Below are 57,671 nucleotides of genomic sequence, written 5' to 3'. Positions count from 1 at the left end.
CGCGCAGGTTCCAGCGGTCGCGGCGAATGTCGCCCGGATCGACGCGCTGCGCCGCGCTGACCCTCAGGCCCCGGCATCGGCAAACTCACCGGTGCTGCATGGTGATGTCGACGCAAGTGATTATGATCTCGTTGAAAATCCAGCGCTGGAGGACTGGATGGCCCTCTCCCGAGCAGCCAGGTGACAGGGGTGGTGTACGCGATGCCTGTGCCCTCAGAACAGCGCACACTGCGGCGTGAGGACGCGCCGATTGCGATTGGCGACCTTGCCGGATCGCCCTATAGATAGGCTATGATTACAGAACTCGGTCACTTCGCCCTCATCCTTGCCTTTGTGATTGCCACCGTGCAGATGGTGGTGCCCTTGGTTGGCGCCCATTTCCGCTGGCCCGGCTGGATGTCGGTGGCCGAGCCTGCGGCGCAGGCGCAGTTCTTCTTTACCGCCTTTTCCTTTGGGGCGTTGATGTGGGCCTTTATCACGTCGGATTTCTCGCTGCGGCTGGTGGCGCTGAACAGCCATTCCGCCAAGCCGATGCTTTACAAAATCTCCGGCACCTGGGGCAATCACGAAGGGTCGATGCTGCTCTGGGTGCTGATTGTCAGCCTGTTTGGCGCCGTGGCCTCGGTCTTTGGCAATGGCCTGCCGCCAACGCTGAAGGCCCGGGTGCTGTCAGTACAGGCGGCGATTGGCGTGGCGTTCTTTGCCTTCATCCTGTTTACCTCAAACCCGTTCCTGCGCCTTGCGGTGCCGCCGTTTGACGGGCAGGGGCTGAACCCCTTGTTGCAGGACCCTGGTCTCGCCTTTCATCCGCCGTTCCTCTACCTCGGCTATGTCGGCCTGAGCATGGCGTTTTCCTTTGCCGTGGCGGCGCTGATCGAGGGGCGGATTGACGCCGCGTGGGGGCGCTGGGTCAGGCCCTGGACCTTGGCGGCCTGGATCTTTCTCACCATCGGTATCGCGCTGGGGTCCTGGTGGGCCTATTACGAGCTGGGCTGGGGCGGCTTCTGGTTCTGGGATCCGGTGGAAAATGCCTCCTTCATGCCCTGGCTGCTGGCGGCAGCGCTGCTGCATTCCGCCATCGTGGTGGAAAAGCGCGAAGCCCTGAAAAGCTGGACCATCCTGCTGGCGATTCTTGCCTTTGGCTTTTCGCTGATTGGCACGTTTATCGTGCGATCCGGCCTGCTGACCTCGGTCCATGCCTTTGCCAGCGACCCGGAGCGCGGGGTGTTCATCCTCTATATTCTGGCGATTTTCACCGGTGGCGCGCTGCTGCTGTTTGCGCTGCGTGCGCAGGCGATGCAGGCCAAGGGGGTCTTTGGCCTCGTCAGCCGCGAGACCGCGCTGGTGGCCAATAACATCCTGCTGGCGGTGAGCTGTTTTGTCGTCTTCTTCGGCACGCTCTGGCCGGTGGTGGCGGAGATGGCCTTTGATCGCAAGCTGAGTGTGGGTCCGCCGTTCTTCAACGCAGCCTTCACCCCCTTCATGGTGGTGCTCGGCGCGATCCTGCCGGTGGGTGCGATGCTGCCGTGGAAACGCGGCCTTCTGGCGCGCACGGCCTGGCGGCTGCGTTTTGTCTTTGCGCTGGCGCTGGCGTTTGGCGTGCTGGCCTGGGCGATGCAGACCGGCCGGTCCGGCCTGGGGCCAATCGGGCTGTTCCTCGGGGTGTGGATCGTGGTTGGCGCCTTTGCTGACCTCTGGCTGCGGGGCAGCGCGACCGGGCGCTGGCAGCGTCTGTTGCGCCTGCCGCGTGCGGATTGGGGCAAGGCGCTGGCCCATGCCGGTCTGGGGGTCACGATCTTTGCCATCGCCGGGCTGACCGCCTGGCAGGACGAAGACATTCGCGTGGCCGAGGTGAACCGGCCCTTCGACGTCGGCGCCTATACGCTGGAGCTGCAGGCCGTCCGCCGGGTGCAGGGGCCGAATTATTTCAGCACCATGGCGGATATCGAAGTGACCCGGGCAGGGCGGTTCGTGGCGCTGCTGAACCCGGAGAAGCGTGAGTATCCGGTGTCGCGGATGCCGACCACCGAGGCGGCGATAGACTACCGGTTCCTGCGCGATCTCTATGTGGTGATCGGCGACCAGCAGGCCAATGGTGGCTGGACGGTACGGACCTATATCAAACCGCTGGCGAACTGGATCTGGGGTGGCTGCCTGTTGATGGCCTTGGGTGGTCTGCTGAGCCTGAGTGACCGTCGTTTCCGCGTTGCGGCAGGGGCGCGCCGCGCCCCGCGTGAAGGAGTGCCCGCCGAATGACACGACTGTTTCTTGCCCGGCTGTTGCTGGCGTTGACGCTGCTGGCTCCGATGGTTGCCACCGGCACCCCGGCGCTGGCGGTTGAACCTGACGAAATTCTTGATGATCCGGTTCTGGAAAGTCGCGCGCGTGAGCTGTCCAAGGATCTGCGCTGTCTGGTCTGCCGCAACGAGAATATCGACGAAAGCAATGCCGATCTGGCCCGTGATCTGCGCCTGCTGGTGCGCGAGCGGCTGGTGGCCGGTGACAGCGACGCCGAGGCGATGGCCTTCATCGTGGAGCGCTACGGCGAATATGTGTTGCTCAGCCCGCGTGCAAATGGTGCCAACTGGCTGCTTTATGCCGCCGGTCCGCTGATGCTGGTGATGGCGCTGCTGCTGGCCGGGGGCTATATCCGCGCCCGCAGCCGCACTCCGGAGGCGGAGGACCCCGGCGCCGACAGCCTTAGCGCGCAGGAACGTGCGCAGCTCGATCGCATCCTGAAAGACTGAGCCACCAAGACGCGCCGCGCGGATGGGGGCGACTGGACCGCCCATACAACCGCAGCGGCACAGCGCCGGCCAGCGCCCCCCCGCGGGTGGTTTTGCAGTAAGAGGTTACGCGGCGTTTGCCTTTTCCTGCGGGCTTGCATAGGCAAGTCTGCGAAAAACCTTTAACCACGAGGCCCTTTGATGGATTACAAGGAAATTCTGTTCTCGCTGGAAGACGGCTTGGCCGTTGTGACGCTGAACCGACCCGCAAAGATGAACGCGCTGACCGGTCTGACGCGGGCGGAGATCACCCATGCGATGCAGCGCGCGGGCAAAGAGGCCCGTGCGGTGGTCCTGACCGGTTCCGGCGTGTCATTCTGTTCGGGGCAGGATCTGTCCGACGCCGCAAGCCAGGGCAAGCTGGATCTGGAACGGACGCTGCGGGATGAATACACCCCGATGCTGGAGGCGATCTATAACTGCCCGGTGCCCACCATTGCCGCTGTAAACGGCCCGGCTGCGGGTGCGGGTGCCAATCTGGCGCTGGCCGCCGATGTGGTGATCGCCACCGAGAGCGCTTATTTCATGCAGGCCTTTGCCCGTATTGGCCTCATGCCGGATGCCGGCGGCACCTGGTTCATGCCGCGCCAGATGGGCATGGCCAAGGCAATGGGGGCCGCGCTGTTTGCTGATAAGATCTCCGCCAAACAGGCGAGCGACTGGGGCATGATCTGGGAAGCCATTCCCGACGCCGAATTTGACGCCCATTGGCGCGCCCGTGCGGCCTATCTGGCGAATGGCCCGACCCGTGCGTTCGGCGCGATCAAGAGCGCGATCCGCGATGGCTATGGCAACAGCCTGCCGGAGCAGCTGTCCGAGGAGGCCCATCTGCAAGGCCAATGCGGCAAGACCCGGGACTTCATGGAAGGGGTCACCGCTTTTATGGAAAAACGCCCCGCGAAGTTCGAAGGCCGCTAAGACGGTGCAATCCGTGATCGGCTGATGCCGTTCCTGAAATGCAAAACCCGCCCCTGATGCGCATCGACTGCGCGGGGGCGGGTTTCTTTTTGCGCCAAGGGTCCTGCCGGACCGGGCCGGATCAATTGACCCGGCCCGGCAGATCACCTGGTCAGCTGCTGCGGGCCACCAGGGCGACATGTTCGGCCAGGTTGAAGCTGGCACCGGCATTGATCAGGCGCACGACCTCCTCGCCGTCTGCAACGAGATAGGCATCGGTGCCGCCGTCCTCATTTGCGCGGGTGATCACCTCCAGCTCCGGCTCGTCTTCGGTTTCGTCGTAGTAATAGACCACCCGGTCATCATCCGCCGTGAAATCGGTAATGGTCGCCTGTTCATCCTCGGTCAGCCAGGCTCCGGTTTCGAAGCTGTCGTTGCCGCTGCCACCGGTCACCGTATCGTTGAGACCAAAGAGCACGGAGTCGTCACCGGCACCGGCATTGATGGTATCGCCAGCAGCGTCCTGATCGGCCGTGTAGTCAAAGTTCAGCAGGGCGTTGACCTCGGCTGCGGAGGTCGGCGTCTCGCGGCCCTGAACGATGTCTTCATAGGCGCCTTCGTCCAGAATGCCTGCGGCGATGATCAGGTCATTGCCCTGACCGCCGACCAGATGATCCGCGCCGCGGGTATCAATCAGCGTGTCGTCACCGGCATTGCCGCGCATGAAATCATCGCCATTGCCACCGATGAGAGTGTCATCACCATCGCCACCAAAGACGTTGTCATTTGCCGAGCCACCGTCCAGCCGGTCGTCGCCTGCGCCGCCTTCGATCGTATCGGGACCGCCGCGTGCGTCGATATTGTCGTCACCCTCACCGCCAAGCAGGTTTTCGCTGCCGGTGATGCCGAACAGCAGGTCGGCACCTTCGCTGCCCTCGATCACGGTCGCGTTTTCCTCGTTACCGCTTTCATCTGCGTTGGAGTCATTGCTGTCTGAATCGTCGGAATCGTTGATGATCACACCCGCCAGCAGGCCGACCCCCAACATTGTCATAAGCATTAGCACGGTGCGTCTCCCGTTAAGGTTTAATTAGCAATTGCGATTATGCCTATTGCCGAGGTCAAAATTGGTCAATCGAAACCCTTCGTAGTTGAGTAAAATGCGATGAAAAGGGTTAACCAGGTTTCTGCATTGGAAACATCCCGGGCCTAACCTTTTGATTGTTGACCTATCCGAAAGGCGCGGACCTGCAATCAAAAGATGTGTCGCGCTGCGGTGCGGGCGCGCGCCTTGGGGGTTGCAAGGTCGGGGCCATGAAAAAGCCCTGCCTCCTGGGAGGCAGGGCTCATATCTGTGATGGTCAGCGAGGTCTGGGCAGACCGGCTGCCGGTCAGCGCTTTTCGATGTCGACGTAATCGCGGGCGGTTTCGCCGAGGTAGAGCTGGCGCGGGCGACCGATCTTGTTCTGCGGATCCGCGATCATTTCTTTCCACTGCGAAATCCAGCCGACGGTGCGCGACAGCGCAAAGATCGGGGTGAACATCGAGGTCGGGAAGCCCATCGCCTCAAGGATGATGCCGGAGTAGAAATCGACGTTCGGGAACAGTTTCTTCTCGATGAAATACTCATCGTTGAGCGCAGTGCGCTCCAGTTCCTTGGCGACCTGCAGCAGCGGGTTGTTTTCAACGCCCAGCAGCTCCAGAACCTCATCAGCGGACTGTTTCAGCACCTTGGCGCGCGGATCGGTGTTCTTGTAGACCCGATGGCCAAAGCCCATCAGACGGAACGGATCGTTCTTGTCCTTGGCGCGTTCGATGAATTCGGGGATCCGGTCAACGGAGCCGATTTCCTTCAGCATTTCCAGGCAGGCCTGGTTGGCGCCGCCGTGGGCCGGACCCCAGAGGCAGGCGATGCCCGCAGCGATACAGGCAAAGGGGTTCGCGCCGGACGAGGATGCCAGACGCACGGTCGAGGTCGACGCGTTCTGCTCGTGATCGGCGTGCAGAATGAAGATCCGGTCCATCGCGCGGGCGAGGATCGGGTCGACGTGATATTCTTCTGCCGGAACCGAGAAACACATATGCAGGAAGTTGGCCGCGTAATCCAGATCGTTGCGCGGATACACAAACGGCTGGCCGATGGAATATTTATAGGCCATCGCAGCAATGGTGGGCAGTTTGGCGATCAGGCGGATCGCGGCCACTTCACGCTGCCAGGGGTCATTGATGTCGGTGGAGTCGTGATAGAAAGCCGACATTGCACCCACAACACCCACCAGGGTTGCCATCGGATGCGCGTCGCGGCGGAAACCGCGGAAGAAGTTGTGCATCTGTTCATGCACCATGGTGTGACGGGTCACGCGGGTCTCGAAATCTTCCAGCTGGGCTGCGGTCGGCAGTTCACCATAAAGCAGCAGGTAGCAGACTTCGAGGTGGTGCGACTTGGATGCCAGCTGGTCAATCGGATAGCCGCGGTGCAGCAGCTCACCCTTGCCGCCGTCGATATAGGTGATCGTGCTGTCGCAGCTTGCGGTCGAGGTGAAACCGGGATCATAGGTGAACACACCGGCCTGGCTGTAGAGCTTGCGGATATCAAGAACATCGGGCCCGGTCGTCGGCGAAAAAATGGGAAGCTCGTAAGTTTCGCCATTCAGGCTGAGCTGGGCGGTTTTCTTTGTATCGGTCATAGATGTCCCTTCCTGATACAGGCGCGAAAGCGGGGGAGGCCCCCGCCTTGTGCAGGCAGCACCTGCACGGCAACCGCGCAGGTGAGGTCATAGCGGTACCGGCTTACCCAGCGGTTAACGATGGGGTCAGTCGGCAACGTCGGCGAGTCGGGCCAGTGTTTCGTCCCGGCCCAGAATCAGCATCATATCGAAAACTGAAGGTGTTACCGCACGGCCTGCCAGCGCTGCCCGCAACGGGCCTGCCAGTTTGCCGAACTTGGTATCCCGTGCTTCTGCAAATGTATTCAGAAGCGCCTCCAGATCGTCTCGGGACCAGCTAGCATTTTGCAGCTGCGGCGTCAATTGACTCAGTATACCGTCGGATACAGATGCCAGGGCCTTTGCCGCCTTCTCGTCGAGATCGAGCGGGCGTGAAGCCAGAATAAAATGAGCCTTTTCAAGCAGCTCCGGAAAAGTCTTGGCTCGGTCCTTGAGGCAATACATCGCACGTTCAAGATCGTTTGACTGAACGTCATTTAACTGTGGCTTGCCAGCAGCGGCAAGATAGGCCTGCAGCTCATTCCGCAGCGCAGCATCATCGCTGATCGCAATGTGCTGACCACAGAGGTTTTCGAGCTTCTTGGTGTCAAATCGTGCCGGGCTTTTGCCGATACCGTCAAGGTCGAACCAGTCACGGGCCTGCTCATCCGTAAAAAATTCGTCATCGCCATGGCTCCAGCCGAGACGCGCCAGATAGTTGCGCATGCCCGCAGCCGGATAGCCCATCGCCTGGTATTCCTGCGCGCCGAGGGCGCCGTGGCGTTTGGACAGTTTCTTGCCATCAGGGCCATGGATCAGCGGGATATGGGCCCAGACCGGAACATCCCAGCCCATGGCTTCGTAGATCATCATCTGGCGCGCGGCATTGTTGAGGTGGTCATCGCCCCGGATGACATGGGTGACGCCCATATCGTGATCATCCACCACCACGGCCAGCATGTAGACGGGCGTCCCATCCGAGCGCAGCAGGATCATATCGTCAAGCTGCTCGTTCTTGATGGTGACATCGCCCTGAACCTCGTCTCGGATGACGGTGCTGCCCTGCTGCGGCGCCTTGATGCGGATCACATAGGGCGCATCGGGATGGCTGCTGGCATCGGCGTCTCGCCAGGGCGAGCGATAGAGCGTCGATTTGCCCTCGGCCTTGGCCTGGTCGCGGAAGGCGGCAATTTCGTCCTGCGTTGCAAAGCACTTATAGGCCTTGCCCGCCTCAAGCAGTTCACGCGCGACGGCGGCATGACGTTCGGCGCCTTCGAACTGGCTGACCACCTCGCCATCGTGATCCAGACCCAGCCAGGCCATGCCCTGCAGAATGGCGGCGGTCGCCTCGGGGTTGGAGCGCTCGCGGTCGGTGTCCTCGATACGCAGCAGGAATTTGCCGCCGCGCCCACGGGCATAAAGCCAGTTGAACAGCGCGGTGCGCGCACCACCGATATGCAGATAGCCGGTGGGAGAGGGGGCGAAACGGGTGACGACCGGTTTGGACATGGGGGTGATTTACCTTTTGGAAACCATGGAAAGGGTAGTTTTGTCGCCTGTCTACCGAGCCAGAAGGCAAGGAGCAAGCATGCGCGCCCTGGGCATTCTTGACAGTCTGCTGCAATCCCAGCGCGGGGAGCTGTTTCCCTGGGTGCCGGTCCTGTTCGGCACCGGGATCGGTTTTTTCTTTTCTCTGCGGTTTGAACCTGTGGCAGTTCACTATTTCGGCCTGGGCGGCGTTGCGCTGGGTGGGGCGCTGCTGTTGCGGCGTGGTGACCGGCAGGACGGGCTGGTGTTTCTAGGCTGGGCGATTGTGACGATCGCGCTCGGCTTTGCGGCCGCCGGGATGCGCGCCCATTCGGTTGCTGCCCCGGTGCTGAGCTTTCGCTATTACGGCCCGGTCGAAGGGCGGGTAATCGCGATAGATCGCTCCGCCCGGGACCGGCTGCGCATCACCCTCGATCAGCCTGTGCTGGACCGTCTGGCGGCTGGGGCCACTCCGGCACGGGTGCGGCTGTCACTGCCGGTCGGGGCCGCGCTGCCGGGTATCGGCGACCGGGTCATGACCACCGCACATCTGATGCCGCCGCAGGGACCGGTGGAGCCCCATGGCTTTGATTTTCGCAGGCACGCCTGGTTTCAGCGCCTGGGGGCTGTTGGCTATACTCGGGTCCCGGTTCTGCGCGTTCAGCCGAGCCGGTCTGATCTGCCCGTACAGCAGCTGAGACAGCGGATTTCCGACCGTATCCGTGACCAGATGCCGAAAGCCACAGGTGGCTTTGCCGCGGCCATCACCACCGGGGATCGCTCTGCCATCCCGCAGGTGGAACTGGAGGCGCTTAGAGCCAGCAACCTTGCACATTTGCTGGCAATTTCAGGGCTGCACATGGGGCTTCTGGCGGGCGTCGTCTTTGGCGGCCTGCGGCTGCTGATGGCGCTGGTTCCGGCCTATGCGCAGCGGGTAAACGCCAAGAAATTGGCCGCGGTTGGTGCGCTCCTTGCGGCGAGCGCCTACCTGCTGCTGTCAGGCATGCAGGTCGCCAGTACCCGTGCCTATGTCATGGTTGCGATGATGCTGGGCGCGGTGCTGCTGGATCGGCGCGCCCTGTCGCTGCGGGCGGTGGCGCTTGCGGCACTGGTGATCCTGGCGATCCGCCCGGAAAGCCTGCTTGGCCCCGGATTTCAGATGAGTTTTGCGGCGACAACGGCGCTGGTGGTCGTCTTCGGCGCGCTGCGGGATCACGTTGCGCCGGGTTGCGCGCGCTGGCTGCGGATGGTGGGTGGGGTGGTGCTGTCGTCCCTGGTTGCGGGCGTTGCCACGGCCCCCTTTGGGGCGGCGCATTTCAATATGCTGTCTCACTACGGGTTGCTGGCCAATGTTCTGGCGGTGCCGGTTATGGGGCTGTTGGTGGTTCCTGCGGCGGTGCTGGCGCTCTGCCTCGCACCGGTCGGGGCATCCGGTGTCGGGTTGGCGCTGATGGACCTCGGCATCCGCTGGATCCTGTCGGTTGCCAATTGGGTGGCCGGACTGGAGGGCGCGCAGGGGGCGGTCCAGATGCCGCCCGCCGTGGTGTTGCCGCTGGTTGCCCTCGGCGCGCTGCTGCTTGCCCTCTGGCGAGGGCGGCTGCGCTGGGTTGGTCTGCCGGTTCTGCTGACGGCAGCGGGGCTCTGGTACGGACATCCCCGACCCGTGGTCCTGATCGCGCCGAATGGTGGGCTGGTTGGCGTGATGACAGCGCAGGGCCGCGCCTTGTCCCGCGCAAAAGGGCATGGCTATGCGGCCGAGCGATGGGCCGAGAACGACGGCAGCCTGCTAACCCAGGCCGAGCGTGCGCAGCTGTGGCAGCGGATCGCGGTGGCGGCGCCCAGCGTTGCGGGCAAATCGGTGTCGGCGTATCTCGCGCTCTCTGATCAGCCGCTGATCCATGTGATTGGCAAGGCGGCCGCAGAAGCGCTGAGCGATTGTTCGGCGGACGCGGTGCTGGTCAGCGCGATCCCACTGTCACCGGTGGGGGGCTGCAGGGTGTTTGATGCTGATAGCCTGCGCACCCTTGGCAGTGTGCAACTGCAACCGGACGGGCGCTGGATCTCGGCGAGCGACGTGGTTGGTGACCGACTGTGGAGGCACACTCCGCAGCGCGACAGGTGATAATCCTCGACAGCCTCTTTCAAAGGCGTGTTTCTTGGGGCGGGTAACCTTCGGGGGCGACCCTCTGGTCAATAGGTGCGGATAAGTCCGACAAGGCGGCCCTGCACCTTTACCTGATCCTGCGGATACTGGCGGGTCTCATAGGCCGGGTTTGCCGCCTCCAGGGCAATGGTGCTGCCTTTGCGGTAGATGCGTTTCAGCGTCGCTTCCTGTCCATCGACCAGCGCAACCACCACATCGCCATTGTCAGCCACGGAGGTTTCGCGGATGACAACGATATCGCCATCATTGATGCCGGCTTCGATCATTGAATCACCACGGACCTCCAGCGCGAAATGCTGCCCCTGGGCTGACAGCATGGAGGCCGGGACCGCGACCTGATGGGAGACCTGGTTAATCGCCTCAATCGGGACACCGGCGGCGATGCGACCCATCACGGGCAGCTCCATCGCGGCGATCATTGCCGGGGCGGAGACCTGATTGGCCGGTTCGGATGGCGCTGCCTCTGTCATCTGCTGGGCGCTGCCGAGGCTGTCCGGCAGGCGGATGATCTCGATCGCGCGGGCACGATGTGCGAGGCGGCGGATAAATCCGCGTTCTTCCAAAGCGGTGATCAGCCGGTGGATGCCCGATTTCGAGCGCAGGTCAAGCGCCACCTTCATCTCGTCAAAACTTGGGGGGACGCCATCCTTTTGCAGACGTGTGTTGATGAAATCCAGCAAGTCCAGTTGCTTCTTCGTCAGCATGACATCCCTCTCAGCCGCTCGATGTTTCGCTTTGTTCTACGCATGTTCCCGTTTTGTGTCAACGGCATGTCGCATGAAACCTGTCAAACGCAGCCGAATTGATGCTGAATTGTTGGCAAAGTGAAATCCGCCGACGTGCATCGCCGTATCCGATCAGATCGGAAGGTAGGCAAGCATCGTGCCCTTGGCGCGGGGCGGATCATTGGCGGGACGGATGGCAAGCGCGTTGGCCTCGGCAAGCAATGTCAGCCGGGCGCTGTCCTGATCGTCAAACACATGCAGCTCGGCCGCGCTGAGCTGCGCCCGCATGTAGTGGGTACGCGGGCCGTTGGCCGGCAGGTCCTGCGCTAGGGGGGCCTCGGCCGGTTGCGGACCATGGGGCGGGAGCCCCTGCATGGCGCGCAGCATCGGTAACAGGAAGACATGGCCGCAAACCATTGCAGATACGGGATTTCCCGGCAGGCCGACCATGGCGGACCGGCCCAGTTTCCCGGCCATCAGCGGCTTTCCCGGGCGCATCGCAACCTTGTAGAAGGCGCGCGCCATACCCAGGCTTTCGGTCACCCCGGCAACCAGATCATGATCGCCCACCGAGGCCCCGCCAATGGTCACGATCAGATCCGCCTCGTGGGCCAGATCCAGGGCCATGCGCAGGCTGCCTTCGGTATCGCGGGCGATTGGCAGAATGCGGACGCGGGCGCCAGCCGCCGTGAGCAGCGCATCGAGGCCAAAGGTGTTGGACGCGATGATCTGGTCGGGGCCGGGCGTATCGCCGGGGAGCACCAGTTCATCGCCGGTCGAGATCAGGGCAACGGTCGGACGTACATGCACCGGCACCTCGGCGATGTTCATCGCGGCCAGCAGCGCGATATCGGCAGACGACAGCAGACGCGGCGCCGCGATCGTGCTGCCGAGCTGAAAATCGCCACCCTTGGGACGGATATTGTTGCCGGGCCCCGGATGATCCGAGATCGTGATCAGGGATCCGGTGCGGCTTGTATCCTCTTGGATAACCACAAAATCAGCGCCTTCGGGCACTGGCGCTCCGGTAAAGATACGGACCGCCTGACCGGGGCCGACGCGGCCCTTGAAGCCATGACCGGCGGCGCTTTCTCCGATCACCTTGAACATGGCGTCACGCTCAACCTCGGCGGCCTTTACCGCGTAGCCGTCCATCGCGGAGGCAGCGAAGGGTGGCTGGTCGCGATTGGCCGAGACCGGCGCCGCAAGAACGCGACCGGCTGCGGCGCGCAGCGGCACCGTTTCGACCCGCATCGGGGACACCAGTTTCAGAACTGTGTCGAGGGCCTCGGATACTGAGATCATCTACGCCTCGTAACGGCCTGATTTTCCGCCGTCTTTCAATGTTACGCGAATGCCGCCGATCTGCATCGCCTTATCCACCGCCTTGGCCATGTCATAGACGGTGAGCGCGGCGGTGGAGACAGCCGTAAGCGCCTCCATCTCGACGCCGGTCTGGCCCGTGGTTTTTACGGTGGCTTCCACGCGCACCCCCGGCAGGTCCGGATCGAGCGACAGTTCGACGGCAACTTTGGTCACCGGAAGCGGGTGGCAGAGCGGGATCAGATCTGGCGTTTTCTTGGCGCCCATGATGCCTGCCAGCCGGGCAACACTCAGAACGTCGCCTTTCTTTGCCCGACCTTCCGAAATGATATCAAAGGTTTCACGCGCCATGCTTATGTGGCCTTCGGCGGTGGCGATCCGCGCCGTCACCGCCTTGTCGGAGACGTCGACCATATGGGCATCGCCCTTGCCGTCGAAATGTGTGAGCGCCATCACATGGCCCCCGGCATCAGCGGGTTTGCGAGGATATCACGGGTTGCGGCGGTCACATCCGCCTGGCGCATCAGGCTTTCGCCAATCAGGAAACTGCGGGCGCCGTACCGCGCCATGTCGGAGAGATCCTGGGGCGTCGCAAGACCGCTTTCACAGACGATGGTGCGATCCGCAGGCACCAGCCGCGACAGGGTGCGCGTGGTGTCGAGCGTGGTGTCGAAGGTCTTGAGATTCCGGTTGTTGATGCCGAGGAGGGGCGATTTCAGTTTGCAGGCGCGGTCCAGCTCTTCCTCGTCATGAACCTCAAGCAGCACATCCATATCCCATTCAAAGGCAGCGGCCTCCAGTTCGGCGGCCTGCATGTCGGAAACGGAGGCGAGGATGATCAGGATGCAATCGGCGCCAAGGGCACGGGCCTCGGCCACCTGATAGGTATCATACATGAAGTCCTTGCGCAGCACCGGCAGGGCGCAGGCATTGCGGGCCGCTGGCAAAAACGGCTTTGCCCCCTGAAAACTGGGTGTGTCAGTCAGCACGGACAGGCAAGTTGCGCCGCCGTCCTCATAGGCTTTGGCGAGGGTTGCTGGATCGAAGTCCTCGCGGATCAAGCCTTTGGAGGGGCTGGCTTTTTTGATCTCGGCGATCAGCCCGTAACCCTGACGGCCGGCCGCCATCAACGCCTTGGCAAAGCCGCGCACCGGATCGGCTTCACGGGCCTCGGCCTCGACCGTCTCAAGCGGTTTGGCGGCCTTGTCGGCGGCGACCTCTTCCAGCTTGTAGGCCTTGATCTTTTCCAGCACAGTTTCAGTCATCTTGACGCCTCCGGTCACGCGTTCCAATCAATCTGCGGCTGCCCGCGTTGGGCCAGCCAGCTGTTCACCGCCGAAAACGGGCGCGATCCGAAAAAGCCGCGGCGCGCCGAGAGGGGTGAAGGATGGGCCGTCCTCAGAATAAGGTGATCGCCCGGTTGAATATGTTTTTCAAGCCCTTGGGCCTGTTTACCCCATAATATGTAGGCCGTCGGGCGCTGACTGCTCCGGGCCAGCACCTGATCGGCCAGCGCCTGCCAGCCCAGATGCTTGTGGCCGTTGGCCTCACCTGCGGGCACGCTGAGCACGGTATTGAGCAGCAAGACACCCTGACGGGCCCATCCGCGCAGGTTGCCATTGGGTTTCTCGACACCAAGGTCAGCACTTAACTCCTTGAAAATATTGTTCAAGGAGCGCGGTAAGGGGCGGACATCCGGTTCCACCGAGAAGGCCAGACCATGAGCATGACCCGGCGTCGGATAGGGATCCTGACCGAGGATGACAACGCGGGTGCGGTCGGGCGGTGTCAGTTCCAGCGCCGCCAGCCGCTGCGCCACGGGCGGCAGGATCTGACGTGGATCATCCGCCACCGCCTTGGCGATGCTTGCATAATCATTGGCAAAAAACGGCAGGTCACCCCAGCCACCCGGAACGGGGAGGTCTGGGGTCATTTGCTGTCAGCAGCTGCTGTGGTGATCCGCGCGACGGCTTCAATCTTGCCCCGTGCGGCGCCGCTGTCGATGCTGCTGCGCGCCATCTCGACGCCGGTTCTGAGATCATCCGCGGCGCCTGCCACCAGCAGGGCGGCGGCAGAGTTCAACAACACCGCGTCCCGGTAGGCGGATGCTTCGCCTGACAACAGCGCCTCAAACGCCTTTGCGTTGTCTTCGGGTGTGCCGCCGACGATTGCCTCAAACGGATGAACCGGCAGGCCTGCGTCCTCGGGGTGGATCTCCATTTCGGTGACATTGCCACCTGGGTTCAGTGCCGCAACCCAGCTGACGCCGGTGATGGTCAGCTCATCGGTGCCGTCGGAGCCGTGCACCAGCCAGGCCTGTTCGGATCCCAGCTGCCCGAGGGTTTCGGCCATCGGGCGGATCAGATCGCGGCTGAAGGCGCCGGTGAGCTGACGTTTGACACCGGCCGGGTTGGTAAGCGGGCCGAGAATGTTGAAGATCGTGCGCGTGCCCAGCTCCTGCCGGGTGGGCATGACATGGGCGATGGCCGGATGATGCATCGGCGCCATCATGAAGCAGATGCCTGCTTCGCGCAGCGCCTGTTCGGCCACTTTCGGGCCGACCATGACATTGATGCCCATCTGGCCAAGCGCATCCGCAGCGCCGGATTTTGACGACAGGTTGCGGTTGCCATGTTTCGCGACAACGGTTCCGGCACCGGCCACGACAAAGGCGGTAGCGGTGGAGATATTGAGCGTTCCCTTGCCGTCACCGCCGGTGCCGACAATGTCCATCGCGCCCGCAGGTGCCACCACGGGATTGCATTTGGCGCGCATGACGGCGGCGGCGGCGGCATATTCATCGACCGTCTCGCCACGGGTGCGCAAGGCCATCAGCAGGCCGCCCATCTGGCTGGGCGTGGCATTGCCTTCGAACAGATGGGTAAAGGCGGCCTCTGCTTCGGCCCGGCTGAGAGGGCGATCCGCAGCGGCGTCGATCAGCGGCTTCATCTGATTGCTCATGCGGGCACCTTCATCACGTCGAGGAAATTCTTGAGCAGCGCATGGCCGTGTTCGGAGGCGATGGATTCCGGGTGGAACTGGACGCCGTGGATCGGCAGAGTCTTGTGCTGTAGCCCCATGATGGTGCCATCTTCCAGCTCTGCGGTGATCTCCAGACTGTCCGGCAGGCTGTCGCGCTCCACCACCAGAGAATGATAGCGTGTCGCCTCAAAGGGGGAGGGCAGACCGGCAAATAGTCCGGTGTTGTTGTGGTGCATGGTGCCCATCTTGCCGTGAACGATGTCCTGGCAGCGCACGACCTTGCCGCCAAAGGCCTGACCGATGGTTTGGTGGCCAAGGCAGACGCCCATCAGCGGGGTCCGGGTCTCGGCGGCGGCTTCGGTCAGGGCCAGGCAAATACCGGCCTGATCGGGGTCGCAGGGTCCCGGCGACAACAGGATGCCGGCGGGGTTCATCGCCATCGCATCCTGTACGTTCAGCGCATCATTGCGATGGACCTGCACATCAGCGCCCAATTCGCCCAGATAATGCACGAGGTTGTAGGTAAAGGAGTCGTAGTTGTCGATCAGCAGCAGCATAGTCGCGGGGCTCGTTTAAGGGCTGGCGGGCCGGGGCCGCGCCGCAGTATAGTGGTCGCGACATACATGTTCAGGGTTGCGCGGCAGCGTCAAGTGCACATCACCAGCAGCGGCCAGGCCAATCGGGCCACGGGGTGTTGGGGCGGCTTGACCGACAGAATGCGACCGGTTCCAGAAGGCAACGAGAGGCAGGACAGAGATGCGAGGGTTTCTTGGAGGCGTGAGTTTCGGGGCCTTGGTGGCCGCAGGCGGCGCCGTGGTGTGGTCGCTGTCGGTGCCGTTGCCCAAATCGGTCGAGGTCAGCGTGGCTGAACCGGCGCGCAGCGTCGTGCAGGCTCCGGCGGCGGAAACGCCGGTTGACGGTGGCGGCACCGATCCAGATCTGGTGGAGGCACCGCCCGCCGCATTGGATCCGCAGGTCGTGGGCGATGATCTGGCGGCGCTGGCCGATGCCGATACGGGTCCGGCGGAACGTCCTGAGGTCGGCACCGAACTGGGGAGCGGCACCCGTGCTGCTCCGGGCGGTGTCGGCGCGCCTGCCATTGATGTCGGGCGCGATGCGCCTGTTACCCCAGTTGAGGCCCTACCGGCCCCCAATGCGCCCATTCAGGAGCAGAGGCTTGTCGTGGTGTCGGATCCGGCGCAGCCGCCGGTGCCTGCGGCAGCAAGCGAAGCCCCAGCCCGGCTGGCCTCCACCCCGGATCAGGGCACTGAGGCCAATCCGGGTGGCGACAGCCGCACCGCGGCAACAGCTGCACCCAGCGACGAGGAGCCAAGCGGCAGCGCAGCCGCCAGCCGTCTGCCGGTGCCGAATATTACAACCGGTGATCCGGTGCTGAGCAGCCCAGCCACGGGCGGAGCGTCAGGTCCGGCGCTTGGGGCAGCCCCCGGGCCCACACCGACACCTGTGCTGCCAGCGCCCGGCCGCGCCGGACCAGCGCAGGTGGGCACGCAGCCAGCGGCCAGTGATGCCCAGGCCAAGCCTTCGCAGCCAGAAAGCGTCGGCCCGCCAGAAAGTGCCGGAACCGGGTCGGCAGCATCGACGGCGCCAGCGACGCGGCGGATTGCGGATCTGCCGACCACCAATTCCGCGCCGGAACCATCCGCTTCAGCCTCTGAGAGTGCTGGCCGTCCGCAGATCGGCACGCCGGTGCGCCCGCTGACCGAACGCGATGACGCCAAGGCCCCTGCCGCTGGCAGCCAGATTGCGACGCCATCCGCCGGGGTGCCGTTTGAGCAGAATGCCCAGCCCTTTACCCCGGAGGACGGGCGCGCGCTGATGTCGATTGTCCTGATTGACGATGCGGAGGCCATTGGCGCCGAAGCCTTGCAGGATTTCCCCTATCCGCTGACCTTTGCGCTGGATCCCGAAGATCCCGAGGCCGCAGCCAAGATGGCCCGCCATCGCGCGGCTGGTTTCGAGGTCATGGTGGTGGCGGATCTGCCGCGCGATGCGGGGCCACAGGATGCCGAAACAGCCTTGCAGGTCTGGTTGGAGACCCTGCCGGAGGCTGTCGCCGTGCTGGAAGGGGTCGAGACCGGGTTTCAGGGCAACCGCCCGCTGGCCGATCAGATGGCCACGGCGCTTGGCGCGATGGGCTACGGGATGGTGACGCAGGATGCCGGTCTGAATACCGTGCAGAAACTGGCGCTGCGTGAGGGGGTGCCGGCCGGTGTGGTCTTCCGTGATTTCGATGGCGCCGGACAGGATCCCCGGGCCATTCGCCGGTTCCTGGATCAGGCTGCCTTCCGCGCCGGGCAGGAAGGTGCGGTGATCATGCTGGGTCGGGTACAGCCGGATACGATTTCGGCGCTGTTGATCTGGGGGCTTCAGGATCGTGCCAACCGGGTGGCGCTGGCGCCGGTGTCGGCCTCTCTGCGGGCGCAGGTGCAGGCCGAGTGATCGGCGCGCCGGGCTGAGCCCGCGTAAAAAAGGCGCCCCTCTGAACGAGGGACGCCTTTTTTGCCTTCGGCGAGAGTATTTTGGGAAAGATGACAGGCGGTCGAGATGCTGCGCGCATGAGATGCCGGGCGCGCAGACACTCGGGGGCTGCGGTTCTGTCCGGGGCTAGCCGTTGCCGTTGCCTGTAAAGCGGGCCGCATCTGCGGCGGCACGGCGGATCGCGTTGGATTTATGGACGGTCTCCATATATTCCGCCTCCGGGTCGCTGTCATAGACAACGCCGCCGCCGGCCTGGATGTAAAGGGTCTGATCCTTGACGATGGCGGTGCGCAGCGCGATGCACATGTCCATGTCGCCGCCTGCCGAGAAATAGCCGACCCCGCCGCCGTAGATGCCGCGCTTTTCCGGCTCCAGCTCGTCGATGATTTCCATCGCGCGCACCTTGGGCGCGCCGGAGACGGTGCCTGCGGGCATCCCGGCAAAGAAGGCGTCCAGCGCGTCCTTGTCCTCTGCCAGCTCGCCCACGACGTTGGAGACGATGTGCATCACGTGGCTGTAGCGTTCGATGATGAATTTTTCGGTGGGGCGTACAGTGCCGATCTTCGCCACCCGGCCGGTGTCGTTGCGGCCCAGATCCAAAAGCATCAGGTGTTCGGCCAGCTCTTTCTTGTCGGCCAGCAGATCCAGTTCCAGCGCCTTGTCTTCCTCGGGCGTGGCGCCGCGCGGGCGGGTGCCTGCGATCGGCCGGATGGTGACCTCCTGCCCGAAGACGCGGACCAGGATTTCGGGGCTGGCACCGACCACCTGGAAACCGCCGAAGTTGAAGTAGAACATGAAGGGCGAGGGGTTGGTGCGGCGCAGGGAGCGGTAAAGCGCGAAGGGGGGCTGGCGGAATTCCTGAGTCCAGCGCTGTGCCGGCACCACCTGAAAGATGTCACCGGCGCGGATGTAGTCCTTGGCCTTTTCCACCGCGGCCATATAGCCTTCTTTGGTGAAATTGCTCACCGGGGGCGCAACCTCGTCGGCGTCGCCAAGGTCGCGGCTTTCGGCGGGCATGGCACGTTCCAGATCGCGCACCGCGTCCATCACCCGCTCGGCAGCCTGGGCATAGGCGGCCTTGGCCGACTGGCCTTCGCTGGCCCATGCGGGAGAGACCACTGTGACCTCGCCCTTGACCCCGTCGAGCACCGCGATGACCGAGGGGCGCAGCATCAGCGCATCGGGGAGGCCAAGCGGATCAGGGTTCACGTTCGGCAGATGTTCGACCAGCCGGATCATGTCATAGCCGAGATAGCCAAAAAGACCGGCCGCCGCCTGCGGCAGGTCATCGGGCAGCTCGACCCTGCTTTCGGCGATCAGCGCCCGCAGATTGTCCATCGGGTTGCCGTCCTGAGCAGTGAAATCATCTGCATCAAACCGCGCCGAGCGGTTCAGGGCCGAGCGCTCCCCGTGGCAACGCCAGACCAGATCCGGTTTCATGCCGATGATCGAATAGCGCCCGCGTACCTCACCGCCGGTGACGGACTCCAGCATGAAGGCGTCTTTCTGGGCGCCTGTCAGCTTCAGCATCAGCGACACCGGCGTGTCGAGGTCGGCGGCAAGCCGGGTGTAGACAACCTGGTTTTCACCGGCCTCATAGGCTTTGGCAAAGGTCTCGAAATCGGGGGTCAGGGCCATCTGGATCTGCCTTGATTACTGGAAGTTGGCCTGCACGGCATTGAGCGCCTGCGGGTCGATGCGCGGCGCGGCGCGGGTCTGGGCGTCCTGCACGAAGGCTTCGAACAGGGCCTGAGCTAGCGCCTGATCCAGCTGGGTGCCCATCGCCTCGGCCAGCGCTGTCATCTCCGGCGTGTCGGCCACCGGCAGGGTTTCGGTGAGGCGCACAACAACAGTGGCGCTTTCGTCGCTGACCACGGCGACCTCGCCTTCGGCCAGATCAAAGACTCGGGCCATCAGCGACTGCGGGGCTGCGTCGATATAGGCGGCGCGGGTGAGGCCGGTTTCGGATGTAAGCTCAACGCCCTCGGGCAGCGCATCGCCGCTCTTCAGCAGGTCTGCCAGACGCTCGGCTTCGGCGACGGTGGCATCCTGAAGGCGCTGCTCCTGCCACGCGGCGCGCAGTTTGTCCTGAGCTTCTGCAAAGGGTTCGGGGCGTGGCTCAAGCTGTTCATCCAGGCGGATGGCAAAGAGGCTGCCATCTTCGAGGAAGTCGACCTCGGGGAAATCTTCGGTGCTGACAGCGGCAGCGGCGGTGCGGAACCCGTCATAGGCGGCGATGCCATCGGTGCTGCCGTTGTGCCAGTCGATCTTGCCCAGCTCCATGCCGGGTTCGTTGACCAGCTCTTCCAGCGTGGCACCACCGGCGAGCATGTCGTTGATGTCCTCGGCGCGGGTTTCGATCACTCGGCGGGCGCGGTCGGTTGCAAGCTCGGCGCGCAGCTCGTCCTTGACATCATCAAGGCTGGTCACGCGTGCCTCAAGACGGCCATTGACGCGGAACAGGGCCGGGCCGAGATCGCTGTCGAGCGGGCCAACCACATCGCCGACCTGCGCGGCAAAGACGTCCTGTCCGGCGCCGCCGAGGTCGCCCATGGTCACATCGCCCAGATCCACGTCCTGCAGGCTGAGACCGCGATCGGCGACCAGTGCTTCAAACGTGCTGCCATTGATGTCGAGCTGCGCCTTGGCGCTGGCGGCCGCTTCGGTGTTGGCAAAGACCAGACGTTCCACCAGACGGCGCTCGGGCACCTGATATTCATCGCTGCGCTCGTTGAACAGCTGTTCCAGCGCGGCGGTGTCGATCTCGATTTCGTCAACCAGCGCATCGGGGCGCAGGGCGGCGTAGGTGATGACCTTGGTGCGGGGCAGGGTGAAGCGGTCGATATGCGCCTCATAGAAGCTGCGCAGCTCTTCTTCGCTGGGGTCGACGGCCGGCAGGGCGAGGCTGTCGGGGCTGACCGGCAGCCAGTCAAAGCTGCGACGGGCACCGACATAGCTGGTGAGCGTGTCGCGCAGCGTGTCGGGCATTTCGGTGCCTGCCATGATCGCACCCTGCACCAGGGTGCGGGCGGATTCGCGACGCAGGTCGGCCTCAAAGGCGGCTTCGCTCAGGCCGATATTGTCCAGCGCATATTGATAGGTGTCGCGATTGAAGGCGCCGCTGCCGTCCTGAAACGCCGGGATCCGGCTGATTTCGTCGAACAGGTTCTGATCGCCGATGGACAGGCCCAGATTGCTGCTTTCCTGATCGAGTGCGGCGATGGCGATCAACCGTCCCAGTACCACGCGATCAAGACCAAGCGCTGTCATCTGCGCGAACAGCGCGCGCTGGCCGGTCTGGGCCTCCAGCGCGCGCTGTTCGCGCTGCAATTCGCGGGCGTAGTCATCGACCGAGACCTCCTGATCTCCGACCACCGCAACCGAGTTCACCGATCCGGTGAAATTGACCGCACCAAAGCCGGCGAGGCCGATGATCAGCATCCCCATCAGGATCCAGACAAATGTATTTGATAGTTTTTTCATGCCTGCAGCCATGATGTCCTCGTATTGCCGGTCGCCGGACTGCACGGGGCAGCCGGGAATGCTGAAATGTCGAGGCTCTGAATACGCTGCCACCTTGAAAGGGGCAAGGGACGACTGATCTGTGCCTGCGTTCAGAGCGGGTGAGAGGGTGAGATTGCGGAGGCCTCAGCTCACGGGGCCCAGTTTGCCAGCCGGTCGAACAGGGTCCGGATGCCGGATGTGTCGACATTGGCAAAGGCGATGCGGAATTGCTGCGCGCCCGATGGATCACCCTTGGGCGTGAACATGCTGCCGGGTAGCATCAGGATACCTGCCTCTTTTACCAGACGCCGGGCCAGCGGGTCGCTGTGCTGGTCAAACGGGTGGGCCACATAGGCGAAATAGGCGCCACAACCGAGCAGCTGCCAGCCACGCGCCGCCAGCGGCGCAAACCCGGACTCGATGGCAGCGCGGCGGCGCAGCAGTTCCTGACGCTCTGCGGCGAGCCAGTCGTCGAGGTTTTCCAGCCCCCAGAGCGCGCCGACCTGACCAAGTTGCGCCGGGCATATGGTGACGGTGTCGAGGAACTTCTCCATCTCCTGCAGGTGATCGCGATGCGCGGCCACGGCACCCAGCCGGTGCCCGGTGAGCCGATAGGCCTTGGAGAAAGAATAGAGGTGGATCAGCGTGTCGGACCAGCCGGGATCCTGAAACAGCCCATGGGGTGGGCCATCCCGGCTGTCAAAGTCGCGGTAGGTCTCATCCACGATCAGGGCAAGACCGTGGGCACGGGCAAGATCATAGAACCGCTGTACCAGACCGCCGGGATATTCGACCCCGCAGGGATTGTTCGGTGTGACCAGAACGATGGCGCGGGTCCGGTCGGTGATCAGCTTTGCAGCGGCATCCGGGCAGGGCAGCATGGCTGCGCCGACCGGCAGCGGGCAGGTTTCGACCCCCTGCATGTCGAGCCACATTCTGTGATTGAAATACCAGGGGGTCGGAAGAATGACCTGATCACCCTCACCACAAAGCGCCGCGATGGTCGCGGCAAAGGCCTGATTGCAGCCGGAGGTGATGGCGACATCACCCGCCTTGAGGTCGGCCGCATAGTGGCGGCCCATTTTTGCGGCGAGCGCGGCGCGCAGGCTGTCCCGGCCCAGTACCGCCCCGTAAAGGTGGCTGCTGTCGTCGCCAAGGGCGGCCTCGGCGATGGCGCGGCGCAGCCCCTCGGGCGGCGGGTCCGCAGGCGCCGCCTGACTGAGATTGAGGAGCGGCATGTCAGCAGGCAGGTTCAGCCCCTCCAACCAGCGCCGGGAATCGACAATGGGCGAGACAAAGGTATCTTTGGTGCGGGCGTGGGGAAATCGGGCCTGTGGCATCGGGTGTCCTGTCTTGCGTCGGCGCGTCACCGGCCAGAGCCATGGCGCGCTTTGGCCACTCCGCCGCAACTGCGCCGGTTTTGCAAGGGGGTTTGACCTGCGCCGGAAAAATCCCAGCAGATCCCCGGCGCGGAAACGAAAAAAGACGCCCCCGAAGGTGCGTCTTTCCATGCGTCGTGTGACGGTTGGTGATCCGTCGGTCGATGATCAGTCGGTCCCGCGATAGGGTTCGACATATTGCAGCGCCATATCCCAGGGGAAGAAGATCCAGGTGTCCTGGCTCACCTCGGTGATGAAGGTATCGACCATCGGCCGACCTTTGGGTTTGGCATAGACGGTGGCAAAATGCGCCTTGGGATACATCTGGCGCACCAGTTCCAGAGTTTTGCCGCTGTCGACCAGATCGTCGATGATCAGCACGCCTTCACCGTTGCCCATCAGTTCGGCGTCGGGGGCTTTCAGCACCTCGGCCTGTCCCTGATCCTGATGATGATAGGATTTCACCCCGATCGTGTCGACGATGCGGATATCCAGTTCGCGGCTGACGATCATGGCCGGAGCCATGCCGCCACGGGTGATGGCGACAACGGCACGCCAGGCGCCTTCGTCGGGGCCTTGCCCGTCCAGACGCCACGCCAGTGCGCGGCTGTCGCGGTGCAGCTGGTCCCAGGAAATATGAAAGCCTTTTTCATGAGGCAGACGATCGGTCATGTTTTTGATGCTCCTGTTAGGGTCTGGCGTCCGGGATCGTGCATCTGCCCTCAGAGGGCGGCGATCTTGACGCCGAGGGCGGCCAGCAGACCACCAAAGACCCGGTCGATCACATGTTTCAGATTGATATACCCGCGGCGCGTTTTCTCAAAGGAGAAGATACGGGCCACGAGGGTGTTCCAAGTGACTTCACCCAGAAAGATGCAGGTGAGCAGCGCGGCAAGGGCCAGGCTGCTGCTGCCTTCGGGTACGGTACCGACAAAAACGGCGCCGAAAAAGGCGGCCGGCTTGGGGTTGGCCAGCTGGGTGAAGATCCCAAGACGGAAGGCCGCAAAAGCAGTCTGCGGCAATTGTGCGTCACTGTCCTGCGACATCGGTTCGCTGGCATGGCGCCACATGTTCCAGGCCATGTAGATCAGGAACATGGCGCCGCCGATTTTCAGCAGGGTCAGCAGGAAGGGGGCATAGTCAAACAGCAGGTTCAGCCCGAAGAGCGCGGCGGAGGCCCAGAACACCGCACCCGCACCGATGCCAATCGCCAGCGCCAGACCACTGCGCCAGCCATGGGCCAGGCCGACGCGCGCAGCCATCAGAACGGCGGGGCCGGGGCTGATGGCGGCCATCAGGCACAGGAGGACGGAAGCGGTAAAAGCGGCGAGTGTCATGGTGGGTCCCTGTCATTGGAAGAGGCGCGCGTGGGCCGCGCGCCTGCTGTGTCATTCTCTGTGGTGCAGATGCGCGCAGCATCTGCTGGACCCGTGTTTATTTGCGCCCGGTTGCCGCATCGATGTCAGGGGCGTCAACCGCCTTCATCCCGACGACGTGATAGCCGGCATCCACGTGCAGATTCTCGCCGGTCACGCCGGAGGACAGATCCGACAGCAGATAAAGCGCGGATTTGCCCACGTCATCAATGGTCACGTTGCGGCGCAGTGGCGAATTATATTCGTTCCATTTCATGATGTAGCGGAAATCACCAATGCCCGAGGCGGCCAGCGTCTTGATCGGTCCGGCAGAGATCGCATTGACGCGGATGCCGTCCTTGCCCAGATCTTCGGCAAGGTATTTGACCGATGCTTCGAGCGCGGCCTTGGCGACACCCATGACATTATAATGTGGCATCACCTGTTCGGCGCCGTAATAGGTCAGTGTGACCGCGCTGCCGCCCTCGGACATCATCTTCTCGGCGCGCTGCATCACCGATGTGAAGGAGTAGACCGAGATATCCATGGTCATCTGAAAGTTGCCACGGGTGGTGTCGACATAGCGACCGCGCAGCTCGTTCTTGTCGGAAAAGCCGATGGCGTGCACCAGAAAGTCCAGTTTGCCCCATTTTTCTTCCAGCGCTGCAAACAGAGCATCAACGGAGCCCTCATCGGCCACATCGCAGGGCAGGACGATATCGCTGCCAAGCTGCGCCGCCAGCGGGTCGACGCGTTTCTTCAGGGCATCGCCCTGGTAGGAAAACGCAAGCTCGGCGCCGGCGTCGGCGCAGGCTTTGGCAATGCCCCACGCGATGGATTTATCATTGGCAAGGCCCATGATGAGGCCACGTTTGCCGGCCATCAGTTGACTAGACATGCAGGTTCTCCGCCTGTGATATTCGAATTAGACGACGTTTAGTCTGTCAGGCGAGGCGCTTCAAGAGCGCTGTCTCTTGTCGTTTGCCCTGTCTCGGCCTAGGTTGCTGTCAGCCATGCGCATTATCGCGCCAGCCAGACCCATATAAAAGCAGTCCAAGAGGTGCGCCATGTCCGATCGCAGCGGTATCTTTGCGGGGGAGGATCCCTTTGCCATCGCGCGTAGCTGGCTGAGCGAGGCGGAAGAGAGCGAGATCAACGATCCCAATGCGATTGCATTGTCGACGGTGGATGCCGATGGGTTGCCCAATTGCCGGATGGTCCTGCTGAAAGAGATCGAGGACGCGGCCTTTGTCTTTTATACCAATTACGAAAGCGCCAAGGCGCAGGAGCTGGATGGCGCTGGCAAGGCGGCGTTTGTCATGCATTGGAAATCGCTGCGACGCCAAGTGCGCGCGCGCGGGATCATCAGTCGCGAGAACGGCCCGCAGGCCGATGCCTATTACAAATCCCGGTCCCTCAAGAGCCGGCTGGGGGCCTGGGCCTCGGCGCAGTCGCGCCCCTTGTCGAGCCGGGGTGCTCTGATGGCGGAGGTGGCCAAGGTCACAGCCACCAAAGGGTCAAATCCCGAGCGCCCGCCGTTCTGGGGCGGTTACCGCCTGACGCCGCTTGAGATCGAGTTCTGGGCCGATGGCGCGTTTCGTCTGCATGATCGCTTTGTCTGGCGGCGCGAAACCCCCGAAGCGCTTTGGAGCGTGGAGCGGTTGTGCCCTTAGGTCACTATCGGAAAATAGCAGAATTGTGATATTGGTGTCCGTTTTTGGCTTGAACTCAGAACCGAGAATAGAGCATCACCTACTGGTTAAAAACTGAAGAATACGGTGGACTACAGCAGTGGCAGAAGACTTGAGCAGTTTGCAGCAGATACGCGGGCTGGTGAAATGGTTCGATCCGACCAAAGGGTTCGGATTTGTCGTCTCTGATGAGGGCGGACCAGATATCCTGCTGCATGTGAACGTGCTGCGTAACTTCGGCCAGAGTTCCATCGCGGACGGGGCCGAGGTTGAACTGGTGACGCATCGCACCGAGCGTGGTGTTCAGGCGGTGGAAGTCCTGTCGATCACGCCGCCGGTTCGCGACGACAGCCCGGTTCTGAGCGATTTCGCGGAGATTGATGCCGAGACGCTGAGCGCCGAGCCACTGGTACCTGCGCGGGTGAAATGGTTCGACAAAGGCAAGGGCTTTGGTTTTGCCAATGTGTTTGGCCGCGACGAAGACGTGTTTCTTCATGTCGAGGTTCTGCGCCAGTCGGGTCTGTCGGAACTGCAACCGGGCGAGGCGCTTGGGATGCGGGTGATCGACGGCAAACGCGGCCGCATGGCGGTCGAGGTGCTGGCCTGGGAAGCGGCGCTTCTGGAAAAGCAGGACTAAGGTGATGCGGCACGCCTGGACCCGATTGTCAGACAGGATGACAACAGGAGCCAGAGCCGCCGCTCTCTCTATTATGTCGGTCGCTGCGATTGTGGCGGCCGGGGCGGTGCAGGCCGAAGAGGCCTGCCGCCCTGATCTGGTCAGCCTGCGCGGCCCCTGGGGGCAGGCGCAGTTCTCTGTAGAAATCGCCGATACCATAGAAACACGCGCGCAGGGGTTGATGCACCGGCTCCATATCGCGCGTGGCAATGGCATGTTGTTTGTCTATGAGGCGCCGCAGCGCGCCAGCTTCTGGATGAAGAATACGCTCATTCCGCTGGACATGCTGTTTGTCGACAGCAGCGGCACGGTGCGCCATATTCACCATCGCGCCATTCCCGGGGACCTGACGCCGATCCCGGGTGGTGACAACGTCTATGCCGTGCTGGAAATCAACGGCGGTCTTGCCGCGCTTTATGGGATTTCAGTCGGCACCCAGCTGCGCCATGAAGTTTTTTCAACGACAGGCGCAATTTGGCCCTGTTAGGGCTTTTCAAATCAGATCGGCAACGCTAGGAAGGCGCACGGTCCGGGGCGTGGCGCAGTCTGGTAGCGCACCTGTTTTGGGTACAGGGGGTCGTGAGTTCGAATCTCGCCGCCCCGACCATTTCATCCATCTGGATGTGACGTAGACGCCGACATGCCTGTCACAGGGCTGTCGGCGTTTCGCGTTCCAGCCGACCGATCCGATGGGGGCGCAGATCCGTCATCCGCGGACGGGCAGGGGCGCTGTTCAGTCCCTGAGGGCTCGCTGAGGAGATTCGGACTGGTTTCCAAATTATGACCAAATCAGGCGTCTCGCTATGTCTGTTAAGGGTTGCTTAACCAACTGACGCGCGTTGGCGTCGATTTCCTTTTACGCTTCGTGCCAACAGGGAAAAAAAACACCTCGGCACGCCTTCTATCTGGAGGGAGTGTATTTCATTTTTTCAACCCTCGGTCTGGTTGAGTGATTTCTGTTTCAGAAGAGTTCGCTGCTGCCGTTGCTGCGGCGTGACATGCGGCAAGCCCCTCTCCGCAAGGGGATTTATCGCGTCGGATGGATGGGGCTCTTGGGACCGTGCCAGGTAAAGTGATCAACTCTGAATCGCAGCTTCGTGATCGACCGCAGACCATTAAGCTATCGTCAACGAAAAAGATGGTTACGAAAGCCTAAAAATGCCGTTGACCCCATATGCCTGAATACGTCAAATTGTGTACGTCGGATGATGCAGCACAAAATATGGTGGATTTCACCCGGTGCTACACCAGACCAAGCAAAGCATTTAGCGCTGGCGGATATGGGGCCTCGGCCCTGGCACGCATCTTATGTGAGGTGCGCAGCAGGGTGTTTTGCGGCGAAGAACGAGAAGAGACGCGTCGGCCAAAAGGCGTGATTTGTGACAGTGGGACTGCAAAAAAGAGGCAGATGGCATGAAGATTGAACGGAAATTTACAAAATCTGGGCAGGACGCATATGCCGATCTGGACTTTGTCCCTGCAACGTCGGAGATCCGCAATCCAGACGGCACCATTGTGTTTCGTCTTGAGGGCGTCGAGGTTCCGGCGGGCTGGAGCCAGGTCGCCAGCGATGTGATTGCGCAGAAATATTTCCGTAAAGCCGGTGTCCCGAGCAAACTGAAAAAGCTCCGTGAAAAAGGCGTGCCCGAGTTCCTATGGCGCTCGGTTCCGGCCGGTGATGATGTGGAATTTGGCGGCGAGACCTCCTCCAAACAGGTGTTCGACCGTCTGGCCGGCGCCTGGTGCTACTGGGGCTGGAAAGGCGGCTATTTCTCAACCGAGGAAGACGCGCGCGCCTATTTCGACGAGATGCGCTATATGCTGGCGACCCAACGCGCCGCGCCGAACAGCCCGCAGTGGTTCAACACCGGTCTGCATTGGGCCTATGGCATCGACGGCCCAGCACAGGGTCACCATTATGTCGATTACAAAACCGGCCAGCTGACCAAATCTGACAGCGCCTATGAGCACCCGCAGCCCCATGCCTGCTTTATCCAGTCGGTCTCTGACGATCTGGTGCAGGACGGCGGCATCATGGATCTTTGGGTTCGCGAGGCGCGGTTGTTCAAATATGGCTCCGGCACCGGCACCAATTTCAGCCATCTGCGCGGCGAAGGCGAACCGCTGTCCGGCGGTGGCAAATCCTCTGGCCTGATGGGCTTCCTCAAGATCGGTGACCGGGCAGCCGGGGCGATCAAATCCGGTGGCACCACCCGTCGCGCCGCCAAGATGGTGATCGTCGATGCAGATCACCCGGATATCGAACAGTTCATCGACTGGAAAGTGATCGAAGAGCAGAAGGTGGCCTCCATCGTCGCAGGCTCCAAGATGCACGAGAAGATGCTGAACGGTCTCTTCGAGGCCATTCGCAGCTGGGACGGGGCCGAGGCTGACGCCTATGATCCGGCCGTCAACGATGGGCTGAAAAAGGCAATCCGCGAAGCCAAGAAGGTCGCCATCCCCGAGACCTATGTGAAGCGCGTGCTGGACTATGCCAAGCAGGGGCACACCTCGATTGAATTCCCGACCTATGACACCGACTGGGACAGCGACGCCTATAATTCGGTTTCCGGTCAGAACTCCAACAACTCGATCCGGGTCACCAATGCCTTCCTTCATGCGGTGAAGAAGGACGCCGACTGGCAGCTGATCAACCGGGTCGATGGGAAGGTCGCCAAAACCGTGAAGGCGCGGGATCTGTGGGAAAAGGTCGGTCATGCGGCCTGGGCCTGCGCCGATCCGGGCATCCAGTTCCACGACACAGTGAACGAGTGGCACACATGCCCCTCCGACGGTGAGATTCGCGGCTCAAACCCTTGTTCGGAATATATGTTCCTGGACGATACCGCCTGTAATCTCGCGTCGCTGAACCTGCTGACCTTCCTCAAGGACGGGGTGTTCCAGGCCGAGGATTACATGCACGCCTGCCGTCTGTGGACGGTGACGCTGGAAATCTCGGTGATGATGGCGCAGTTCCCGTCCAAGGAAATCGCGCAGCGTTCCTATGATTTCCGCACGCTGGGCCTTGGCTATGCCAATATCGGCGGCCTGCTGATGAACATGGGCTACGGCTATGACAGCGCCGAAGGGCGCGCGCTTTGCGGTGCGCTGACCGCGATCATGACCGGCGTGTCCTATGCCACTTCCGCCGAGATGGCCTCCGAGCTGGGGCCGTTTGCCCGCTACGAGCAGAACGCAAGCGACATGCTGCGGGTGATCCGCAACCATCGCGCAGCCGCGCACGGCGCGGTCGACGGCTACGAAGGCTTGGCCGTGAAGCCGGTGCCGCTTGACAGTGCCAACTGCCCGGACCCGCGTCTGGCGGAACTGGCGATGAGCAGCTGGGACGAGGCGCTGGAGCTGGGCGAACGTCACGGGTTCCGCAATGCGCAGGCCACCGTGGTGGCCCCAACCGGCACCATTGGTCTGGTCATGGATTGCGACACCACCGGGATCGAGCCGGACTTTGCGCTGGTGAAGTTCAAGAAGCTGGCCGGCGGCGGTTATTTCAAGATCATCAACCGCTCGGTCCCCGCCGCGCTGGAGGGGCTGGGCTATTCCCCGGCCCAGATCGAAGAGATCGTCTCCTATGCCGTGGGCCATGGCACCATCGGCAATGCGCCGGGAATCAATCACACCTCGCTGGCCGGTCACGGCTTTGGCCCCAATGAGCTTGCGAAGGTCGATGCGGCGCTGGAGTCGGCCTTTGATATCCGCTTTGTGTTCAATCAGTGGACGCTGGGCGAGGATTTCTGCACCGGTGTTCTGGGCATCCCGACGACTAAGCTGAACGATCCGACCTTTGACCTGCTGCGCCATCTGGGCTTCAGCAAGCGCGATATCGAGGCGGCGAATGACCATGTCTGCGGATCCATGACGCTGGAAGGTGCGCCGCATCTGAAGGAAGAGCACTATCACATCTTTGATTGCGCCAATCCTTGTGGCAAGAAAGGCAAGCGTTATCTGGGGGTTGATAGCCATATCCTGATGATGGCCGCAGCCCAGAGCTTTATCTCCGGTGCAATCTCCAAGACCATCAACATGCCCAATGACGCCACCATCGAGGATTGCCAGAAGGCCTATGAACTCAGCTGGTCGCTGGGGGTGAAGGCCAATGCGCTGTACCGTGACGGCTCCAAGCTGAGCCAGCCGCTGGCGGCGGCACTGGTTGAGGACGACGATGAGGCGGCCGAAATTCTCGAAAGCGGGTCGCAGCAGGAAAAGGCCATCACCCTTGCCGAGAAGATCGTCGAGAAGGTGGTCATCAAGGAAATCGTGAAATCGCATCGCACCAAGATGCCGCAGCGCCGCAAGGGCTATACTCAGAAGGCGGTGGTTGGCGGCCATAAAGTGTACCTGCGCACCGGCGAATATGAGGATGGCAACCTTGGCGAGATCTTCATCGACATGCACAAGGAAGGTGCCGGTTTCCGTGCGATGATGAACAATTTCGCCATCGCGGTATCGGTTGGCCTGCAATATGGCGTGCCGCTGGAGGAGTTTGTCGACGCCTTCACCTTCACCAAGTTTGAGCCCGCGGGCATGGTGCAGGGCAATGACTCGATCAAGAATGCGACCTCCATTCTGGACTATGTGTTCCGTGAGCTGGCGGTCAGCTATCTCGATCGGACCGATCTGGCTCATGTCAAACCGGAAGGCGCCAGCTTTGACGATCTGGGCCGGGGCGAGGAGGAGGGTGTCTCCAATCTCTCGGAACTGAGCGAAACCGCTGCGACGCGGTCGCTGGAGGTGCTGAAACAGATTTCCTCCACCGGCTATCTGCGTAAGCGTCTGCCGCAGGAACTGGTCGTATTGCAGGGCGGGCAGACCGAGCTGCTGGCCAACATCGGGGGCGATCCGGTCGCTGCCTTGCAGTCGCTGGTGCCTGAGACATCAGCCGTTGCGCCTGCCGCGTCCGGCGGCATGGATGCCCGAACCAAGGCCAAGATGCAGGGCTACGAGGGCGAGGCCTGCGGCGATTGCGGAAATTACACGCTGGTGCGCAATGGCACCTGCATGAAATGCAACACCTGCGGCGGCACCTCTGGCTGTAGCTAAGTGCTGATGGAATTGGACTGTGACCGTCGCGGCGATGCTGTCGCGCTGGTCGGAAACCCGGGGTGGGTGCGCTCACCCCGACACGGATCGGGACACAGGCAACAACCTCGGGCGGTAACAAGAACCACCTGATCCGTGCACCTGGGAGGGGGAGGCCACAGTGCCTCCCTTTTTTCTTTTTTGGTCCGGAGCTTGGTTTAGCTGCGTTTTAGAACCCTTGAAAATATAACGATAAACGCTGAAAGCACTGCAAGGATCACAAAGGCGGCAGGCAGCGACAGCAACTCGGCGGTAATGCCGATCATGGGTGGGCCGATCAGGATGCCGCCGTAGCCGAATGTCGCGACGCTGGCGATGGCAGCGCCTGCGGGAAGTTCGGGATCACTGGCCGCGCGGCTGAAGGCGAGCGGCATGACCAGCGCATAGCCGATACCCATCAGGGCAAAGCCGATCATGGCAGCAGCGTAGCTGCCAAACACCACCGCGATCAATGCGCCAAGACAGGCGCTGGCACCGGCCATGCGCGCGGCGCTGACGGCCCCAAGCCGCGCGACCACAAGATCGCCGATCAGCCGCATTGCCACCATAGCGACCGAGAAAACGGCAAATCCAAGCGCGGCATCCGCTTCGCTGGCGCCCGTCGTCAGCACCAGAAAGATCGCGCTCCAGTCGGCCATCGCGCCTTCGCCAACGGCTCCGCAAAAGGCGACAAATCCCACCGCAACCAGCGGTCCACGGGGCAGAAGCGATGGTTTTGTCATCGGATTCTTGGGGGCGGGGTCGGCAGTCCAGGGGATCTGTGCGACAGAGAGCGTCAGAAGCGCTGCGATCCCCCCGGCGAGCAGGAAATGCAGCGGGATTTCTGCCCCGACGGAGGCCGCGCCGTAGCCAGACAGCGCACCAAGCCCGGCCCCAAGGCTGAACATCGCGTGAAAGGACGACATCATCGGCCGTCCGGCACGTTTCTCCACCTCACTTGCCCATGCGTTCATCGCTACGTCCATGCTGCCATGGGCGGCACCAAAGACAAAGAGCGCGGCCGCCAGCAGCGGCAGGCTCGGCGCCAGCGCCAGCAGCACCAGCCCGAGGACATAGGCCAGCGCCACCCGGCGGGTGACATGGGCGGCCCCCATCCGATCTGCCGCCCGTCCGGCAAGCGGGAAGGAGAGGATCGCGCCTGCAGCCATTAGCAACAGCAGCAACCCCAGCGCGCCGGGCGTCAGCTCGTGGCTGTCGGCGACGGCCGGGATGCGCGACGCCCAGATCCCAAACAGGGCGCCGTTCAGCACAAACATCGCCGCAACCGCGCGCCATGGCGTGCGCAGCCGGAACCGGGAAGACGGACGGGTCGGGTGAGGGCTGGTTACGGGCACGCGAAATCCTTTTTACGGTAGAAACTGAGGTCTCAAATCTGGCGGGCCCGTATCGGCTTGGGACATCTGACGGGACCGCTTGGCGCAGACAAATCCTCGCCAGGATTTTCGCAGAGTGATTGGAACTCAATGCCGGTGCAAGCGGTTTTGGCCCGATGTGCGGCAGGTGCCCGGGTGGTTTATTCGGGCCGTATTCGGCGCGGCAGATGGATCGAATCGACGTCAGCAGGGGCCGGTTGATTTGCAAGAGCGTCTGTTCCGATCCGGCTCCGATCTCTGCGTGGTGCCTTAACATGTCTTTGTAACGCATTGAATATTCGCGTTTATATAATGTCCGACAATACTGTTGATAATGTCCGACATTATTGCCATGCTGTGACAGGAACCGGGTCTGGCCAGCGCCAGATCGCATGAAAGGCACAGCATGGCAGCGCGTGATCCGAACCAGACAGCCCATCACATGGCGCCGCTTCCGGCGCGCAGCACTAGCCGGGATGTCCTTGAAGCGCTGATCCGCATGATCGAGGCTGACGGGCTGGGTGTGGGCGATCGCCTGCCGCCAGAAGTGGAGATCGCCCGTCAGCTGGGCGTAGGCCGGTCCAAGGTGCGCGAGGCGCTGACCGCCTGGCAGAACATGGGCATCGTGACCCGCAACAAGAAGGCCGGGACGCGACTGGCGACGGAGGTGGTGTCAAATGCCATCCATCTGCCGGTGATGGTCAAGCTGGAGGCCGAGAGCCTTATGCGAACCCATGCGGTTCGGCGCCCGCTGGAACTGGAAACCGTCCGCCTGGCAACCCGCAACATCACCCCGCAAAGCGCCCGTATCATCATGGGCCGCGTGACCGAGCTGATCGCGATTCACGGTGCCGGAGAGGACTGGCGCGCCTCCGATTACCGGTTTCACGAAGCCCTGCAGGAGGCCTGCGGCAACCCGTTGTTCGGTCAGCTGATCCAGCAGATCCAGCATGGATTCAACGAGGTCTACGAGGCGCCATTCGGCAAGCCGCATCTGGGGGAATCCTCGATCCCGCTGCACCTGCCGCTGGCCGAAGCGGTGGTCGCGGGCAATGAGGAGGAGGCGATGAAAGTGATGGAGCGCATTCTCGACATGGTCGAAGCGGAGATCCGCGAGTCGATGCAGGCGATGGTGGAGGGACATGATGACTGAGGACCTGGGCCTGGCCACGTTGATGGCGGCTGTTCTGGAGGATCGCAACGGCGCGATCACCCCGCCGATAGTACAAACATCGCTGTTCAGTTTTGACAGCTACGAAGCGTTTGAAGATCGCATGGCCGGGCGCAGCGATACGGCGATATACACAAGGGTCCAGAACCCGACGGTGGCGGCCTTTGAGGGGTTGATGGCCAAGGCCGAGCAGGGCGAGGCGGCCTGCGGATTTGCCTCCGGGATGGCGGCGATTTCCTCGACGCTTCTTGCCTTTGTGAAACCGGGTGACAGGATTGCCTGCGTCGAACATGTCTACCCCGACAGCTATCGTTTCATGGAACGGCTGTTGCGGCCCTTTGGGGTTGAAATCGACTATTACGCGCCGAGGCAGCTGGAAGAGGAGCCGGACCTGCTCAAGGGCGTGCGGCTGGCCTATCTGGAAAGCCCCAGCTCGGTGGTGTTCCAGCCTCTGAACCTCATGAAGGTTGCAGCCCATGCAAAACGGCATGGCGTGCTGACGATGATCGACAATTCCTGGGCCAGCCCTGTGTTTCAAAAACCCCTGACCCAAGGCATTGATATCGTTTTGCATTCAGCATCGAAATATATCTCCGGCCATTCCGATACCGTGGCGGGGGTGGTGGTGTCTTCGCAGGCGAATATCGACCGGATCCGTGATCTCACGTTGCCGTTGCTGGGTGGCAAGCTGGCGCCGTTCGAGGCGTTTCTGCTGACCCGAGGCCTGCGCACGCTGGCGGTGCGGATGCGCCAGCACGAGGCCACGGCGACGCTCTTTATCGACCGTCTTTCGGCCTTGCCGCAGGTGCGCCGGGTGCATTCTCCGGGCCCAAACGACGTGCCGGGTCTCACCGGGCGGTCCGGTCTGATGTCGGTCGAATTTGATGACAGCGTGGATATCCCGGCATTTGCCAACGCGCTGACCCATTTCCGGCTGGGCGTCAGCTGGGGTGGATTTGAAAGCCTGATCCTGCCGGCCCGCGTCGGGCTTGCGCAGATCGGCGAAGAGAACTCGATGCAACGTTTTGGAGTTTCGCCGAACCTCGTTCGGCTGAACCTCGGGCTGGAGGAGGCCGAGGACCTGTGGGCGGATATCACATCCGCCCTCGCGACTAGCACGGTCTGACAGGGCCGTGTGTACCGTCACACGACAAGGGGAAGGACAACATGAAAAAAATTCTGACAGGGATCACGACGGCGGCCATGCTGATGGGCAGCGCCGCCTACGCGGAGACGACGCTCAAGCTGGTTGAGGTGATCACCAGCCCGGAACGCACCAAGGTGCTGCAGAGCATCGTTGACGGCTACGAGGCCGCCCATCCCGATGTTTCCGTCGAAATCATCAGCCTGCCGTGGGGGCAGGCGTTTGAGAAGCTGGCGACCATGGTTGCCGGCGGCGATATCCCCGATGTTGTCGAAATGCCCGACACCTGGCAGGCGCTTTATGCAGGCTCCGGCCAGCTGGCAAGCCTCGCCGATCATGTCGCCGACTGGGAGCATGGCGCAACGCTGACAGACAAGACGATTGCAATGGGCAGCCAGGCGGGTGATCTCTACATGATCCCCTACGGGTTCTACCTGCGCGCGATGTTCTACAACAAGAAACTGCTGGCCGAAGCCGGTGTCGAACCGCCCGAAACCATGGAAGACTTCATGGCGGCATCGGCTGCGGTATCGGAACTGGACGGCAAATCAGGCTACTGCCTGCGCGGTGGTCCGGGTGGCACCAACGGCTGGGTGATGATGGCGGCTGCGATGAACGGCACCAATGACTTCTTCACCGATGATGGCAAGAGCCGCATGAATGAGCCAGGCTCGGTCGAGGGCATCCAGTTCATGCTTGATCTCTACCAGAAGGGCTATGCCCCGAAGGATGCGGTCAGCTGGGGCTTCAATGAGATCGTCGCCGGTTTCTATTCTGGCACCTGCGCTTTCCTCGATCAGGATCCTGACGCGCTGATCGCGATTTCGGAGCGGATGCCAGCCGAGGATTTTGCGGTGATCCCGATGCCTGTCGGCCCCTCCGGCAAGGCATTCCCGACCATCGGTTTTGCAGGCTGGTCGATCTTCAATGCGACCAAGCATGAGGACGAGGCCTTTGATCTGGTGGCGGCGCTGTCTGCACCTGAGGCCAATGGCACCTGGGCCAAGCGAGTTGGTGTGATCCCGGTCCATAAGGGCGCCGATCAGGACCCCTATTTCCAGACCGAGCAATTTGCAGGCTGGTTCAAGGAGTTGAACGGTGAGCAGTATGAGCCGACCACCATGCCGACCTTTCTGGAGAAATGGGGCTATTTTGCAAGCACCGTGGTTCTGGAAACCAGCCAGGAAGCGCTTCTTGGTCAGCGCAGCGCACAGGATCTGGCCGATGAATGGGCGGATTTCCTGACCGGCGAATATGCGAAATGGCAGGCAAAGCAGTGATTGCGCGCGCCCAAAAAAACGTCGTGCCCGGGGGAACCGGGGCACGGCGCTCGCTCTACTGGCACTATATGGTGGAGCCGTTTCTCTACCTGTCGCCGATGATCCTGTTGATCGGCAGCGTCATGCTGATGCCGCTGGTGATTGGGGTGTCCTACTCGTTTCAGGCCATTGAACTGCTGAATCCTTTCGACACTGGCTGGGTCGGGTTTGAAAACTATCAAAAGCTCTGGACGGATCGCAAATTCTGGATCGCGCTTGAGAACACCTTCTTCTGGACGTTCTGGTCGATCTTCTTTCAGTTCTTTCTCGGGCTGGGGCTGGCGATGCTGCTGAACACGCAGTTCTTTGGCAAGAAGCTGTTTCAGGCGCTGGTGTTTCTGCCCTGGGCGGTGCCGACCTTTCTGTCAGCCCTGACATGGGCCTGGCTGTTCAACCCGGTGATCGGACCGATCCCGCACTGGCTGGCCGCGCTTGGGGTGCTGTCGGAGCCCTACAATATCCTGGGTGATCCTGATCTGGCGATCTGGGGGCCGATCACCGCCAATATCTGGTTTGGTGTGCCGTTTTTCGCCATCACGCTGCTGGCTGCGCTGCAGTCCATTCCGGGTGAGCTGTACGAGGCTGCCGAAATCGACGGCGCCAGCGCGTGGCAGAGCTTTACCAAGATTACCCTGCCGTTCCTGGCGCCAATGATTGCTATCACGGTGATGCTGCGCACCATCTGGATCGCCAATTTTGCCGATCTGATCTTTGTGATGACCGGGGGTGGTCCGGCCAATTCAACGCAGATCCTGTCCACCTACATCTTTACCACCGCGTTCCGCAAACTGGACTTCGGCTATGCCTCGACCATTGCGGTGGCGTTGCTGATCATCCTTCTGGCCTATGCTGTCATCCTGCTGTGGATGCGCAGACGGCTGGTCAAGATCTGAGGATCACCATGGCTAATATCGCGTGTTCATCCAGACGTCATCCAGCGCTGGCGATTGGGAAATATGCCGCCATCGCATTCTATCTCGGCTTTGCGCTGTTTCCGCTCTACTGGCTGATGAAAATCGCCGTTACGCCCGATGCGCTGATCTTTTCCGAGGGCACGCGGATGCTGCCCAGTGCAGTGACGTTCGAGAATTTCGCCACCGTGCTGTTTGAGACCGAGTTCCTGGCCTATTTCCGCAACTCTCTGACAGTCTCGCTCGGCACGGCGTTCTTCACCACGCTGATTGCGGCCGGGGCGGGCTATGCTTTCTCGCGATTTGTCTTTGCGGGCAAGCGGATCATCATCGGCGTGATGCTGATCACCCAGATGTTCCCGCTGCTGATGATCATCGCGCCGATCTACAAGATCGTGGCTGATCTGGGCCTGCTGAACTCGCTCACCTCGCTGATCGTGGTCTACACCGCCTTCAACATCCCATTTGCGACCTTCCTCATGCAATCCTTCTTTGACGGGATCCCAAAGGATCTGGAAGAGGCCGCGATGATGGATGGCTGCACCCGGTTTCAGGCGCTGCGCACGGTGGTGTTTCCGCTGACCCTGCCGGGGCTGGGGGCGACGCTGGGTTTTGTCTTTACCGCCGCCTGGTCCGAGCTGCTGTTTGCGCTGATGCTGATTTCCAAAAATGACGCGATGACCTTCCCGGTCGGGCTGCTGACCTTCGTGTCGAAATTTTCGGTGGACTGGGGGCAGATGATGGCGGCTGGCGTGCTGGCGCTGGTGCCAAGCTGCCTGTTCTTCATTTTCATACAACGCTACCTGGTGCAGGGCCTCACGTCCGGCGCGGTCAAAGGATAGGGGGCCGGATCATGGCACGGATCGAACTCAGAGATGTTGCGAAACGCTATGGCGCTGTTGAGGTGCTGCGCGATATCAATCTTGATATTCAGGACGGTGAATTCATCGTTCTGGTCGGGCCATCAGGCTGCGGCAAATCTACCCTTCTGCGGATGATCGCAGGGCTGGAGCCGATCACGTCTGGCGATTTCGAGATCGACGGGCAGCGCATGAATGACGTGCGGCCACGGGATCGCGACATTGCCATGGTGTTCCAGTCCTACGCGCTTTATCCGCATATGGATGTGGCGCGGAACATGGGGTTTTCCATGGAGATCCGCAAGGAACCGGCAGAGGAGCGCAGATCGCGCGTCGCCAAGGCCGCCGAAACCCTAGGCCTGTCGAAACTGGTGGATCGCTTGCCCAAGGCGCTATCGGGCGGGCAGCGCCAGCGCGTTGCTATGGGGCGCGCCATCATCCGCGATCCGCGCGCGTTCCTGTTTGATGAGCCGCTGTCCAATCTGGACGCGGCGCTGCGTGTGGAGATGCGGCTGGAGATTGCTCGGCTGCACAAGCAACTGGGCGCCACGATGATCTATGTGACCCATGATCAGGTCGAGGCGCTGACGCTGGCGGACCGCATTGTGGTGTTGAATGGAGGCGATATTCAGCAGGTCGGCTCGCCGCTCGATCTCTATGAGCGGCCCGCCAATAAGTTCGTGGCGCAGTTCATCGGCTCTCCCACGATGAACATATTGCCGGTATCCGGGGCCGATAGCGGGGTGATGGCCCGCAATGGCATGATGCTGACGCTGGATCATCTGCGCGACACCGCCGCAGCTGTGGATCTTGGCATCCGACCGGAGCATCTGGATGTGGTGGCACCGGGTGAGGGGGATCTGACTGCGGTTGCAGATGTGGTTGAACGTCTGGGATCGGACACAAACATCTATGCCAATGTCGATGGGCTGGGCCCGCTTCTCGTGCGCAAACATGGCAATATCCCGGTCCGAAACGGGGATCGGCTGGGATTGCGGGTGCAGCGGCAGAATGCTCATATCTTCAACGCAAATGGCAGGGCCATCCGGCCCGCCGCCTGACGTGCGACATAAAGGAGAGTAGCCATGGTCACGCCGAACCCTGCCGGAGCGCTGGATGCAGCCTGTTTCTGGCTGGACGACCCGGATCACCGCGCTTTTCTGATAGCGGATGCTCGCCGGCAGCTGGGTTTCTTTTCTGCGAGTCTGGGCAAGGGACCGGGCTTCCATATCCTTGATGCCGCCGGTCAGCCATTGCCTGACAACACACAGGAGCTGCACACAACCACGCGTATGGTGCATTCCTACGGGCTGGCGCATATCTGCGGCTATGCCGGTGCTGACCGGATCATTGACCATGGCATCGCCTATCTCAACGGTCATCATCGCGATCGCGTCCATGGTGGGTATCTTTGGGCGATGAAGGGCGACAAGGTCGCTGATGATCGCAAACTGGCCTATGGGCATGTCTTCGTGCTGCTGGCGGCCTCAACTGCCAAGCTGGCCGGGCATCCAGGTGCGGATGCGTTGCTGTCGGATGTCGCCGAGGTGCTGGACCACAGATTCTGGGAACCGCAGGCGCAGCGCTTTGCTGATGAATGGAACCGGGACTGGACGCCGTTTTCATCCTATCGCGGCATGAACGCCAATATGCACGGGGTCGAGGCGCTGCTGACAGCCTACGAAGCCACCGGCGAGTCGATGTTCCTGGAGCGAGCGGGGCATATTCTGGCTTTTTTTGTCGGTGATATCGCCGGGCAGGACGGCTGGAGACTGCCAGAGCATTATACCGAGGAGTGGCAGATTGATCGCGCCTATGCCGGTGATCCGATGTTTCGGCCTGCGGGCACCACGCCGGGCCATTCCTTTGAGATGGGGCGGCTGCTGTTGCAGCACTGGGATCTGGCCGGACGGCAGGATCCAGGCGTTCCGTGCCGCGCCCGGAAGCTGATCGAGCGGGCCCTGGCGGACGCCTGGCTGCCGGATGGCGGGTTTGCCTATACGCTTGACTTTGAGGGTAAGGTTGCGATGACCAACCGCTTCTGGTGGCCGGTAACCGAGGCCATCGGCGCGGTTGCCGCTTTGATCAGGCTGGACGCCCGGGCCGAGGACGAGCTGTGGTATCGCCGCCTCTGGAGCTTTGCACAGGCCCATTTCATTGATGAAGAGCGCGGTGGCTGGTATCCCGAGATTGACCAGGCGGGGCAGGTGACGCAGACGATTTTTACCGGCAAGCCGGATATCTACCACGCGCTTCAGGCCTGTCTGTTGCCCATGGGCGCCTTGCAGTTGGGCCATGTGTCAGGGCTGAAACAATTGTCGAAACCGCTGATGTCCTGAGTACGGCGCGCACCTGAAAAAACCGGTCCGATCACCCATCCATCTGCCGCTAGTGCAGCGCCTTGGCCCGGACATTGGTGAGCCCCGCTCGGCCCGGACTGTACCTGCGCCGGGCGTCGCAGGGCGGCCGACATTATCGCGAAATATCGACGCGATGACACCGTAAAAAATCCCGACATCAACCAAATAAGGGCTTAGCGAATGAACGCTAAGCCCTTGGAAACTTTGGCTCCGGCGGTAGGGATCGAACCTACGACCAATTGATTAACAGTCAACTGCTCTACCGCTGAGCTACGCCGGAATGTGGGGCTGATATATGGCGTGCATTCTGGCGCGTCCAGAGAAAAAATGCCCTCGGCTGCATTTTTTTGACAGCTCGATCGCGCAGGGTTTTGGGCCGCGGCAGGGCTGGGGCGATTGGCGGTCTCCGCCGCGTGATGTCCAGCAATATTCCGTCGTCCGGCGATACGGGGCGTGCTGCCGCGCGGCTACTTTCCGCATCGAAACTGTGGTAGGCTTACCGGATGGGGATCTTTCGATCTTGCAAAGCGACCGGCGCTGCGGGTGTCGGGAGACGCGGCTGGACAAGCCAATCTCGGCAGGAGAGACGAGATCGAAAATACCAGAGCCGAAGAGGCGGGACCGCGCGACTGAGTGCGGCGGTGTTCCCCCGCAAATGGGCCATCCCCGAGGGTGTCGAGCGATAATTTTGACACAGACAGAGCATCGCCGAGGGCGTATGCTCGAAGGGGGACGACATGGCGAAAGTGACATTTCCGGGACGTTGGCCGCCGTCGGCAAATCTTGCCAGCAGCACGGTGAAGGCCTGGCTGCGGTACGAGCGCCAGTATCCGGGTTCGCGCCGCCCGTCGCGGCTGATTTCACATCCGACGGCCCCTTATGTCGCAGAGGCCACCGTCGGGGCGGCTGACGGGCCGATCAATCTGGCTGCGCTGACCGGCGCGGCGGCCGACTATCTGAAACACCTGAGAGCCTATGTGAACGCGACAACTCCGCCTCTGGGCGCGGCGGACCCGATGCTGGACCTGATTGCAGGTGTCGCCTCCGCTGGAAGCATGCTTCGCTGGTGCGATATCTGGCCGGAAATTGATGGGCCGTCGACCCGGTTGAAAGGGCACATTGCCAGTTGGAACATGTCACGCAATCCGAAGGGCGCGATGCCGGGCACCGTGATCCTGGTCGCGACCGAGGGGATCGAGAACCCATTGCTCTCGTCGTTCCTGATGCGGTTTCCCTCAGCAGGATTTCGGGTGCCGGTTGAGGTGCGCCAGACAACACACGGCTTTGATCTGATCATCCGCGGTCTGACAGCTGAATTCCCAGGCGGTGCAAATCGCGCGCTGTCGGCGATCCTGGCCAACAGCAGTGCTGACGAAAAACAGTCCATTCTGAGCCGGTTGGCGCAGTCATTGTCAAGCGTTCCGATCGGGTTTCAGGCGGCAGATGATCCTGCAACGGCCGAACCGCAGGCCGCCACGGAGACCGGCGATTTGCCGACGGCATCGACCACCGATGATGCTGCGGACAGCGACACGGGCGGCGCGGCGCCCCCGGTCGTATCAGCGCCGCGGATGATGTCGATGCTTGAGGAAACTATCGCCAAACAGGCCGGGGTGGAGGCGCGGTCGCTGTTGTTGCAGGATATCCAGTTTTCGGCGGAACAGGACAATGTCGCTGCGGGGGCCTGGGAGATGACGCTGGTCCTGCTGGCGCGCGGGCAGAAGACAACGCGCGGCGCGCCGCTCAGCTATCGGCTGACGGTGCGTCTGCGGTTACAGGACCTCGCTCAGAACAGCGTCGAAGTCGTGTCGGTGACGCGGGTGCCGCTGGTGAGCCATGCAGTGGCAGGTAGTGGCCCCCGGGTGCCGGAGCTGGAGCCATTTGTGCGGGTGTTCCCGGTGCCGCCACCGGATTGGCGCGGGCACCCGGCGCCGCCCTTGTCCTGGCGCCGCCCCACGCGGCCGGACAAGATCCTTGACCTGTTCCGCGAAAATCGCGCGATTAAGCTGGATCTGGGGATGAAGATGCAGCGACCGGCCTATGTGGTGCGCAATTGCCCGCGTTTTGTGCCGGGTGATGGTCACGGCGATCTGCCCAAGCCGCTGCCGCCGATGGATGTGTCAGATGTGCCGCCACGCCGCAACCTGTCCACCGCAATCAGCGCCTATTGGCATAGCACGGTGTTCTTTGACAGCATGAGCGGGCTGGGTTTGGCACCGGATGCCTATGTAGCGACGGCGGACGGACCGCTGGCCGTGCATTACCGCTCGGGCATCGTGCCCGGACCCGGCAGAAGCGGTCGGACAATCAACGCGCAGGTGCGTTACGACGTGGCGCCGGATGCCGCCCAGCAGAGCAAGCCGAGCATCGACATGCATCTGGCGCTGGCCAATCTCAACCGCTGGGCCAGGGTCAAGCCGGGGACGCCAGATAGCCAGCTGGAGCCGCTGGGCATCGCCAGCAGCGGGCGCTGGATGCTGCATGAATTCGGTCATTACCTGCTGGCGGCGCGGATCGGGCAACTTGAGTTCGATTTTGCCCATAGCGCCGGCGATTCCATGGCGGCGGTTTTCTTTGACCCGTTGTCGGATCTGTCCAGCCCGGCCTATCCGGGCGATGCACGGATGCGGGGCTGGACCTTCCCGTTTGTCTTTGCGCCACGGCGGCATGATCGCACCCCGGCCATGGGCTGGGGCTGGTACGGTCTGCTGAACCGCTCGGTTGTTGAGGATCCGCCCAAGTCCGGCACCGAGCATAAGGCCTATCTGACGGAGCAGATCCTGTCGTCGTCATGTTTCCTGCTTTACCGCGCGCTTGGCGGCGATACGCTGGCAGGGAGCGACGCCGATTGGGGGCAACGCACCCGCGCCTCCGATATGACGCTGTATCTGCTGCTGCAGGCAATGGCAGGTCTGGCGCAATCGCCGTCGCGCGCTGAAATGCTGGAGGTTGGGATGGAAGCCGCAGGCTGGGGTGCCCCGGCGTTGGTTCCGCTGCCCAGAGGCGGGGCGGAGTGGCAGCCGGCAACCTCGCACAAGGTGACACGATGGGCCTTTGAAACCATGGGCATGTTTCCGGCGAACCCGGAGAAGATCAGCAGCAAGGCGGGAGCGGCCCCGGTGGTGGATATCTACATCCGCGATCGCCGCGCCGATGTTTTTCCAACTGGTGATGGCCCGGTGACAGTGGGGCGCGGCAGCTATCTGCCGGTCTCTCTGCACTGGGCGCAGGATGCTGATTGGGTGATGCCGGGACTGGTGCCGAAGCTCGGTAACCGGGGAACGGTCGCGGCGCAGGGTGCGGGGCTGCGCGTCTGGGGCGGCTGGGTCCTGAACGATAAACCGATCTCGCAGATTATGGACCGAAGCATCCTCTGGAGTCCGCATCCGCTTGCGCTGGGGCCTTGTGACATCGGCCCGGATCAGCAGGCAGCATCGGATCTGACGCAGAATGACGTGCAGCAGATCACGCAGCTCTGTAAAGATACGCGCAATGCAGCACCCGCAGGGCTGCAGCTGGTGTTTTTTTATGAGCTGACCCATGTGAATGACCGCGCCAACACCGACCCCGCAGCGGGACTGGCGCCGCAGATCGGCGCAGGCGAAACCCCGCCACAGACGGTGCAGGCCCTTGTCGATCTGGTCGCCTGTGACAACAATCTGGGCCTGCACATGATCGGCTAGAGTCGGGAGCCAAGAGGTCCCGGAGCTCAGGCGATTTCGCTCGAAATCCACGGTGTCGGCCATTCTGTCTTGGCCTTGTCAAGGATACGGTGCAGCGTCGGAACATTGAGATGTGCCCAGGGGACTGGCCCGGCGTTCGGATCAACCGGCGCGCGGTCCATCATGCAATACCAGATCCCCGCCGCGATATGGCGGCCCGCGGTTGAATCCGACGGGTAGTGCACGCCGATCCGCTCGCGGTTCACCGCGATCCGGTTGGCCACGGTCAGCAGCGGCGAGGCGACAACGTTGGTGCCAAGCAGATCGTCATAGGTCGGCTTGCGCAGCAGAGTGCCTGCCGGGATCTGGATGTTGGTTCCGATGCCATCGGAGTCATAGCCCCTCACCACGCCAAATCGCTGTGCGATGCCCGGAATCTCCAGCAGTAGCAGCGACAGGAAATGGGCGAGAAAGGCGTGGCCGCTAGGAAAGGCAGGATGGGCAGGCGGACCAAATGGCACGGTTAGGCCGGGACGCAGAATTGAGGGACGGACCCGCTTGTAATGGGCTTTGTAGCTCATATAGGCGACATTGCCGACCGCCAGTCCCAGATCAATAAGCTTCAGCGTGAAGGGGTGATCAAAGCTGTTGGCCCCCAAAAAATGGATCAGATAGGACGGCAGGCCATCGGCCTGAATGTCGCATTCGACCATATATTGCTGACGATCATCCTCCATATACATCTTGAGCACTTCCAGCTCGGCGACGATGATCTCAAAGGCCTCCTTGGCGGCGTCCTGAGATTGCGTTGGGGTTCCGGTTTGGACATAGCGCCAGCGCAGATCGTTTTGTTCCAGCCAGCGGTCGCCGACATGGGCGGGATGCCAGTTCTGGTATTGCGATGCGAATTCCAGTGCTGCCATGGTGCCGGGTTCGGATCTGTCCGCCGCCCGCAGCCATTCCCCGAGGTTCGGGTCAAATGGCAGCGCCCAGAACCGCAGAGCAGGATCCCAGTCCTCGGTGATCCATTCCAGCGCGATAGGGTATTGCGGTTGCGCCGGTGTGCCTTTGTCCTTTGGGATCTGATAGGGTGTGATGATCATCGACAGCGGGAAGGGATCGCCACCGTTGTTGTCCGGGCTGAAATCCAGCGTCCAGGGCAGAAGTCCCAGCTCTTTGGGCGTTGCGTAGTAGCTGCGCAGAATGCCGATGCCGGCGTCTGCGCCATTGCCCATAAGATAGCCGTTATCCTCAATCCCTAATCCCAGACCCGCGCCAAGCCCCAGACCGTTGCCGAGGCCCAGACCATTGCCGAGACCCAGGCCAAGTCCTTGACCTGCGCCCAAACCCAGACCGTTACCAAGCCCTAATCCCAGACCGTTACCCAGCCCCAGACCATTGCCCAAGCCGAGGCCGTTGCCAAGCCCAAGACCATTGCCCAAACCAAGACCGAGCCCAAGTCCCAGACCAAGCCCGTTCGACGACGCTTGCGAGTTGCCATGTCCAGCCATCAGTAATCCCCCTTAAACCGTTGAATACGTGTTAAAAACAAACTGTGTGACTGCGCGTGTCGGTGCTCTGCCGGTCTGCCTCTTGATGTCCTTCCTGCTTGTCGGGTTGCCCCGATCATTGTTGTTCCAAATCCTAATCAGGCAGCCCTGCGCGTGTCAGACCATCGGTCAGACGACCCAGGGCTTCCTTTGATTTCAGCGGATACCAGGTCGCAAATTTCGATACCGAAAATCCCGGATCCAGTTCGATTATTTCCCGGCCCACCTTGCGGGCGCTCTCGGTTTGCCCGCTGAGCGCAAAGGCGGCGGCGAGCAGCCGGAGGCTGGCCATGAACCGCGGTTTGTTGCGGCGGGCGTTCTTCAGGAACCGGATCGCTTCAGGCAAGTTGCCATCGACAAATTCAGCAAGGCCCGCAGCAGTCAGGAAGAAGAAGCTCAACGGATCATAGGGTGCCAGTCGCCAGACATTGAGCAACCGTTCACGGGCCTCGGCGCCGTCGCCAAGATAGGCATATGTCGTCGCACTCAGCCCCCAGGCCAGCGGCAGGTTCATGTTATGGGCCAGCGCATCCTCGAAGAGTTCCAGCGCATCCTCGGGGCTGTTCTCATGCAGGCTGAGCACATGGGCGCGGATCGACAGGGTCAGCGCGTCATCGGGGTCCAGCTCGACCGCGCGGCGGGAATGGTTGATCATGGTCAGAATATCGTCGCGCGGGTTGTGGGAATACCCTTCTGCCAGAAAGAAATTCATGCACCAGGCCAGATAGGCGTGAGCCTGGGGGTAATTAGGGTCGAGAGACACGGCGCGCTTCAACAGAGCGATGGCCTCTTCATAGCTGTAGTCATCCAGCTGATAGAGCCGCGCCAGCGCCCGCAGGACACATTTATAGGCGTCCAGGCTCTCTGTGCTGCGTGCGCTGATATGCTCCGCCTCGGTCGACAGCACCTTGGGTTCCAGCATGGCCAGAATGCTGGAGGCGATTTCATCCTGAAAGGCAAAAAGATCCTGCAGGTCACCGCGATAGGTCTGGGCCCAGATCGCCCGGTTGCGCAGAACATCCATCAATTCGACAAAGATGCGGAGCTGGTCGCCATGCTGGTCGACGGAGCCGGTCAGCAGATAGGCAACGCCCAGATTGCGGCCGATCTTGGCAGGGTTTTCCTTGCTACTGCGGAATTGCAGCGTCGAGGTGCGCGCCATGACGAACATGGTGCGGCTGCGGGAGACGCCGGAGATGATCTCCTCGGTGATGCCATCGCCGAAATACTGTTCCTCGGCCTGCGCACCGCGATCCTGAAACGGCAGGACCGCCAGCGTCGGACGGTTTTTCCAGTCAGCATGAGGATGTAGCAGAACACTGTCGCCGCTGCTGCTGAGGACCTGATAGACGTGGACGGGCCGGTCAATATTCTTCAACAGCGGCGCGCCGAGGTCGTGAAACCTGAGCGACAGCTTCCCGCGGACGATATCGCGGACCATTTTGGTGACCACCACGGTGCCCGGATTGGCGAGCTGATGAATGCGCGAGGCGATGACAACACCGTCGGATTGCACGGTCCCTTCATCGTCGATCACATCGTCGATATTGACACCGATACGGATTTCCATCGGGTTCTCTTCGGCGACCTGCTGGCGCAACCGATCCTGAACAGCCATCGCCCAGAGCACGGCATCCGTGGCGCTGGTGAATTCGACCAGCAGCGCATCCCCGGCATCCGACCGACGCACGCCGCCATAGCGTTTCAGCTCATCCAGCAGCACGGTGTCGCGCAGCTCGCACCAGCGACGGACAGTCTCAGTTGTGCTGATCTCCATATGCCGTGTGTAGTCTGCCACATCGGCAAAGGCGAAAGCTGTCAGTCGCGTCGAGATCTTTGGAAACGTTGTTGGGATGGGCCTTTGCATGGATGATGTCCTGCCGCCAGTAGGGGGGCAGTATATCGAACGGTCGCGATTTTTAAAGAATGTAGACCGGCGGTTTGCGCATCTTTGCCAGCTATCTGCGAAATGGGCACCCTGCCGGATGATCAGCTTTGAGAGCTATCAACCTCAGGGTAGACGGCGGTCTTTTTCACCACTCCGTAGACGAAACTGGTGTCAATCGAACTGATGCCGCCGATGGGATGCAGGCGCGCGCGTACGAAGCGTTCGTAATCTTCCAGATCGGCCACCACCACACGCAGCAGATAATCGGCAAGGCCAGTCATCACGAAACATTCCAGAACCTCAGGCGTGCCACGGATCTGGCGTTCAAAGTTGGCCACCACGCTTTCGGTATGGTTCTCCAGGCTGACCCGCACAAAGACCGTGACCGGCAGGCCATAGACCTTGGCATCAACGTCGATGCTATAGCCCTGAATGACATTGCTGCTTTCAAGAATGCGCAGCCGGCGCAGGCAGGGAGAGGGCGAGAGGTTGACCTCCGCCGCGAGATCGAGATTCGTCATCCGCCCATTGCGTTGCAAGGCCCGTATGATGCGTCTGTCCGTCGCGTCCAATTTTGGCTTCTCTGGCATATTATGCCAATCCTTATGCTGTCTGAAGGTAAATTAGCAACTAATCGCCCAGCTGACCATCCTAAGATGCTGGAAACACATTAGGGTGATTTTCATGAAAAAGACCGACTCCAGCTTTTCGACACGTGCAATCCACCATGGCTATGACTCGCAGTCGCAGCAGGGGGCGTTGAACCCGCCGCTTTATCTGACCTCGACCTTTACCTTCGACTCCGCCGAGGCGGGCGGCGAGATGTTCACCGGTGAGCGCGAGGGGCATTTCTATAGCCGCATTTCCAACCCGACACTGGACCATCTGGAGCAGCGCATCGCCAATCTTGAGGGCGGCGAAGCCGGGCTTGCGACCGCTTCCGGCATGGGCGCAATCACCTCGACCCTATGGTCGTTTCTAGCGGCCGGGGATGAAATCATCCTAGACAAGACACTATATGGCTGCACGTTTTCCTTCATGACCCACGGGCTGCCACGATTTGGCGTCAATGTGCGTCTGGTCGATATGACAGATCCCTCAAATCTGGCAGAGGCGATCAGCCCGAAAACCAAACTGGTCTATTTCGAAACCCCGGCAAATCCCAACAATCGCCTGATCGACATCGCGGCGATTTCCGAGATCGCGCATAGAGCTGGTGCAAAGGTGGTTGTCGACAACACCTTTGCCACGCCGGTGATCACACGCCCGATCGAACTGGGCGCCGATATCGTGGTGCATTCGGCAACGAAATTCATCAGCGGCCATGGCGATGTGATCGCCGGTCTGGTTGTCGGCTCCAAGGAGGACGTCACCCAGATCCGTCTTGTCGGGCTGAAGGATATGACCGGTGCGGTGATGTCACCCTTTAGTGCGATGCTGTTGATGCGCGGTTTGAAGACGCTTGAACTGCGGATGGAGCGTCACTGCAAATCCGCCCGCAAGGTGGCTGAGGCGCTGCAATCCCACCCGGCGGTGGAGCGGGTCTATTACCCTGGCCTTGACGGCTTTGCACAGAATGAACTGGCCGCGCGGCAGATGTCGGGCTTTGGCGGCATGATCCCCTTTGAGGTTGTTGGTGGCAAGGCTGGCGGTATCGCCATGATGAACCGGCTGGAACTGGTCCAGCGCGCGGTGTCGCTGGGCGACGCCGAAACGCTGATCCAGCACCCGGCCAGCATGACCCATTCGACCTATACCCCCGAAGAGCGTGCAGAACATGGCATTGCCGAGGGGCTGCTGCGGATGTCAGTTGGGCTTGAAGGTGTCGATGATATCATCGACGATCTGATGCAGGCGCTGTCCTCGCATAACGCTTACGCCGCCGCCTGAGTATGGCGGCCCCTGGTGGGGTGTTTCATTCCGCCAGATTTGACAGGTCCCCTCCGCATTCGTGCGGGAGGGAGAGTATCTTCACCTAATCAATGAGTTGACCCATGACCTCTTCAGTGGCCGCGCCGATACCTTCCTCCGAAACGCTCAAGACGATCGAGCAGCGGCTATTGTGGCTGTCCCACTGGATGATCCACAACGCCAACCACCTGCGCCCCAAGGCGGACGGCATCAAGGTTGGCGGTCATCAGGCCAGCTCGGCTTCGATGGTGTCGATCATGACCGCGCTCTACTTCAGCGCGCTGCGGCCAGAGGACCGGGTGGCGGTGAAACCCCATGCCTCGCCGATCTTTCATGCGATCCAGTATCTGATGGGCAACCAGACCCGCGAGAAGATGGAAAACTTCCGCGGCTTTGGTGGCGTGCAGAGCTATCCGAGCCGCACGAAGGATATTGATGACGTGGATTTCTCAACCGGCTCCGTGGGGCTTGGGGTGGCGATCACCTCCTTTGCGTCGATGGTCCAGGATTATGTTACCGCGAAATCCTGGGGATCCGATGCGCCAAAGGGGCGGATGGTCGCGCTTGTCGGCGATGCCGAACTGGACGAGGGCAATGTTTACGAATGCCTTCAGGAGGGATGGAAGAACGACCTGCGCAACACCTGGTGGATCATCGACTATAATCGCCAGTCGCTGGACGGGATCGTGCGCGAAGGGCTGTTTCAGCGGATCGAGAAGATCTTCGACGCCTTCGGCTGGGATGTGGTGAAGGTGAAATACGGCGCCTTGCAGCGCGCCGCCTTTGAGGAGCCGGGCGGTGACAAGCTACGCCAGTGGATTGATGACTGTCCCAATCAGACCTATTCGGCGCTGACCTTCATGGGTGGTGCTGTCTGGCGTCAGCATCTGCTGGATGATCTGGGCGATCAGGGCGACGTCAGCGCGCTGATCGAGCGCCGCTCCGATGCAGAGCTGGCAGCCTTGATGGAGAACCTCGGCGGCAACTGCGTTGCGACCATGGCCGAGACATTTGCCGCCATCGACCATGACCGCCCGGTCTGTTTCCTCGCCTATACGGTCAAGGGCTGGGGCACACCCATTGCCGGCCACAAGGACAATCACGGCGGGCTGATGAACAAGACCCAGATGGCCGAATGGCAGCGCTATATGGGGGTTGCCGAGGGGCAGGAGTGGGAGCCCTTTGCGACCGTGCAGAACCCCGCTGCATTGCAGAGTTTTCTGGATCAGGTGCCGTTTTTTGCAAAAGGGGCGCGGCGTTATCACGATGCCCGCCTGCCGGTGCCGACAGTCGAGGTGAAAACCGACCGCGAGATGTCGACCCAGATGGGCTTTGGCAAGATCCTCGATGATCTCTCCAAAGGTGACAGCGACCTTGCCGCGCGCATTGTGACCATGTCGCCGGATGTGACGGGGACCACCAACCTAGGCCCCTGGGTGAACCGGCGCAAGCTCTTTGCACGTACGGCGCAGGCGGATGCCTTTATCGAACACAAGATCCCCTCAACCGCGAAGTGGGAGTTCACGCCAGAAGGCCAGCATATCGAGCTGGGCATCGCCGAAATGAACCTGTTCCTGCTGCTGGGGGCTGCCGGCCTGTCGCAATCGCTGTTTGGCAAGCGGCTGATCCCTATCGGCACGGTCTATGATCCCTTTGTGGCGCGTGGCCTCGATGCGCTGAACTACGCCTGTTATCAGGATGCCCGCTTCATGATCGTGGGCACGCCTTCCGGCGTGACCCTGGCGCCGGAGGGCGGTGCGCATCAATCCATCGGCTCACCCCTCATCGGGATGAGCCAGGACGGGCTGGCCGCCTTTGAGCCGGCTTTTGTGGATGAGCTGGCGGTGATCATGGATTGGGCCTTTGATTATCTTCAGCGCGACGGCGAGGGCGATCCGGATGAACGCACCTGGCTCCGGGATGAGACCGGCGGTTCGGTCTATCTGCGCCTGACCACCAACCCGATTGAACAGCCGGGCAAGCGGGTTGATGACGCCTTCCGTCAGGGCGCGATTGATGGCGCCTATTGGCTGAAGCAGCCGGGGCCGAACTGCGATGTAGTGATTGCCTATCAGGGGGCGGTTGCGCCGGAGGCGATCAAGGCCGCTGCCGCCATCGGCGAGGGACGCCGCGATGTCGGCGTTCTGGCGGTGACCTCGGCCGACCGGCTGAACGCCGGCTGGACTGCTGCGCAGCGGGCCCGGGCGCGCGGTGTGCCGCAGGCACAAAGCCATATCGAGGCATTGCTGGCGGAGCTGCCGCGTCATTGCAAACTGATCACGGTGATCGACGGCCACCCGGCGACGCTGAGCTGGCTGGGCAGTGTGCAGGGCCATCAGAGCATTCCGCTGGGGGTCGAGCATTTCGGTCAGACCGGCACCATCGCCGATCTCTATCGCCACTTCGGCATTAATGCGCAGGCGATCACCGAAGCGGCCGATGGGCTGACCGCAGGCAGACGGCTGAAGGTCGTATAGCAACCTCGACCCAATGCAGCGCCAGCCCTGACCGATTGGCAAAGGTAGGAAAGCGGCAGGCATCCGTGCGCCCCCGCGCATCCCGTCGCGCAGGCCCCGCCACCGCCCGCAGGGATTGAGAGGCCAATATAATAACGGCTCCCGAAGTAATCTTCGGGAGCCGTATGTGCTGAAGGTCGGCAGGCGGGCCAAGCGGGAGTTCGGTGCCGTCGCATAGGGTGCCCCCTATCTGCACTACGTGGGCTTCGGCGAAATCACGATACGTATAGATCGATAACTTTGCGGGCCTCAGCGATCACCTCTTCGCGAAATGCGGCTGGTCCATGGACCTCGGCCTCAGCACCGAGAGATAGAACGTCACGGATGGCCTTTACGCCAACCTCCATTTGTACGTTTACGCAGAACCATCCTTTTCGTTTCGGGATCAGAGCAGGGGACTGCGGTGCAAAACCCATTTCGTTCAACATGCGCAGGCCTGTTGAACTGACATGAAGTGCAACGGATTGAGACTTCAGCCGGTGCTCGAAATCTGCGATCCAGCTGTTCCAAAAGGCGCTGACATCAAAAGTCGTCGGGCGTGAGAACGTGTCGTCAAGAACCTTGATGCTCCGGATATTTGCAATCTTGTAGACACGTGGAGTTTCGACGAGCGCAACGAGATACCAGTTACCGGCTTTCAGGACAATCGCCAGGGGCGATACAACGCGGTCCACGACGCCTTTCCAGCTCTCGTATTCTATCGACAGTCGCCGTTCATTCCACACCGCAGAGGCAACCTCCGACACAAATGGAGCAGTGTCCTTCTTTCGATACCAACCCTGCGGATCCAACAAAAACCGCTCGGAAACAACAATGGCCTGATCGCGCGCGGGACCAGAGAGCGAAGCCATGACTTTTAGCTCTGTTTGGCTCGCAGCTTTCAGCAGACCCAGATCATCCAATGCGGAACCAAGCCCGGCCAGCAGCAGGCTGCGTGCTTCATCCGCATCAAGGCCTGTCAAACGGGTCTGGTATCCATCCATCAACCGATACCCGCCGCCTCGTCCCCGCTCTGCGAAAACCGGGACACCTGCATAGCTCAGCTGATCGATGTCCCTGTGGATCGTGCGCAAGCTGACCTCAAACTCATCGGCCAATTGCTGTGCCGTCATCAGGCCGCGGGTTTGGAGAAGCAACAAAATTGACAGTAAACGCGAAGATTTCATCTGCTCTCCCGAAAACATGACACGAAGTGTCATGTTATGTTGTTCATAAGCACTCTTGTCACGAAAGATAAGGGAGACACCATGCACACTGATCGCGACCCCACGGCGACAACCGCTGTTGAGAATGATTTTGACTTCATGTTCGGGTCTTGGACTGTAAAGCACAGACGCTTGAAGGAGCGGCTAACCGGCTGCGATGATTGGGAGGTTTTCGATGGCCTGTCGCAAACGCAGCCAATTCTTGCAGGCAATGGAAATATTGAAGACAACTTTGTCGGGTTTCCTGGGCAGCCTTATCGCGCGATTGCGTTGCGAAGCTTCGATCCTGGTTCAGGGGTGTGGGCAATCTGGTGGCTCGACGGTAGATCGCCCCACATGCTTGATACACCGGTAAAAGGTGCATTCACAGGAGATATCGGCGAATTTCGCGCGAATGACGTGTTGAATGGGCAGCCTATAATAGTCCGATTTCTTTGGAAAAAAGGGCCGGTGCCGCGATGGGAGCAGGCGTTTTCAACCGACGATGGAACCACATGGGAAACCAACTGGACGATGGACTTTACACCGGCTGCCTGATGAACGACAGGGTTCTGCCGGATAACGGGCTTTGGGACGGAGCGCAGAAACGGTCAAACGGGCCCACAACCGCCGCTGAGGAATACGCAGCATCCTTCACGAAAAGCCGGTGTTGATTTGGATAACACAAAGCCCGGACCGCAAGATGCGCTCCGGGGTTTTGATCTTTTCGTCGCAGATGGTGTGGCCACGACGCCAAGAGCCGGTGATTGGCTCTGCGGGCGTGTCATGAACTGCCGTCAGCTGACGTCGGCATCGACCTCGCGAAAGATGCCGACCAGTTTGGTGACGTCCCCGTTGCCATCGCGGATCGCCATGCTTTTGCTTTCGACGCGGATCTCGACGCCGTCCTTGCGGATCAGGCGTTTGACAAAGCAGAAGCCTTCACCGCTTTCGATGGCTTCGGCGACATTGCGTTTGACGTCCTCGCGATCATCGGGATGGAAGAAGGCAATCGCGCTGTCGATATCCGGCACATAGTTCTCTGGCGTCACACCGTGGATCTCATAGACTTTCGGTGACCAATAAGGGGCCTGAGAACCGGAATCGATGGACCAGAAACCGATCCCGACCATCTCCTGTACCAGTTCGGCCTGTGTCAGCAGCGCCTCGGCGCGCTGGCGGGCCTCGACGGTTTCGGTGACATCGGTGCCGATGGTGAAAACCGTCGGCTCTCCGGTGATATGGTGCGGGAAGCGATGCCGGTCCATGTTGATCCAGCGCTCTTCGCCGCCATCGGCCAGTGTCACCTGGCGCAATTCACTGTCAAAGCCTTCGGCCTTGTCCAGGACCGCGTCGTCCTGCTCGAACATCTCCTTGCCCGCGTCATTGTCTTTGATGAGTGAGAACAGGTTTTTCGACAACGCCTTGTCACGGCTGAGGCCCAGCAGCTCAGCATAGGCCTCACTGATGCGCAGGATTTCACCGCTGCGGGTCCGGTTCAGCAGCAGCAGTTTCGAATTGTCGAGGATCATCTCCATCTCATGCGCCATGCCGGGGAATTCCGACACCACCATGGTGACGCCAAGGATCTGCCCGTTGACATCGAAGTAGGGCGAGCAGGTCAGCCGGATACGGGTGCCGCGCGAAGTGAACTCCTCGGTGACGGTCTGGCCAAGGCGCAGCGCCTCGCTACAGATCGGCGCCAGGATCGGGAATCCTTCCGGCAGGGCGCATTGGCTGATGTGCGGGCTGGAGATGGGCCGCCGGATGTTGAACATCCGGGTCGCCGCCAAAGTCGCCTGAGTGATCTGAAGCGCACTGTCGGCCACAACGATCGCCAAGGGCGTGCTTTCGAGCACAGAAATCAGCTCGCCGGTGCGTCCGCTCAGCTCGGACGCCGTCACCTGCAATTCCTCGTTGACGGTGATCAGCTCCTCGTTGGTGGACTGGAGCTCCTCGTTGGAGGTTTCCAACTCTTCGTTGGTGGCCTGCAACTCTTCATTGGTGGATTGCAGTTCTTCGTTCAGCGATTGCAGCTCCTCATTCGAGGTTTCAAGCTCCTCGATGGTCTGCTGCAGTGCTTCGCGGGTGGTTGCAACCTCATTCTCCAGATTGCGGATCCGCTCAAATGTCGCGTCACCTTCCTCGCCGACGAACGGAGCCTGATCGATCTTGGACCGGTCTACCGTCACCGGGGTGAACACCACCAGCGCTGCACGTTCGCTGATCTCCTTGGCCACGATCGGGTAGACGTCGAGCCGGATTTCCTCATCGTCAGTCTCGGCAAGAAGGTGGCGGACACCGCCCTTATGGGTGCCGTTCTTCAACGCGATGGTGATCAGGCTGCGGGCTTCTTCGCGCAGCGGGCTGCGCAACAGATCAAGGTGCATCCGCAGCGAACTGGTCTCATTCACCTCAATGAACTGGCTGACCGAGCCATAGACACGCGCGATGGAGAAATCTTCGGTCACCAGCAGGGAATTCTTGCCCAGCGACTGCGCCAGCGCCTCGAACAGCTGGCGATCGGTTGATGGCGCCTGCTGCGATGGCGGCTTGATGGTTGGACGCTGCACCATCATCGGGATCGACGGCATGTTATAGGGCTGCTGCGACTGATGGGCACGCAGGGAGCGTTTGCGATAGACATGACTGGCTGAGCGGTCCTGCACAAACAGCTCATCCGATCCGGCGACGCTTTCTGCGGTGCCGAGGAACAGCAGACCATGCGGTGACATAGCGTAGTGGAAGCGCGACATGACCTTTTGCTGAAGCGGATTGCCAAAATAGATCAGTAGGTTCCGACAGCAGATCAGGTCCACCTTCTGAAATGGCGGGTCCTGGCAGACGTTGTGGTCCGAAAACAGAACCGCATTGCGCAGATTGTCGACCACCCGGACACCATCGGTCTGCCGGATAAGGTATTTGTCAGCCAGTTCCGAGGGGATATCGTTGAGTGCGGCGAGGCTATAGACTCCCTTACGGGCCGTCTTCAGCGCGTCCTTGTCGATATCCGTGGCAAAGATCTGGACCCGTGACTTCAGCTGGTTGGTCGGATTGCCGAGCGCCTCTGACACGACCATGGCGATGGAATAGGCTTCCTCGCCGGTGGCGCAACCCGCAACCCAGATCCGCAGGGGGCCGGGGCCGCGATCCTTGATCAACTGCGGCAGCAGAGTCTTCAGAAGCTCGAATTCCTCGCGATCACGAAAGAACCGGGTGACGGAGATCAGGAGATCCTTGAACAGCGCATCCACCGCATGGGGGTTGTTGCGGCAGAACTGCGTGTATTCCTCCTGGGTTTCGATCCCCAGGGCGATCATCCGCCGCTCGATACGACGGCTGATTGTTGTCTGCTTGTAGTCGCGGAAATCGACGCGGGTGCGCGCGAGAAGGATCTGCAACAGATCCGAAACCGGTGAATCCCTCAGACTGTTTTCGTGGCGAAACGAGGAAAAGTCACGCGGTGAGGAAAGGATCTTCTGTAGGTTGGTGCCAATATCCTGCGGCCGCAGCACCAGATCAACGCAGCCGGTCTGCACCGCTGCTACCGGCATGCCGTCGTATTTCGCGCTTTCGGCGTCCTGTGCAATGGTGATGCCGCCAGCCTCGCGGATGGCCTGCACACCATAGGCCCCATCGCTGCCGGTGCCGGACAGGATGATCGCCATAGAGTTGTCGCCGTTCTGCTCCGCCAGGCTGACCAGAAAGCGGTCGACCGACGGGCGCGGGGTGCCGGGTTCGGCATTCGGATCCTGCAAGAGATGCAGACGGCCTTCGGAGAAGATGACATCGCTTTTGGGCGGCGTGATATACACGACATTCGCTTCCGGCACGGTGCCGTTTTCGATGGTGCCAACTTTCAGCTGGGTCTGCCGCGCCACCAGCTCGGTCATCAGGCTTTTGTGGTGGGGTGACATGTGTTGCACAACAACATAGGCGGCAGGCGCATCCACCGGGAGAGTCGCGACGAGCTCTCGGATGGCTTCCAGTCCACCAGCGGACGACCCGATTCCGATGATTGTCAGGTCATTCTTCGTTTGCGTTGTCATATGCGTGCCTATCGTCTACCATATGTAAACCTCTTATCCTCTAGATCGATGTCAGGTCCATGGCAAATCCTGATCGGAGCTGGGTTTCACAGAACGAGCGCCTGCCGTAACGGAAGATCAAGCAAGCATGGGAATATAATGCAATTAGGGGTTGTATAAAGCTTGACGCGGAATGTTACTCCAAACTACGCTGCTTAAACGGTTTGTAAACTACTCCTAACTACATATTAAAGACATCTCCAGTTATACAGGTTGGGTGTAATGAACGTTGTTGCCATGACTGACAATATGGATGCTGGAGAGGATCAGCGCAGGTTCATCGTGAACCTTATGGCTCAGAAGGGGCAGCTGCCCTTTGTCCGCTCTTGCGAGGTGGTCAGCCCGACATTCCGCAATCGCACATCCTTCGTCAAATCACTGGCGCTGGAGGAGGTGTTTTGCGCCTCCATCGCCGAGGGGTTGAGCGACTGCGTTAAGATGCTGG

At 61.4% G+C, this 57,671-nt stretch carries 44 protein-coding genes and 2 tRNA genes (2 of these 46 only partly in view); 23 read left to right on the top strand and 23 right to left on the bottom strand.

Annotated elements, in window-relative coordinates; all coding sequences use genetic code 11:
- The 4 genes from WLQ66_RS07410 to WLQ66_RS07395 form a co-directional block, all read left to right on the top strand.
- Positions 1-184 carry the 3' portion of a holin family protein gene (locus WLQ66_RS07410; protein WP_340545705.1) on the top strand. Its footprint begins 425 nt before the window's first position, so only the last 184 of its 609 coding nucleotides appear in the window; the start codon falls outside the window, past its left edge; it ends in the stop codon at positions 182-184.
- Between the two features lie 107 nt (positions 185-291).
- Positions 292-2,256: a heme lyase CcmF/NrfE family subunit gene (locus WLQ66_RS07405; RefSeq protein ID WP_340545704.1), complete on the top strand. Its 1,965-nt coding sequence runs from the start codon at positions 292-294 to the stop codon at positions 2,254-2,256.
- Positions 2,253-2,747, top strand: a complete 495-nt coding sequence (locus WLQ66_RS07400; protein ID WP_340545703.1) for a cytochrome c-type biogenesis protein — start codon at positions 2,253-2,255, stop codon at positions 2,745-2,747. Before WLQ66_RS07405 ends, WLQ66_RS07400 begins: the two co-directional genes overlap by 4 nt.
- Before the next feature lie 180 nt (positions 2,748-2,927).
- On the top strand, positions 2,928-3,704 hold the full coding sequence (locus tag WLQ66_RS07395) for an enoyl-CoA hydratase-related protein (RefSeq protein WP_340545702.1): 777 nt from the start codon (positions 2,928-2,930) through the stop codon (positions 3,702-3,704).
- A 151-nt stretch (positions 3,705-3,855) separates the two neighbouring features.
- On the opposite strand, the gene WLQ66_RS07390 is transcribed toward WLQ66_RS07395, so the two are convergent.
- The 3 genes from WLQ66_RS07390 to gltX all read right to left on the bottom strand — a co-directional run bounded on the left by WLQ66_RS07390 (position 3,856) and on the right by gltX (position 7,897).
- Positions 3,856-4,743, bottom strand: coding sequence for a calcium-binding protein (locus WLQ66_RS07390; protein WP_340545701.1), 888 nt, complete (start codon positions 4,741-4,743; stop codon positions 3,856-3,858).
- 331 nt (positions 4,744-5,074) lie between these two features.
- Complete coding sequence (locus WLQ66_RS07385) at positions 5,075-6,370, bottom strand: citrate synthase (RefSeq protein WP_340545700.1); 1,296 nt, start codon at positions 6,368-6,370, stop codon at positions 5,075-5,077.
- A 126-nt stretch (positions 6,371-6,496) separates the two neighbouring features.
- Positions 6,497-7,897, bottom strand: coding sequence for a glutamate--tRNA ligase (gene gltX / locus WLQ66_RS07380; RefSeq protein WP_340545699.1), 1,401 nt, complete (start codon positions 7,895-7,897; stop codon positions 6,497-6,499).
- 79 nt (positions 7,898-7,976) lie between these two features.
- Here gltX and WLQ66_RS07375 point away from each other — a divergent pair, with 79 nt between their 5' ends.
- Positions 7,977-10,037, top strand: a complete 2,061-nt coding sequence (locus WLQ66_RS07375) for a ComEC/Rec2 family competence protein (RefSeq protein ID WP_340545698.1) — start codon at positions 7,977-7,979, stop codon at positions 10,035-10,037.
- A 68-nt stretch (positions 10,038-10,105) separates the two neighbouring features.
- On the opposite strand, the gene lexA is transcribed toward WLQ66_RS07375, so the two are convergent.
- The 7 genes from lexA to WLQ66_RS07340 all read right to left on the bottom strand — a co-directional run bounded on the left by lexA (position 10,106) and on the right by WLQ66_RS07340 (position 15,666).
- Positions 10,106-10,783, bottom strand: coding sequence for a transcriptional repressor LexA (gene lexA, locus WLQ66_RS07370; protein ID WP_340545697.1), 678 nt, complete (start codon positions 10,781-10,783; stop codon positions 10,106-10,108).
- Between the two features lie 153 nt (positions 10,784-10,936).
- Positions 10,937-12,109 (bottom strand): molybdopterin molybdotransferase MoeA, encoded by a 1,173-nt coding sequence (locus tag WLQ66_RS07365; protein ID WP_340545696.1) that lies wholly within the window; start codon positions 12,107-12,109, stop codon positions 10,937-10,939.
- On the bottom strand, positions 12,110-12,580 hold the full coding sequence (gene moaC / locus WLQ66_RS07360) for a cyclic pyranopterin monophosphate synthase MoaC (protein WP_340545695.1): 471 nt from the start codon (positions 12,578-12,580) through the stop codon (positions 12,110-12,112).
- Complete coding sequence (gene trpC / locus WLQ66_RS07355) at positions 12,580-13,392, bottom strand: indole-3-glycerol phosphate synthase TrpC (protein WP_340545694.1); 813 nt, start codon at positions 13,390-13,392, stop codon at positions 12,580-12,582. Before trpC ends, moaC begins: the two co-directional genes overlap by 1 nt.
- A 14-nt stretch (positions 13,393-13,406) precedes the next feature.
- A complete protein-coding gene (locus WLQ66_RS07350; RefSeq protein ID WP_340545693.1) occupies positions 13,407-14,060 on the bottom strand; it encodes a uracil-DNA glycosylase in 654 nt (217 codons plus the stop codon).
- Positions 14,057-15,088, bottom strand: coding sequence for an anthranilate phosphoribosyltransferase (gene trpD, locus WLQ66_RS07345; RefSeq protein WP_340545692.1), 1,032 nt, complete (start codon positions 15,086-15,088; stop codon positions 14,057-14,059). The genes WLQ66_RS07350 and trpD overlap by 4 nt, the downstream gene beginning before the upstream one ends.
- Positions 15,085-15,666 carry an anthranilate synthase component II gene (locus tag WLQ66_RS07340; protein WP_340545691.1) on the bottom strand — a complete coding sequence of 194 codons (582 nt, stop codon included), beginning with the start codon at positions 15,664-15,666 and terminating at the stop codon, positions 15,085-15,087. Before WLQ66_RS07340 ends, trpD begins: the two co-directional genes overlap by 4 nt.
- Positions 15,667-15,865: 199 nt before the next feature.
- Between WLQ66_RS07340 and WLQ66_RS07335 the strand changes: the two genes are divergently transcribed.
- The gene (locus WLQ66_RS07335; RefSeq protein ID WP_340545690.1) at positions 15,866-17,569 is read left to right on the top strand and encodes a divergent polysaccharide deacetylase family protein; all 1,704 of its coding nucleotides are present in this window, start codon (positions 15,866-15,868) and stop codon (positions 17,567-17,569) included.
- Positions 17,570-17,734: 165 nt separating this feature from the next.
- On the opposite strand, the gene trpE is transcribed toward WLQ66_RS07335, so the two are convergent.
- From trpE to fabI, 6 genes are all read right to left on the bottom strand, one after another.
- On the bottom strand, positions 17,735-19,246 hold the full coding sequence (gene trpE, locus WLQ66_RS07330) for an anthranilate synthase component I (protein ID WP_340545689.1): 1,512 nt from the start codon (positions 19,244-19,246) through the stop codon (positions 17,735-17,737).
- 15 nt (positions 19,247-19,261) lie between these two features.
- Positions 19,262-21,103 (bottom strand): peptidylprolyl isomerase, encoded by a 1,842-nt coding sequence (locus WLQ66_RS07325; protein WP_340545688.1) that lies wholly within the window; start codon positions 21,101-21,103, stop codon positions 19,262-19,264.
- A 158-nt stretch (positions 21,104-21,261) separates the two neighbouring features.
- Positions 21,262-22,452 carry an aminotransferase gene (locus WLQ66_RS07320; protein WP_340545687.1) on the bottom strand — a complete coding sequence of 397 codons (1,191 nt, stop codon included), beginning with the start codon at positions 22,450-22,452 and terminating at the stop codon, positions 21,262-21,264.
- Positions 22,453-22,659: 207 nt separating this feature from the next.
- A complete protein-coding gene (gpt, locus tag WLQ66_RS07315) occupies positions 22,660-23,163 on the bottom strand; it encodes a xanthine phosphoribosyltransferase (protein ID WP_340545686.1) in 504 nt (167 codons plus the stop codon).
- A 50-nt stretch (positions 23,164-23,213) separates the two neighbouring features.
- Positions 23,214-23,828 (bottom strand): LysE family translocator, encoded by a 615-nt coding sequence (locus WLQ66_RS07310; protein ID WP_340545685.1) that lies wholly within the window; start codon positions 23,826-23,828, stop codon positions 23,214-23,216.
- 97 nt (positions 23,829-23,925) lie between these two features.
- The gene (fabI, locus tag WLQ66_RS07305; RefSeq protein ID WP_340545684.1) at positions 23,926-24,744 is read right to left on the bottom strand and encodes an enoyl-ACP reductase FabI; all 819 of its coding nucleotides are present in this window, start codon (positions 24,742-24,744) and stop codon (positions 23,926-23,928) included.
- Between the two features lie 169 nt (positions 24,745-24,913).
- Here fabI and pdxH point away from each other — a divergent pair, with 169 nt between their 5' ends.
- The 5 genes from pdxH (at position 24,914) to WLQ66_RS07280 (ending at position 31,271) form a co-directional block, all read left to right on the top strand.
- Positions 24,914-25,519, top strand: a complete 606-nt coding sequence (gene pdxH / locus WLQ66_RS07300) for a pyridoxamine 5'-phosphate oxidase (protein ID WP_340545683.1) — start codon at positions 24,914-24,916, stop codon at positions 25,517-25,519.
- Positions 25,520-25,637: 118 nt separating this feature from the next.
- Positions 25,638-26,174, top strand: a complete 537-nt coding sequence (locus tag WLQ66_RS07295) for a cold-shock protein (protein WP_340545682.1) — start codon at positions 25,638-25,640, stop codon at positions 26,172-26,174.
- Positions 26,175-26,178: 4 nt separating this feature from the next.
- A complete protein-coding gene (locus WLQ66_RS07290) occupies positions 26,179-26,700 on the top strand; it encodes a DUF192 domain-containing protein (protein WP_340545681.1) in 522 nt (173 codons plus the stop codon).
- A 43-nt stretch (positions 26,701-26,743) separates the two neighbouring features.
- A tRNA-Pro gene (locus WLQ66_RS07285) sits at positions 26,744-26,820 on the top strand.
- Positions 26,821-27,626: 806 nt separating this feature from the next.
- The gene (locus WLQ66_RS07280; RefSeq protein ID WP_340545680.1) at positions 27,627-31,271 is read left to right on the top strand and encodes a vitamin B12-dependent ribonucleotide reductase; all 3,645 of its coding nucleotides are present in this window, start codon (positions 27,627-27,629) and stop codon (positions 31,269-31,271) included.
- Positions 31,272-31,468: 197 nt separating this feature from the next.
- Here WLQ66_RS07280 and WLQ66_RS07275 read toward each other — a convergent pair whose 3' ends face one another.
- Positions 31,469-32,644 (bottom strand): MFS transporter, encoded by a 1,176-nt coding sequence (locus tag WLQ66_RS07275; RefSeq protein ID WP_340545679.1) that lies wholly within the window; start codon positions 32,642-32,644, stop codon positions 31,469-31,471.
- Between the two features lie 424 nt (positions 32,645-33,068).
- On the opposite strand from WLQ66_RS07275, the gene WLQ66_RS07270 reads away from it, so the two are divergent.
- The 7 genes from WLQ66_RS07270 to WLQ66_RS07240 are packed head-to-tail and all read left to right on the top strand — an operon-like array spanning position 33,069 to position 40,406.
- Positions 33,069-33,815 carry a FadR/GntR family transcriptional regulator gene (locus tag WLQ66_RS07270; protein WP_340545678.1) on the top strand — a complete coding sequence of 249 codons (747 nt, stop codon included), beginning with the start codon at positions 33,069-33,071 and terminating at the stop codon, positions 33,813-33,815.
- Positions 33,808-34,959, top strand: a complete 1,152-nt coding sequence (locus WLQ66_RS07265; protein ID WP_340545677.1) for an aminotransferase class I/II-fold pyridoxal phosphate-dependent enzyme — start codon at positions 33,808-33,810, stop codon at positions 34,957-34,959. The genes WLQ66_RS07270 and WLQ66_RS07265 overlap by 8 nt, the downstream gene beginning before the upstream one ends.
- Positions 34,960-35,000: 41 nt before the next feature.
- A complete protein-coding gene (locus tag WLQ66_RS07260; RefSeq protein ID WP_340545676.1) occupies positions 35,001-36,257 on the top strand; it encodes an ABC transporter substrate-binding protein in 1,257 nt (418 codons plus the stop codon).
- Complete coding sequence (locus WLQ66_RS07255; protein ID WP_340545675.1) at positions 36,239-37,189, top strand: carbohydrate ABC transporter permease; 951 nt, start codon at positions 36,239-36,241, stop codon at positions 37,187-37,189. The genes WLQ66_RS07260 and WLQ66_RS07255 overlap by 19 nt, the downstream gene beginning before the upstream one ends.
- A gap of 8 nt (positions 37,190-37,197) precedes the next feature.
- On the top strand, positions 37,198-38,049 hold the full coding sequence (locus tag WLQ66_RS07250; protein WP_340545674.1) for a carbohydrate ABC transporter permease: 852 nt from the start codon (positions 37,198-37,200) through the stop codon (positions 38,047-38,049).
- A gap of 11 nt (positions 38,050-38,060) precedes the next feature.
- The gene (locus tag WLQ66_RS07245; RefSeq protein ID WP_340545673.1) at positions 38,061-39,128 is read left to right on the top strand and encodes an ABC transporter ATP-binding protein; all 1,068 of its coding nucleotides are present in this window, start codon (positions 38,061-38,063) and stop codon (positions 39,126-39,128) included.
- A 24-nt stretch (positions 39,129-39,152) separates the two neighbouring features.
- The gene (locus tag WLQ66_RS07240) at positions 39,153-40,406 is read left to right on the top strand and encodes an AGE family epimerase/isomerase (protein ID WP_340545672.1); all 1,254 of its coding nucleotides are present in this window, start codon (positions 39,153-39,155) and stop codon (positions 40,404-40,406) included.
- A gap of 226 nt (positions 40,407-40,632) precedes the next feature.
- Here WLQ66_RS07240 and WLQ66_RS07235 read toward each other — a convergent pair.
- Positions 40,633-40,707, bottom strand: a tRNA-Asn gene (locus WLQ66_RS07235).
- A 457-nt stretch (positions 40,708-41,164) separates the two neighbouring features.
- Here WLQ66_RS07235 and WLQ66_RS07230 point away from each other — a divergent pair.
- Complete coding sequence (locus WLQ66_RS07230; RefSeq protein WP_340545671.1) at positions 41,165-44,110, top strand: hypothetical protein; 2,946 nt, start codon at positions 41,165-41,167, stop codon at positions 44,108-44,110.
- Between the two features lie 26 nt (positions 44,111-44,136).
- Here WLQ66_RS07230 and WLQ66_RS07225 read toward each other — a convergent pair whose 3' ends face one another.
- The 3 genes from WLQ66_RS07225 to WLQ66_RS07215 all read right to left on the bottom strand — a co-directional run bounded on the left by WLQ66_RS07225 (position 44,137) and on the right by WLQ66_RS07215 (position 48,117).
- A complete protein-coding gene (locus WLQ66_RS07225) occupies positions 44,137-45,600 on the bottom strand; it encodes a phosphatase PAP2 family protein (RefSeq protein ID WP_340545670.1) in 1,464 nt (487 codons plus the stop codon).
- A gap of 133 nt (positions 45,601-45,733) precedes the next feature.
- On the bottom strand, positions 45,734-47,506 hold the full coding sequence (locus WLQ66_RS07220) for an adenylate/guanylate cyclase domain-containing protein (protein ID WP_340545669.1): 1,773 nt from the start codon (positions 47,504-47,506) through the stop codon (positions 45,734-45,736).
- A gap of 122 nt (positions 47,507-47,628) precedes the next feature.
- Positions 47,629-48,117, bottom strand: coding sequence for an Lrp/AsnC family transcriptional regulator (locus WLQ66_RS07215; protein WP_340545668.1), 489 nt, complete (start codon positions 48,115-48,117; stop codon positions 47,629-47,631).
- Positions 48,118-48,211: 94 nt separating this feature from the next.
- Between WLQ66_RS07215 and WLQ66_RS07210 the strand changes: the two genes are divergently transcribed.
- On the top strand, positions 48,212-49,417 hold the full coding sequence (locus WLQ66_RS07210) for a methionine gamma-lyase (RefSeq protein WP_340545667.1): 1,206 nt from the start codon (positions 48,212-48,214) through the stop codon (positions 49,415-49,417).
- 104 nt (positions 49,418-49,521) lie between these two features.
- Positions 49,522-51,915 (top strand): thiamine pyrophosphate-binding protein, encoded by a 2,394-nt coding sequence (locus WLQ66_RS07205; RefSeq protein WP_340545666.1) that lies wholly within the window; start codon positions 49,522-49,524, stop codon positions 51,913-51,915.
- Positions 51,916-52,169: 254 nt separating this feature from the next.
- Here WLQ66_RS07205 and WLQ66_RS07200 read toward each other — a convergent pair whose 3' ends face one another.
- A complete protein-coding gene (locus WLQ66_RS07200) occupies positions 52,170-53,153 on the bottom strand; it encodes a helix-turn-helix transcriptional regulator (RefSeq protein WP_340545665.1) in 984 nt (327 codons plus the stop codon).
- A gap of 48 nt (positions 53,154-53,201) precedes the next feature.
- On the opposite strand from WLQ66_RS07200, the gene WLQ66_RS07195 reads away from it, so the two are divergent.
- Complete coding sequence (locus WLQ66_RS07195; RefSeq protein ID WP_340545664.1) at positions 53,202-53,696, top strand: DUF1579 domain-containing protein; 495 nt, start codon at positions 53,202-53,204, stop codon at positions 53,694-53,696.
- A 239-nt stretch (positions 53,697-53,935) separates the two neighbouring features.
- Here the strand turns inward: WLQ66_RS07195 and WLQ66_RS07190 are convergent, their stop codons facing one another.
- Complete coding sequence (locus WLQ66_RS07190; protein WP_340545663.1) at positions 53,936-57,187, bottom strand: chemotaxis protein CheB; 3,252 nt, start codon at positions 57,185-57,187, stop codon at positions 53,936-53,938.
- A gap of 261 nt (positions 57,188-57,448) precedes the next feature.
- On the opposite strand from WLQ66_RS07190, the gene WLQ66_RS07185 reads away from it, so the two are divergent.
- A protein-coding gene (locus WLQ66_RS07185; RefSeq protein ID WP_340545662.1) for a hypothetical protein crosses the window boundary here: on the top strand, positions 57,449-57,671 show its beginning. It continues 455 nt past the right edge of the window; the window shows 223 of its 678 coding nt (coding positions 1-223); the start codon lies at positions 57,449-57,451; its stop codon lies beyond the right edge, outside the window.

It is taken from the genome of Phaeobacter sp. A36a-5a (genome assembly GCF_037911135.1).
Lineage (GTDB): Bacteria > Pseudomonadota > Alphaproteobacteria > Rhodobacterales > Rhodobacteraceae > Phaeobacter > Phaeobacter bryozoorum.
The sequence above is the reverse complement of the archived record's forward strand: the minus strand, read 5'-3'. Positions and strand labels throughout refer to the sequence as shown.

Excerpts from the sequence above, each read along its gene's own strand:
- WLQ66_RS07210 (WP_340545667.1), top strand. The coding sequence starts at position 48,212 with ATGAAAAAGACCGACTCCAGCTTTTCGACACGTGCAATCCACCATGGC.
- WLQ66_RS07220 (WP_340545669.1), bottom strand. The coding sequence starts at position 47,506 with ATGCAAAGGCCCATCCCAACAACGTTTCCAAAGATCTCGACGCGACTG.
- trpD (WP_340545692.1), bottom strand. The coding sequence starts at position 15,088 with ATGAGCAATCAGATGAAGCCGCTGATCGACGCCGCTGCGGATCGCCCT.
- pdxH (WP_340545683.1), top strand. The coding sequence starts at position 24,914 with ATGTCCGATCGCAGCGGTATCTTTGCGGGGGAGGATCCCTTTGCCATC.
- WLQ66_RS07230 (WP_340545671.1), top strand. The coding sequence starts at position 41,165 with ATGGCGAAAGTGACATTTCCGGGACGTTGGCCGCCGTCGGCAAATCTT.
- WLQ66_RS07320 (WP_340545687.1), bottom strand. The coding sequence starts at position 22,452 with ATGCCACAGGCCCGATTTCCCCACGCCCGCACCAAAGATACCTTTGTC.
- WLQ66_RS07395 (WP_340545702.1), top strand. The coding sequence starts at position 2,928 with ATGGATTACAAGGAAATTCTGTTCTCGCTGGAAGACGGCTTGGCCGTT.
- WLQ66_RS07260 (WP_340545676.1), top strand. The coding sequence starts at position 35,001 with ATGAAAAAAATTCTGACAGGGATCACGACGGCGGCCATGCTGATGGGC.
- WLQ66_RS07290 (WP_340545681.1), top strand. The coding sequence starts at position 26,179 with ATGCGGCACGCCTGGACCCGATTGTCAGACAGGATGACAACAGGAGCC.
- WLQ66_RS07280 (WP_340545680.1), top strand. The coding sequence starts at position 27,627 with ATGAAGATTGAACGGAAATTTACAAAATCTGGGCAGGACGCATATGCC.
- lexA (WP_340545697.1), bottom strand. The coding sequence starts at position 10,783 with ATGCTGACGAAGAAGCAACTGGACTTGCTGGATTTCATCAACACACGT.
- moaC (WP_340545695.1), bottom strand. The coding sequence starts at position 12,580 with ATGGCGCTCACACATTTCGACGGCAAGGGCGATGCCCATATGGTCGAC.
- WLQ66_RS07270 (WP_340545678.1), top strand. The coding sequence starts at position 33,069 with ATGGCAGCGCGTGATCCGAACCAGACAGCCCATCACATGGCGCCGCTT.
- WLQ66_RS07215 (WP_340545668.1), bottom strand. The coding sequence starts at position 48,117 with ATGCCAGAGAAGCCAAAATTGGACGCGACGGACAGACGCATCATACGG.
- WLQ66_RS07390 (WP_340545701.1), bottom strand. The coding sequence starts at position 4,743 with ATGCTTATGACAATGTTGGGGGTCGGCCTGCTGGCGGGTGTGATCATC.
- WLQ66_RS07340 (WP_340545691.1), bottom strand. The coding sequence starts at position 15,666 with ATGCTGCTGCTGATCGACAACTACGACTCCTTTACCTACAACCTCGTG.
- WLQ66_RS07325 (WP_340545688.1), bottom strand. The coding sequence starts at position 21,103 with ATGGCTGCAGGCATGAAAAAACTATCAAATACATTTGTCTGGATCCTG.
- WLQ66_RS07255 (WP_340545675.1), top strand. The coding sequence starts at position 36,239 with ATGGCAGGCAAAGCAGTGATTGCGCGCGCCCAAAAAAACGTCGTGCCC.
- WLQ66_RS07240 (WP_340545672.1), top strand. The coding sequence starts at position 39,153 with ATGGTCACGCCGAACCCTGCCGGAGCGCTGGATGCAGCCTGTTTCTGG.
- WLQ66_RS07265 (WP_340545677.1), top strand. The coding sequence starts at position 33,808 with ATGACTGAGGACCTGGGCCTGGCCACGTTGATGGCGGCTGTTCTGGAG.
- WLQ66_RS07190 (WP_340545663.1), bottom strand. The coding sequence starts at position 57,187 with ATGACAACGCAAACGAAGAATGACCTGACAATCATCGGAATCGGGTCG.
- WLQ66_RS07205 (WP_340545666.1), top strand. The coding sequence starts at position 49,522 with ATGACCTCTTCAGTGGCCGCGCCGATACCTTCCTCCGAAACGCTCAAG.
- trpE (WP_340545689.1), bottom strand. The coding sequence starts at position 19,246 with ATGGCCCTGACCCCCGATTTCGAGACCTTTGCCAAAGCCTATGAGGCC.
- WLQ66_RS07385 (WP_340545700.1), bottom strand. The coding sequence starts at position 6,370 with ATGACCGATACAAAGAAAACCGCCCAGCTCAGCCTGAATGGCGAAACT.
- WLQ66_RS07225 (WP_340545670.1), bottom strand. The coding sequence starts at position 45,600 with ATGGCTGGACATGGCAACTCGCAAGCGTCGTCGAACGGGCTTGGTCTG.
- WLQ66_RS07195 (WP_340545664.1), top strand. The coding sequence starts at position 53,202 with ATGCACACTGATCGCGACCCCACGGCGACAACCGCTGTTGAGAATGAT.
- WLQ66_RS07405 (WP_340545704.1), top strand. The coding sequence starts at position 292 with ATGATTACAGAACTCGGTCACTTCGCCCTCATCCTTGCCTTTGTGATT.
- gltX (WP_340545699.1), bottom strand. The coding sequence starts at position 7,897 with ATGTCCAAACCGGTCGTCACCCGTTTCGCCCCCTCTCCCACCGGCTAT.
- fabI (WP_340545684.1), bottom strand. The coding sequence starts at position 24,744 with ATGTCTAGTCAACTGATGGCCGGCAAACGTGGCCTCATCATGGGCCTT.
- WLQ66_RS07350 (WP_340545693.1), bottom strand. The coding sequence starts at position 14,060 with ATGACCCCAGACCTCCCCGTTCCGGGTGGCTGGGGTGACCTGCCGTTT.
- WLQ66_RS07375 (WP_340545698.1), top strand. The coding sequence starts at position 7,977 with ATGCGCGCCCTGGGCATTCTTGACAGTCTGCTGCAATCCCAGCGCGGG.
- WLQ66_RS07200 (WP_340545665.1), bottom strand. The coding sequence starts at position 53,153 with ATGACACTTCGTGTCATGTTTTCGGGAGAGCAGATGAAATCTTCGCGT.
- WLQ66_RS07365 (WP_340545696.1), bottom strand. The coding sequence starts at position 12,109 with ATGATCTCAGTATCCGAGGCCCTCGACACAGTTCTGAAACTGGTGTCC.
- WLQ66_RS07245 (WP_340545673.1), top strand. The coding sequence starts at position 38,061 with ATGGCACGGATCGAACTCAGAGATGTTGCGAAACGCTATGGCGCTGTT.
- WLQ66_RS07310 (WP_340545685.1), bottom strand. The coding sequence starts at position 23,828 with ATGACACTCGCCGCTTTTACCGCTTCCGTCCTCCTGTGCCTGATGGCC.
- WLQ66_RS07335 (WP_340545690.1), top strand. The coding sequence starts at position 15,866 with ATGCGAGGGTTTCTTGGAGGCGTGAGTTTCGGGGCCTTGGTGGCCGCA.
- WLQ66_RS07400 (WP_340545703.1), top strand. The coding sequence starts at position 2,253 with ATGACACGACTGTTTCTTGCCCGGCTGTTGCTGGCGTTGACGCTGCTG.
- gpt (WP_340545686.1), bottom strand. The coding sequence starts at position 23,163 with ATGACCGATCGTCTGCCTCATGAAAAAGGCTTTCATATTTCCTGGGAC.
- WLQ66_RS07250 (WP_340545674.1), top strand. The coding sequence starts at position 37,198 with ATGGCTAATATCGCGTGTTCATCCAGACGTCATCCAGCGCTGGCGATT.
- trpC (WP_340545694.1), bottom strand. The coding sequence starts at position 13,392 with ATGACTGAAACTGTGCTGGAAAAGATCAAGGCCTACAAGCTGGAAGAG.